Origin of the sequence: Thalassobaculum sp. (assembly GCF_040219615.1) — a bacterium.
GTDB lineage: Bacteria > Pseudomonadota > Alphaproteobacteria > Thalassobaculales > Thalassobaculaceae > Thalassobaculum_A.
The window spans coordinates 55,354-113,024 of record NZ_JAVJSE010000010.1; the positions used below are offsets into that span (position 1 = coordinate 55,354).

General features: G+C 68.9%; 48 protein-coding genes (2 of these 48 only partly in view). 11 read left to right on the forward strand and 37 right to left on the reverse strand.

Features of this window, described 5'->3' with window-relative positions; all coding sequences use genetic code 11:
* From ccoN to RIC31_RS05015, 6 genes are all read right to left on the reverse strand, one after another.
* Positions 1 to 1,308, reverse strand: the 5' portion of a protein-coding gene (gene ccoN / locus RIC31_RS04990) for a cytochrome-c oxidase, cbb3-type subunit I (protein ID WP_350104690.1). The gene continues 159 nt to the left of window position 1, outside the view; only the first 1,308 of its 1,467 coding nucleotides appear in the window; the start codon lies at positions 1,306 to 1,308; its stop codon lies off the left edge, out of view.
* Positions 1,309 to 1,707: 399 nt separating this feature from the next.
* The gene (locus RIC31_RS04995; protein ID WP_350103745.1) at positions 1,708 to 1,839 is read right to left on the reverse strand and encodes a hypothetical protein; all 132 of its coding nucleotides are present in this window, start codon (positions 1,837 to 1,839) and stop codon (positions 1,708 to 1,710) included.
* Positions 1,840 to 1,852: 13 nt separating this feature from the next.
* Positions 1,853 to 3,853, reverse strand: a complete 2,001-nt coding sequence (locus RIC31_RS05000; RefSeq protein WP_350103747.1) for a TRAP transporter large permease subunit — start codon at positions 3,851 to 3,853, stop codon at positions 1,853 to 1,855.
* A gap of 85 nt (positions 3,854 to 3,938) precedes the next feature.
* Complete coding sequence (locus RIC31_RS05005) at positions 3,939 to 4,961, reverse strand: TRAP transporter substrate-binding protein (RefSeq protein WP_350103749.1); 1,023 nt, start codon at positions 4,959 to 4,961, stop codon at positions 3,939 to 3,941.
* A 125-nt stretch (positions 4,962 to 5,086) separates the two neighbouring features.
* Positions 5,087 to 5,728 carry a toxin-activating lysine-acyltransferase gene (locus RIC31_RS05010; protein ID WP_350103751.1) on the reverse strand — a complete coding sequence of 214 codons (642 nt, stop codon included), beginning with the start codon at positions 5,726 to 5,728 and terminating at the stop codon, positions 5,087 to 5,089.
* Positions 5,729 to 5,755: 27 nt separating this feature from the next.
* Entirely contained in the window at positions 5,756 to 6,565 is an 810-nt protein-coding gene (locus RIC31_RS05015) for a universal stress protein (protein ID WP_350103754.1), read from the reverse strand.
* Positions 6,566 to 6,886: 321 nt separating this feature from the next.
* On the opposite strand from RIC31_RS05015, the gene RIC31_RS05020 reads away from it, so the two are divergent.
* Positions 6,887 to 8,011 (forward strand): pentapeptide repeat-containing protein, encoded by a 1,125-nt coding sequence (locus RIC31_RS05020; protein ID WP_350103756.1) that lies wholly within the window; start codon positions 6,887 to 6,889, stop codon positions 8,009 to 8,011.
* A gap of 125 nt (positions 8,012 to 8,136) precedes the next feature.
* The gene (locus tag RIC31_RS05025) at positions 8,137 to 8,490 is read left to right on the forward strand and encodes a hypothetical protein (RefSeq protein ID WP_350103758.1); all 354 of its coding nucleotides are present in this window, start codon (positions 8,137 to 8,139) and stop codon (positions 8,488 to 8,490) included.
* 48 nt (positions 8,491 to 8,538) lie between these two features.
* Here RIC31_RS05025 and RIC31_RS05030 read toward each other — a convergent pair whose 3' ends face one another.
* Positions 8,539 to 10,956, reverse strand: a complete 2,418-nt coding sequence (locus RIC31_RS05030) for a GcvT family protein (RefSeq protein WP_350103761.1) — start codon at positions 10,954 to 10,956, stop codon at positions 8,539 to 8,541.
* 182 nt (positions 10,957 to 11,138) lie between these two features.
* Between RIC31_RS05030 and RIC31_RS05035 the strand changes: the two genes are divergently transcribed.
* Both RIC31_RS05035 and RIC31_RS05040 read left to right on the forward strand, forming a co-directional pair.
* Positions 11,139 to 11,396 (forward strand): type II toxin-antitoxin system Phd/YefM family antitoxin, encoded by a 258-nt coding sequence (locus RIC31_RS05035; protein WP_350103763.1) that lies wholly within the window; start codon positions 11,139 to 11,141, stop codon positions 11,394 to 11,396.
* A 17-nt stretch (positions 11,397 to 11,413) separates the two neighbouring features.
* Positions 11,414 to 11,791 (forward strand): type II toxin-antitoxin system VapC family toxin, encoded by a 378-nt coding sequence (locus tag RIC31_RS05040; RefSeq protein WP_350103765.1) that lies wholly within the window; start codon positions 11,414 to 11,416, stop codon positions 11,789 to 11,791.
* Between the two features lie 5 nt (positions 11,792 to 11,796).
* On the opposite strand, the gene RIC31_RS05045 is transcribed toward RIC31_RS05040, so the two are convergent.
* Positions 11,797 to 13,377: a trimethylamine methyltransferase family protein gene (locus RIC31_RS05045; protein WP_350103767.1), complete on the reverse strand. Its 1,581-nt coding sequence runs from the start codon at positions 13,375 to 13,377 to the stop codon at positions 11,797 to 11,799.
* Positions 13,378 to 13,539: 162 nt separating this feature from the next.
* Between RIC31_RS05045 and RIC31_RS05050 the strand changes: the two genes are divergently transcribed.
* On the forward strand, positions 13,540 to 15,555 hold the full coding sequence (locus RIC31_RS05050; RefSeq protein WP_350103770.1) for an aminopeptidase P family protein: 2,016 nt from the start codon (positions 13,540 to 13,542) through the stop codon (positions 15,553 to 15,555).
* A 6-nt stretch (positions 15,556 to 15,561) separates the two neighbouring features.
* Here the strand turns inward: RIC31_RS05050 and RIC31_RS05055 are convergent, their stop codons facing one another.
* From RIC31_RS05055 to RIC31_RS05165, 23 genes are all read right to left on the reverse strand, one after another.
* Entirely contained in the window at positions 15,562 to 16,056 is a 495-nt protein-coding gene (locus RIC31_RS05055; protein ID WP_350103772.1) for a response regulator, read from the reverse strand.
* Positions 16,053 to 19,640 (reverse strand): PAS-domain containing protein, encoded by a 3,588-nt coding sequence (locus tag RIC31_RS05060; protein WP_350103776.1) that lies wholly within the window; start codon positions 19,638 to 19,640, stop codon positions 16,053 to 16,055. The genes RIC31_RS05055 and RIC31_RS05060 overlap by 4 nt, the downstream gene beginning before the upstream one ends.
* Positions 19,641 to 19,711: 71 nt before the next feature.
* Positions 19,712 to 20,734: an ABC transporter substrate-binding protein gene (locus tag RIC31_RS05065; protein ID WP_350103779.1), complete on the reverse strand. Its 1,023-nt coding sequence runs from the start codon at positions 20,732 to 20,734 to the stop codon at positions 19,712 to 19,714.
* 103 nt (positions 20,735 to 20,837) lie between these two features.
* Positions 20,838 to 21,566, reverse strand: a complete 729-nt coding sequence (locus RIC31_RS05070; RefSeq protein ID WP_350103781.1) for a polyphosphate kinase 2 family protein — start codon at positions 21,564 to 21,566, stop codon at positions 20,838 to 20,840.
* 33 nt (positions 21,567 to 21,599) lie between these two features.
* Complete coding sequence (locus RIC31_RS05075) at positions 21,600 to 22,358, reverse strand: calcium-binding protein (RefSeq protein ID WP_350103784.1); 759 nt, start codon at positions 22,356 to 22,358, stop codon at positions 21,600 to 21,602.
* Between the two features lie 79 nt (positions 22,359 to 22,437).
* A complete protein-coding gene (locus RIC31_RS05080; RefSeq protein ID WP_350103787.1) occupies positions 22,438 to 23,733 on the reverse strand; it encodes a nucleotide sugar dehydrogenase in 1,296 nt (431 codons plus the stop codon).
* Positions 23,733 to 24,614 carry an NAD-dependent epimerase/dehydratase family protein gene (locus RIC31_RS05085; RefSeq protein WP_350103789.1) on the reverse strand — a complete coding sequence of 294 codons (882 nt, stop codon included), beginning with the start codon at positions 24,612 to 24,614 and terminating at the stop codon, positions 23,733 to 23,735. The genes RIC31_RS05080 and RIC31_RS05085 overlap by 1 nt, the downstream gene beginning before the upstream one ends.
* Before the next feature lie 5 nt (positions 24,615 to 24,619).
* On the reverse strand, positions 24,620 to 25,540 hold the full coding sequence (locus RIC31_RS05090) for a transketolase family protein (RefSeq protein ID WP_350103791.1): 921 nt from the start codon (positions 25,538 to 25,540) through the stop codon (positions 24,620 to 24,622).
* Positions 25,537 to 26,400 carry a transketolase gene (locus RIC31_RS05095; RefSeq protein ID WP_350103793.1) on the reverse strand — a complete coding sequence of 288 codons (864 nt, stop codon included), beginning with the start codon at positions 26,398 to 26,400 and terminating at the stop codon, positions 25,537 to 25,539. Before RIC31_RS05095 ends, RIC31_RS05090 begins: the two co-directional genes overlap by 4 nt.
* Before the next feature lie 13 nt (positions 26,401 to 26,413).
* Positions 26,414 to 27,073, reverse strand: coding sequence for a class I SAM-dependent methyltransferase (locus RIC31_RS05100; RefSeq protein ID WP_350103794.1), 660 nt, complete (start codon positions 27,071 to 27,073; stop codon positions 26,414 to 26,416).
* A 16-nt stretch (positions 27,074 to 27,089) separates the two neighbouring features.
* Complete coding sequence (locus tag RIC31_RS05105) at positions 27,090 to 27,974, reverse strand: NAD-dependent epimerase/dehydratase family protein (RefSeq protein ID WP_350103795.1); 885 nt, start codon at positions 27,972 to 27,974, stop codon at positions 27,090 to 27,092.
* Positions 27,974 to 29,263, reverse strand: a complete 1,290-nt coding sequence (locus RIC31_RS05110) for a UDP binding domain-containing protein (RefSeq protein ID WP_350103797.1) — start codon at positions 29,261 to 29,263, stop codon at positions 27,974 to 27,976. Before RIC31_RS05110 ends, RIC31_RS05105 begins: the two co-directional genes overlap by 1 nt.
* Entirely contained in the window at positions 29,260 to 30,222 is a 963-nt protein-coding gene (locus RIC31_RS05115) for a Gfo/Idh/MocA family protein (protein ID WP_350103799.1), read from the reverse strand. The genes RIC31_RS05110 and RIC31_RS05115 overlap by 4 nt, the downstream gene beginning before the upstream one ends.
* Before the next feature lie 38 nt (positions 30,223 to 30,260).
* Positions 30,261 to 31,802, reverse strand: a complete 1,542-nt coding sequence (locus tag RIC31_RS05120; RefSeq protein ID WP_350103801.1) for a PfkB family carbohydrate kinase — start codon at positions 31,800 to 31,802, stop codon at positions 30,261 to 30,263.
* Positions 31,799 to 32,812 (reverse strand): NAD-dependent epimerase/dehydratase family protein, encoded by a 1,014-nt coding sequence (locus RIC31_RS05125; RefSeq protein WP_350103805.1) that lies wholly within the window; start codon positions 32,810 to 32,812, stop codon positions 31,799 to 31,801. The genes RIC31_RS05120 and RIC31_RS05125 overlap by 4 nt, the downstream gene beginning before the upstream one ends.
* Positions 32,813 to 32,833: 21 nt before the next feature.
* The gene (locus RIC31_RS05130) at positions 32,834 to 33,562 is read right to left on the reverse strand and encodes a transaldolase (protein WP_350103807.1); all 729 of its coding nucleotides are present in this window, start codon (positions 33,560 to 33,562) and stop codon (positions 32,834 to 32,836) included.
* Positions 33,559 to 34,125, reverse strand: a complete 567-nt coding sequence (locus RIC31_RS05135) for a D-glycero-alpha-D-manno-heptose-1,7-bisphosphate 7-phosphatase (RefSeq protein ID WP_350103809.1) — start codon at positions 34,123 to 34,125, stop codon at positions 33,559 to 33,561. The genes RIC31_RS05130 and RIC31_RS05135 overlap by 4 nt, the downstream gene beginning before the upstream one ends.
* Positions 34,122 to 34,727: an SIS domain-containing protein gene (locus RIC31_RS05140; RefSeq protein WP_350103811.1), complete on the reverse strand. Its 606-nt coding sequence runs from the start codon at positions 34,725 to 34,727 to the stop codon at positions 34,122 to 34,124. Before RIC31_RS05140 ends, RIC31_RS05135 begins: the two co-directional genes overlap by 4 nt.
* A 28-nt stretch (positions 34,728 to 34,755) precedes the next feature.
* Complete coding sequence (locus RIC31_RS05145; protein WP_350103813.1) at positions 34,756 to 35,772, reverse strand: NAD-dependent epimerase/dehydratase family protein; 1,017 nt, start codon at positions 35,770 to 35,772, stop codon at positions 34,756 to 34,758.
* A 126-nt stretch (positions 35,773 to 35,898) separates the two neighbouring features.
* Positions 35,899 to 36,393, reverse strand: coding sequence for an LIC12192 family sporadic carbohydrate cluster protein (locus RIC31_RS05150; protein WP_350103815.1), 495 nt, complete (start codon positions 36,391 to 36,393; stop codon positions 35,899 to 35,901).
* Positions 36,386 to 37,210 carry a sporadic carbohydrate cluster 2OG-Fe(II) oxygenase gene (locus RIC31_RS05155; RefSeq protein ID WP_350103817.1) on the reverse strand — a complete coding sequence of 275 codons (825 nt, stop codon included), beginning with the start codon at positions 37,208 to 37,210 and terminating at the stop codon, positions 36,386 to 36,388. The genes RIC31_RS05150 and RIC31_RS05155 overlap by 8 nt, the downstream gene beginning before the upstream one ends.
* Positions 37,211 to 37,348: 138 nt before the next feature.
* Positions 37,349 to 38,806, reverse strand: a complete 1,458-nt coding sequence (locus RIC31_RS05160; protein WP_350103820.1) for a tetratricopeptide repeat protein — start codon at positions 38,804 to 38,806, stop codon at positions 37,349 to 37,351.
* Positions 38,803 to 40,107: a glycosyltransferase family 4 protein gene (locus RIC31_RS05165; protein WP_350103822.1), complete on the reverse strand. Its 1,305-nt coding sequence runs from the start codon at positions 40,105 to 40,107 to the stop codon at positions 38,803 to 38,805. Before RIC31_RS05165 ends, RIC31_RS05160 begins: the two co-directional genes overlap by 4 nt.
* A gap of 252 nt (positions 40,108 to 40,359) precedes the next feature.
* On the opposite strand from RIC31_RS05165, the gene RIC31_RS05170 reads away from it, so the two are divergent.
* From RIC31_RS05170 to RIC31_RS05185, 4 genes are all read left to right on the forward strand, one after another.
* Complete coding sequence (locus RIC31_RS05170; RefSeq protein WP_350103824.1) at positions 40,360 to 41,958, forward strand: TIGR04372 family glycosyltransferase; 1,599 nt, start codon at positions 40,360 to 40,362, stop codon at positions 41,956 to 41,958.
* Between the two features lie 338 nt (positions 41,959 to 42,296).
* On the forward strand, positions 42,297 to 43,337 hold the full coding sequence (locus RIC31_RS05175) for a hypothetical protein (RefSeq protein ID WP_350103826.1): 1,041 nt from the start codon (positions 42,297 to 42,299) through the stop codon (positions 43,335 to 43,337).
* Positions 43,338 to 43,466: 129 nt separating this feature from the next.
* Entirely contained in the window at positions 43,467 to 44,465 is a 999-nt protein-coding gene (locus tag RIC31_RS05180) for a putative sugar O-methyltransferase (RefSeq protein ID WP_350103829.1), read from the forward strand.
* 103 nt (positions 44,466 to 44,568) lie between these two features.
* Positions 44,569 to 45,582, forward strand: a complete 1,014-nt coding sequence (locus RIC31_RS05185) for an FkbM family methyltransferase (protein ID WP_350103831.1) — start codon at positions 44,569 to 44,571, stop codon at positions 45,580 to 45,582.
* A 23-nt stretch (positions 45,583 to 45,605) separates the two neighbouring features.
* Here the strand turns inward: RIC31_RS05185 and RIC31_RS05190 are convergent, their stop codons facing one another.
* Genes RIC31_RS05190 through RIC31_RS05200 form a run of 3 tightly spaced genes read right to left on the reverse strand, consistent with a single transcriptional unit; the run spans position 45,606 to position 50,051 of the window.
* Positions 45,606 to 46,874, reverse strand: a complete 1,269-nt coding sequence (locus RIC31_RS05190) for a glycosyltransferase family 9 protein (protein WP_350103834.1) — start codon at positions 46,872 to 46,874, stop codon at positions 45,606 to 45,608.
* Between the two features lie 49 nt (positions 46,875 to 46,923).
* Complete coding sequence (locus RIC31_RS05195) at positions 46,924 to 48,291, reverse strand: HlyD family type I secretion periplasmic adaptor subunit (RefSeq protein ID WP_350103836.1); 1,368 nt, start codon at positions 48,289 to 48,291, stop codon at positions 46,924 to 46,926.
* A complete protein-coding gene (locus RIC31_RS05200) occupies positions 48,288 to 50,051 on the reverse strand; it encodes a type I secretion system permease/ATPase (RefSeq protein WP_350103838.1) in 1,764 nt (587 codons plus the stop codon). Before RIC31_RS05200 ends, RIC31_RS05195 begins: the two co-directional genes overlap by 4 nt.
* Positions 50,052 to 50,228: 177 nt before the next feature.
* Between RIC31_RS05200 and RIC31_RS05205 the strand changes: the two genes are divergently transcribed.
* On the forward strand, positions 50,229 to 50,945 hold the full coding sequence (locus RIC31_RS05205) for a hypothetical protein (RefSeq protein WP_350103840.1): 717 nt from the start codon (positions 50,229 to 50,231) through the stop codon (positions 50,943 to 50,945).
* A gap of 64 nt (positions 50,946 to 51,009) precedes the next feature.
* Entirely contained in the window at positions 51,010 to 52,227 is a 1,218-nt protein-coding gene (locus RIC31_RS05210) for an FAD-dependent oxidoreductase (RefSeq protein ID WP_350103843.1), read from the forward strand.
* Positions 52,228 to 52,252: 25 nt separating this feature from the next.
* On the opposite strand, the gene RIC31_RS05215 is transcribed toward RIC31_RS05210, so the two are convergent.
* The 3 genes from RIC31_RS05215 to RIC31_RS05225 form a co-directional block, all read right to left on the reverse strand.
* The gene (locus RIC31_RS05215; protein WP_350103845.1) at positions 52,253 to 54,226 is read right to left on the reverse strand and encodes a tetratricopeptide repeat protein; all 1,974 of its coding nucleotides are present in this window, start codon (positions 54,224 to 54,226) and stop codon (positions 52,253 to 52,255) included.
* Between the two features lie 155 nt (positions 54,227 to 54,381).
* Positions 54,382 to 55,467: a Gfo/Idh/MocA family protein gene (locus tag RIC31_RS05220; RefSeq protein ID WP_350103848.1), complete on the reverse strand. Its 1,086-nt coding sequence runs from the start codon at positions 55,465 to 55,467 to the stop codon at positions 54,382 to 54,384.
* A 141-nt stretch (positions 55,468 to 55,608) separates the two neighbouring features.
* Positions 55,609 to 57,671, reverse strand: partial view of a tetratricopeptide repeat protein gene (locus RIC31_RS05225; protein WP_350103850.1) — the 3' portion only. 316 nt of this gene lie beyond the right edge of the window; the window shows 2,063 of its 2,379 coding nt (coding positions 317-2,379); the start codon falls outside the window, past its right edge — the gene reads right to left on this strand; the stop codon is at positions 55,609 to 55,611.

A 57,671-nucleotide genomic window follows, 5' to 3' on the forward strand; every position in this document is an offset into this window, starting at 1 on the left:
CATGGCCTCGACGGTCTCGACGAACGAGTACTCGAGGAAGCCGAGGGTGTCGTAGGCCCGCCACATCAGTCCCTGCAGGATGCCCGACACCCACATCGCCGTGATGTAGAGAACGATGCCGATGGAGGCGATCCAGAAGTGCCACTCGACCAGCGCCAGGGAGTACAGGCGCTTGCGGTTCCACAGGATCGGCACCAGGCAGTAGAGCGCGCCGAAGCTGACGAAGCCGACCCAGCCGAGCGCACCGGAGTGCACGTGGCCGATGGTCCAGTCGGTGTAGTGGCTGAGCGAGTTGACGGCCTTGATCGACATGACCGGGCCCTCGAAGGTGCTCATGCCGTAGAACGCCACCGACACCACCATCATCCGCAGGACCGGATCGGTGCGCAGCTTGTCCCAGGCGCCCGACAGGGTCATCAGGCCGTTGATCATGCCGCCCCAGCTCGGCATCCACAGCATCACCGAGAAGGTCATGCCGAGGGTCTGCGACCACTCCGGCAGCGCCGTGTAGTGCAGGTGGTGCGGGCCGGCCCAGATGTAGAGGAAGATCAGCGCCCAGAAGTGCACGATCGACAGCCGGTACGAGTAGATCGGCCGCTCGGCGCGCTTCGGGATGTAGTAGTACATGATCGCCAGGAAGCCGGCGGTCAGGAAGAAGCCGACCGCGTTGTGGCTGTACCACCACTGGGTCAGCGCGTCCTGGACGCCCGCGAACACCTGGTAGCTCTTCGGGCCGCTCAGCGACACCGGCAGCGCCAGGTTGTTCACCACGTGCAGCATGGCGATCGTGACGATGAACGCCAGGTAGAACCAGTTGGCCACGAAGATGTGCGGCTCGCGCCGGCGCCACAGGGTGGCCAGGAACACCAGCAGGTAGACCACCCACACGATGGTCAGCCACAGGTCCACGTACCACTCGGGCTCGGCGTATTCCTTGCTCTGGGTGATCCCCAGCAGGTAGCCGGTGCCGGCCAGCGCGATGAACAGCTGGTAGCCCCAGACCACGAACCACGGCGCCAGTTCGCCGGCCAGCCGCGCCTTGCAGGTGCGCTGGACGACGTGGAACGAGGTCGCGATCAGGACGTTGCCGCCGAACGCGAAGATCACCGCCGAGGTGTGCAGCGGCCGCAGCCGCCCGAAATTCGTCCACGGCAGGTCGAGGTTCAGGGCCGGGAACGCCAGCTGGAAGGCGATCACGACGCCGACCAGGAAGCCGGCGAGGCCCCAGAATACCGCGGCGATGACCGCCAGCCGGATCGGACCGTCGTTATAGGCGACGCCGTCCACGGCCTTCGGGGTGGCGATCATGCCCTCCCGGAAGTCGAAATGCCGCTTCACCAACAGGAAGCAGCCTCCCGCGAAGAACGCGAAGAACAGGGCTCCGTGGAAGCCGAACTCCCAGCTCGGTGAGCCCGCCATCAGGAACAGACTGACGACGGCACCGGCACCGAGCAGAAGTCCGACCGCCCAGTCGAGGCCCAGCACGTCAATGGTGCTGTCACTCGCTCGCATGGCCAAACACCCCCAGAATAAGCCGAATCGCCCGCCTTTGCGGGCACGGCCGAACCTAGGCCGGGGGGGTACGGGATGCGTTGACCTGGATCAACTTGTCGTTCGCAGCTGCAAAAACAACGGAAGCCCGCCCGGCGCCTGGGCCGGACGGGCTTCCTGATTCGTCGTCGGGCGGTCCCGGCGCCGGGCCGCGGCTCAGCGGAATCCGGTCGCCAGCACGAACATCAGCACGACGATCAGGGCTCCGAATCCGAGCCCGACCATCGACGGCCAGACCCCGAACATGCCGCTGTCGTCGCGGGCTTCGTCGTCTTCATGATGTGCCATCTGCTTGCCTCCCTCAGTTCGTCAGGATCTCGGGCAGCCACAGCGCGATCTCGGGGAACGCCATGACCAGGCCGAGGCCGACGATCTGCAGGGCGATGAACGGCAGCACCGCGATGAAGATTTCCTGCAGGGTGATGTATGACGGCGCCACCGATTTCAGCCAGAAGCAGGCCGGGCCGAAGGGCGGCGACAGGAAGTAGATCTGGATGTTCATCACGAACAGCACGCCGAACCACAGCTTGGCGGCGTCCGGGGTGAGCCCGAGCTCCGGTGCCATCGACTCGACCACCGGCGCGAAGATCGGCACGGTGATGAACAGGATGGCGATCCATTCCATGAAGGTGCCGAGGATCACCAGGATCCCCATCATCACCAGGATCACCCCGATCGGCGACAGGTCGAGCCCGGTGAACAGGCTGCGCATGAAGTCGCCGCCGCCGACCAGATTGTAGATCCCGACGAAGCTGACGGCACCGAGGATCAGCCAGATGATGGTGCCGACCGTCGACATGGTCTGGGTCACGGCGACCTGCAGCATCGACCAGGTGAGCCGGCCGCGCACGATCGCCACGACCACCGCCCCCGCCACGCCGACACCGGCCGCCTCGGTCACCGAGGCGATGCCGCCGTAGATCGAGCCCATGACGCAGACGATCAGCAGGATCGACAGAATCACCGCCGCGGTCCGATTCGGCGACAGCTCGCTCGAGGTCCCGCGCTGCGCCGCCACTTCCTGAGCGGTCGGCGCCAGCGACGGGTTCAGCGCACAGCGCACCAGGACGAAGGCGATGTAGAAGCCGGCCAGCAACAGGCCCGGGAACACGCCGGCCATGAACAGGTCGCCGATCGGCACCTGGGCGGACAGCGCGTAGACGATCATCACCACGCTCGGTGGAATCAGCGTCGCCAGCGACCCGGCCGCGCAGATCACGCCGATCGACAGCTTGCGGTCGTAGCCGAGCCGCAGCATCTGCGGCAGCGCCACCAGGCCGAGCATCACGATCTCGCCGCCCATGATGCCCGACATCGCCGCCATGATGACCGCCACCACGACGGTCTGGACCGCGACGCCGCCGCGCAGGTTGCCGGCGAAGATCGCCATGGCGTCGAACAGGTCCTCGGCGATGCCGGCCTTCTCCAGCAGCGACGCCATCAGCACGAACAGCGGCACCGCCACCAGCGGGTAGTTCTCGAGCAGGCCGTAGGCGTTGGTCGATACCAGGTACAGCCCCCGCGGCCCGAAGAACAGCAGGGCGCAGACGATCGAGACGATCAGCGTGACCACGCCGAGCGGCATCCCGGTCATCATCAGCAGGATCAGCGCGAACACGATGCCGATGCTGACCGACCCGATGTCGTAGTCGCGCAGGTTCAGCACCTGGCGCGGGTTCAGGGCCTCGCCGAGCGACGCCACACCCTCGTTGAGCCAGCCGATGATGCCGGCATCATCGGAATAATGGCCGATCACGATCAGCGCCAGCCGAACCACCAGCAGCGTGCCGACGACCGAAATGATCAACCGGGGGATCGCCGATTCGACATGCCGGTGCAGGTTGACCAGCAGCTGGAGCAGGTACATGACCGCGCCGATCATCAGCGCGGTCTTCAGCATCATCGGTTCGGGCGAGTTGAAGGCGCTGCCGGCCCGCTCCACCAGGTCGATGGAGTCGAGCGAACGGACCAGCGCATCGCCGGCCAGCAGGAACAGGGCGAGCACGCCCACGGTCATCGCGAACAGGTCCAGGCGCCACTGGGTGTGGGGCTTGGCCATCAGGTAGAAGACCGTGATACCGATGTGCCGGTTGCGCTGGGTGATGTAGCCGACCGACAGCATCCAGCCGGTCGCGCACAGCACCATCACCATCTCGAACGCCCACTGCGTCGGCGCATGGAAGAAGTAGCGCGCGATCACCTCGTACATCGTGATCGCCGCGCACAACAGGTAGAGCTGTCCGACCGCCAGCCCCGAAAACCGGCTGAACACGTCGATGGACGAGGAGACGGAACGGACCATTGCGGTCTCCGATATCGGTCGGGATTTCAGGATGAAGGGCGGGGAACCGGATGCCGGTCCCCCGCCCTTTCGCCGAACGATGATCTCAGTCGAGGAGACCGGTCTTCTTCATGAAGCTCAGATGCGCGTCGAGCGCTTCCTGCGCCAGCGGGGACTTCGAGGCGTAGTCCTGCCAGGCCTGCACCGCGATCTTGCGGAACTTGGCGCGCTCTTCCTTCGACCAGTCGATGATGGTCAGCTTGCCGGCCGCCCGGTCCCGGGCCGCCAGTTCGCGGTCCTGCAGGTCGGCCTGGCGGCGCATGGTCACATAGGCCGCCACGTACCAGGTCTCGAGGATCGTCCGCTCGGCGTCGGTCAGCTTGGTCCAGACGTCCTTGTTCACGACGAACTGCAGGATCGCCATGGAGTGGATGCCGGGATACAGCGGGTATAGCGCCACCTTGTGCATGCCGGAGGCGTCGTTGTTGACGTAGGCCGAGGCGTCGGCGGCGTCGACGATGCCCTTCTCGAGCGAGGTGTAGACCTCGGAGAACGGCAGCGACACCGGCGAGGCGCCGGCGCGCTTGAAGACTTCGGCGGCGAGGCCCTCGGGCGAACGGATCTTCACGCCCTTGAAGTCCTCGACCGTCTTGATCGGAACCTTCGAGACCAACGCCTCCTTGGCATAGGGGCCGCAGCCGACCACGTGGATGTTGCCGCCGCCGTACTTGTCGTACAGCTTCTGCAGGACCTCCTTGCCGCCGCCTTCCATGCAGAAGGCCTGGACCTCCTCGGGCGTGTCGTAGCCGGCGATCAGGTCGCCCATCAGGGCGAACGCAGGGTCGCGGCCCGAGAAGTACGCGACCGCGTTGAGATCGCCGTCGAGAATGCCGTTGGCGACGGCGTCGATGGTCTCCTTGTGCGGCACCACGGCCTTGGTCGGCAGCACCTCGACCATGAGCGAGCCGCCGCTCATGATTCCGACCTTCTGCTGCCAGCCTTCGGTCATGAACCGGTGCGCCCAGTCACCGGGCGCCGAGCTGGCCTGCAGCTTCAGGGTCTTTGCGTCGGCCGCTCCGGCCAGCCCGAGGGCCAGCGCGGCAACAGCGACCGCAATGGTCTTACGCATCGTCTTCCTCCCGATGTAAACGTTTTCTTGCTTGTGGCGCGATCATCTTTGCCCGGACCACGGGTTGTCAATCGCGCGATACCACAATGAGCGGGCGAACACCGCCCGGTCATCAGGTCATATGATTACTTTTTCTCCGCCGGCGCGCCATCGTTCTTCTCGGCCGGCTTGCCTTTGACCTCGCGAACCGTGAACCCGCCGGTCGCGCTGCTCACCAGGGCATGCAGCGTCTTGCCGGGGAACAGTTGGTCGGCCAGCTCGGTCAGGGCCGCATCGGTACCGCCGAACGGCGCCACCATGTCGATCAGCCAGGCCCGGTCGCCGGACCGCCACTCGTTCGGCTTCAGCCGCATCTGACCCTGGCGCAGCCGCGCCTCGACAGCTTCGTCGACCAGCGCCCAGGACGCGTAGATCACCGGCAGCGCGCCGGCTTCGGTCTGGCGTCGCCAGATCCGTGCCTGTCTCGCCAGCAGCGCCGGCAACACCATCCATTCGAGATCGGACACGAACACGTGCCGATGGCCGGGCGACTGCCCGAGCAGGGTCACGATCTGGCCGAGCAGCCGGGTCATGTCGTCCCGCGGCGATTCGGTCGCCGAGGCCGGCGCCGGTTCAGCCGCCGGCTTCGCGGCGGCAGGCCTGGCGGCGGCAGGCTTCGCCGCCGACGCCTTGGCCGAGGCCGGCGCCGCCCGGCCGCGTGCCGCCGGGCGCTTGGGCTCCTGGTCAGGCCCATCCGAGCCGTCGGTGCCAAAAACGATGTCGCTCATCCCTCTTCCCTCTCCCCTCTCCGCGGTCTAGTGCGCGAACACGACCGGCATTGTGGCGTCGGCAATGATGTCGCTGGTGGCGCCGCCGAAGATCATCTGGCGCAGCCGGCTCTGGGTATAGGCGCCTTTGAGCAACAGATCGACACCGTGAGCTTCGGCCTGGTCCAGCACGTCGAGGCCGGGCCCGCGCATCGTCCGCGGCGCGGTCACCGCCTCCGCCGGGACGCCGTGCCCCTTGAGATACTCGGCCAGCGCAGCACCGTCCGGCCCCGGGATCGACCAGCCCTCGATCTCGATCACCAGGGCCTTCTTGGCGGCCCGGAGCAGCGGCAGCGACTGGCCGATCAGCCGGGCCGTCTCGGTGCTTCGGTTCCAGGCGACCCCGACGGTATCGCCGCACGGCCGGGTCCAGCCGACCGGCACCAGCATCACCGGCCGGCCGCCCTCGAACAGCGCCGTCTCGAACACCGCCCGCCAGTCGGTCTCGTCGGCCTTGCCGACCACCGTGAGGTCGAACAGACGCGCCTGCTCGCCGATTCCGAACCGGGCCTTCAACGGTTGTTCGTTCAACGTCACGCGGTCGGCGCCGCTGCTCAGGCCCTGGATCCGGGCACGCATCGCCGCCAGGGCCGTGTCGGCCTCACGCGCCAGATCCGGTCCCTGGTCGGCATAGTCGATGATGCCCACGCCCATCGGGTCGACCAGCGGACTCTCGACCGGCCGCGGATAGAACATGGCCACCGCGCGACCGTCGAATCGCTCGGCCAGATGGGCCGCGACCTCCAATGGCGCGCGTTCCACGCCGTCGAGGCCAAAAGGCAGGAAGACGTGCTTCATCGCCACTCTCCTTCACTCGCAGGCGTTGCTCCGAGCATGATAAACGAATTCGAGGATGTCGACAGGGCAAGGCCGGACAGCGGAATCTCCCGTCGATCCGACCGCCCGTCGAGCCCCCGCCCCCACCCCGCCACGACTCCGTTGGTCGAATCCCCGGTTCGGCGGTATACTTACATCTTACGGTGTTGGACGGGTGGGGATGCCGTGTCCGGCAGTTCATCGAGCAAGCAGCGGCGGCTCTCCCATATCGAGCTGGCCGAGGTCGTAAAGACGCATCAGGATTTTCTCCTGGGGCGTCCGGGCGGCCTGCGTGCGCAGCTCGTGCAGCATGACCTGTCGGGCATGCTGCTGACCGGCAGCAACCTCAAGGACGCCGACCTGACCGGGGCGAACCTGGCCGATGCCGATCTGTCGGATTGCGTGCTGGACGGGGCGCTTATGTTCGGCGCCAATCTCTCGGACGCCAACCTCGAGGGTGCGCGCATGGTCGGCGCCGACCTGCGCGGGGCCACCCTGCGCGGCGCCAGGCTCCGCAACGCCAACCTTCACAAGGCCGATTTCCGCGACGGGTCGGCCCCCCGCCGCAACAAGGGCGGCACGCTGACGGCCATCACCATGAAGCTCGGTCCGACCTACATGGAACAGGCCGACATGTCGGGGGCAGACCTGCGGGAAGCCAACATGGCCGCCGTGGTCGCCACCCGAACCGATTTCACCGACGCCGACCTGCAGGGCGCCATCCTGACCCATGCCAACCTGCGCGGCGCCACCCTGGCGGGCGCCCGTCTCGACGGCGCCAGGCTGGACCATGCCGACTTCAGCGGCGCCAACCTCTCCTTCGCGATGTTCGGCAACGCCTCGATCGCGACCGTCATACTCGACGGCTGCGACCTCTCCACCGTACTGACCGACAAGCCGTCCGGCCGCAGTTTCCTGGAGCTGTCCCCGCCGCTGGCGGACGGCATCATCGCCCACGACCGGTGGGTGTCGTCCGGGGGCACCGAGGGCGCCCCGCTGACCCTTGACGGCATCGACCTGCGCGGCGCCGCGAGCCTGCGCGAGGTCGAGCTGTCCGGATTGTCGGCCGAGGGCGCGATCTTCATCGGGATCGACCTGACGCGGGCGAACCTGGTCGGCGCGCGGCTCAAGGGCGCCGATCTGCGGACCTGCTCGCTGAAGAGCGCCGACCTGCGCGGCGCCAACCTGGAAGGTGCGCGCCTGAACGGGGCCGACCTGCGGGACGCCAAGCTGGGACCGCTGCTGTCCGGGGACCGCACCTACGCCACCAACCTGCGGGACGCGCTGCTGAGGCGGACCGACCTGCGCGGTGCCGACCTGCAGAGCGCCCGGCTGAACGCAGCCGACCTGACCGACGCGGTGCTCTACAAGACCAACCTCGAAGACTGCGACCTGACCGGCGCCAAGATCTCGCCTTCGAAGCACTGAGCCCGGCGATACGATCCCGCTTGCCGCGGCGGCACCGGGAATTTAGAGAAAATTAGGTAGTTTCCTGCATGGTGCAGGCTCATGGCGACGGGCGCGATGCCTGACAAGCGGTGTGGTGGGACGGCATGTTCGGAAAGATCAAGACGAAGGCCAAGCCCGCGGGAGATGCGGCAGCCAGGAAGGATGTCAAGTTCGGCGCCGCCATCTTCGGCGAGGAGTCGCTGGACATCCGCGAGCTGCACCTGAAAGGCATCCGGATCCCGAACCCCGGCGGCGGCAACATCATCAACGGCCAGAAGTTCTTCTTCACGATGAAGCTCGGCGAAGGCGACAGCGCGGTGTCGTTCAAGGTCAGCGCGTTCGCGATCGCCGCCTCGGAGACCGAGGTGATCGGCAAGTTCTCCGACATGGACGACGACCAGCGCCGCCTGATCGCCCTGCATCTCAAGGCGATGCGCGCCGCCGGCCTGATCGCCTGACCCTTCGCGGCCCCTGCTGTCGCTGGGGCACCTCAGGGCCGCGACGGGCTACCCCCGCATGCGTGACCCGCTCGGGTCGACCGGCGGCTCCGCCAGCACCCGCGCCGGCCGGCGGTCGCCGAGGATCTCCACGGTCAGGTCGGCATCGAGGAAGCCGGTGTCGAGATAGGCCAGCGCCAGGCTCCTGCCGACGCTGTGGCCGAATCCGCCCGAGGTGACGAAGCCGACCGTGCGGTCGCCGGCGTCGACCGGCTCGTCGCGCCAGGCGTCGGCGTCCGCGGCGTCGACCTCCAGCAGCACCAGCCGGCGCGACGGCGGGGTGTCGCGGCTCGCCAGGAACGCGTCGCGGCCGATGAAGCCGGGCTTGTCGGCGACGAACCGGTCCATTCCGGATTCGACGGGGCCGTAGCTCGGCGCGAACTCGCGCAGCCAGGCACCGAAGCCCTTCTCCAGCCGCAGCGCGTTGAGCGCCCGGCTGCCGAACGGCCGGACCCCCAGGTCATCGCCGGCCGCCAGCAGGGCCTGCAGCAGGGCGCGCTGGTGGTCGACCGGCGCGTAGATCTCGTAGCCGAGCTCGCCGGTGTAGGAGATCCTCGCCACCCAGGCGTTGGTCAGGCCGACGTCGAACCTGCGGATCGAGCGGAACGGAAAGGCATTGCCGGTCACGTCCTCGTCGGTCAGCCGGGCCAGCAGCTCGCGCGACTTCGGCCCGGCGATCGCGAAGCCGGCCAGCTCGCGGGTGCGGTTGCGCAGGGTGACGCCGGTCGCCGGCGCGTGGTCGGCGAACCAGCGCTGGTGCGCCTCCTGGGCGGCCGCCGAGCCGACGATCAGGAACCGGTCGGCGGCGAGGCGCGCCACCGTCAGGTCGCCCAGCAGCCGGCCCTTCGGGCTCAGCATCGGCGACAGGGTCATCCGCCCGGTGTTCGGCAGCCGCCCGGCCAGCACCTTGTCCAGCAGCGCCTCGGCGCCGGGGCCCGCGACCTCGTGCTTGGCGTAGGTGGCGATCTCCATGATCCCGACGCCGTCGCGCACCGCCTTGGCCTCGGCATCGGTCGGCCCGAAGGCGTTGGAGCGCCGGAAGGTCGGGGTCTCGACCGCCGTCTCGCCCTCGGGAGCGAACCACAACGGATACTCCAGGCCGACGGCGGCACCGAACACCGCGCCCTTCGCCTTCAGCAGGTCGTAGGCCGGGGTGGTGCGCAGCGGCCGGGCGGCCGGCAGCTCCTCGTTCGGGTAGGTGATGCTGAACCGGCGGCTGTAGTTCTCCTGCACCTTGGCGCGGGCGTAGCCGCGGCTGGCGAAGTCGCCGAAGCGGGCGACGTCCATCGCGAAGATGTCGACCTCGGGCTCGCCCTCGACCAGCCACTGCGACAGCATCAGGCCGACGCCGCCGCCCTGGCTGAACCCGGCCATCACGCCGCAGGCGCACCAGAAGTTCCGCAGCCCCGGCACCGGGCCGACCAGCGGGTTGCCGTCCGGCGCGAAGGTGAACGGACCGTTGATCGCCTGCTTGATGCCGGCCCTGGCGAGCGGCGGGAAGTGCTGGAAGGCGAGGTCGAGGGACGGGCCGATGCGGTCGAAGTCGGGCTGCAGCAGCTCGTGCCCGAAATCCCAGGGCGTGTCCTTCGGCGACCACGGCACGCAGGCCTTCTCGTAGGTGCCGATCACCATGCCGCGGCCTTCCTGGCGCGAGTACAGCTCGGCCGAGAAGTCGATGGCATGCGGCATCTCCCGGCCGCGCTCCTGGTTGTAGGCGACGATCTCCGGGATCTCCTCGGTGATCAGGTAGTGGTGCTCCATGGCCAGCACCGGCAGCTCGATGCCGACCATGCGGCCGACCTCGCGGGCCCACAGGCCGCCGGCGTTGATCACCACCTCGGCCTGCACGGTGCCCTGCTCGGTCACCACCTGCCAGTGGCCGTCGGCGGTCGCGACCAGCTCCTTCACCGGGTTGCGCAGCACGATCTCCGCACCCTTGATGCGGGCCGCCTTGGCGTAGGCGTGGGTGACCCCGGACGGGTCGACATGGCCCTCGTTCGGGTCCCACAGCGCGCCGACGAAATGGCTGGTGTCGATCAGCGGGTGGTCGCGGCCGACCACGTCCATGCCGACCAGCTCGGTGTCCATGCCCAGCACCCGGGCCTTGGCGCGCGCGGTCTTCAGGTAGTCCAGCCGGTCCTTGTCGGCGGCCAGCATGAAGCCGCCGGTCATGTGCACGCCGCAGGACTGGCCGGAGATCTCCTCGATCTCCTTGTACAGCCGGATCGTGTAGTCCTGCAGCTTGGCGACGTTGGGGTCGGCGTTCAGGGTGTGCATGCCGCCGGCGGCGTGCCAGGTCGAGCCGGAGGTCAGCTCCGAGCGCTCGATCAGCATGACGTCGGTCCAGCCCAGCTTGGTCAGGTGGTAGAGCACCGAGCACCCGACCACGCCGCCGCCGATCACCACCACGCGCGCATGCGATTTCATTGGCACAACTCCCCGAGGCTACGCGGCGAGCGTCGCACCGGCGGCGAGCGTAACATGCTCAGGGGGCGTCGCTTGGTGGCCGGATTGCGACCATGCTGCTCACGCATTCTACCGCGCCTCGGCACTCGCTTTCGTCGCACTTGGACCATATATTGGTCCAAGAAGTTCGATGGAGGCTCAAGATGGAAGTGAAGGTCTCCGATGCCAAGGGACGACTCACGGACCTCGTTCGTCGAGCGGAAGCGGGAGAGGAAGTCGTTCTGACCCGCCGCGGTCGGCCGACGGTCCGGCTGGTGCCGGTATCTCGGGTGCTGACGAGCGAGGAGAAGGCAGCCCGTATCGCCGCGATAGTGGCCGATGCGCAGCGCAATATCCGTCCCGGCCCCGACGCCGAGCACTGTTCCGATTTCCTCTATGACGACCAAGGGCTGCCTGCGTGACCGCTTCTGAAACAGTCGTGGTCGACACCTCGGCGTTGATGGCAATCCTGCAGAAAGAGCCGCAGGCCCGAGAGTGCGAGGCCGCACTGGAGAATGCTGGAACGATCCTGATATCGGCCGGGACGCTGGTAGAGGCCCTGATCGTTGGCGGCAACCGCGGGCTTGCCAACGAGATGCTTCGCCTGATCGACGAACTCGCCATGGAGGTCGTGGCGCTCGACCGGGCCGGAGCGATCCGAGCCGCCGACAGCTATGCCAAGTGGGGGAAAGGCCGGCATGGCGCTGGTCTCAATCTCGGGGACTGCTTCGCTCACGCCTTGGCGATCGAGCGTGGTTGCGCCCTCGTGTTCATCGGCAGGGATTTCGCCCGGACCGACATAGCCCGCATCGAATAGCCCACTCAGAAATCCGTCGGCGCCCCGCCCTCCTCGATGCGCTTCGCCACGAACGCGTCGAGCTCCTCGCGGATCGCCCGGTCCATCGGCGGCTCCTGCCATTCGGCGATCAGGCGGTTCGACAGCTCGGCGCAGCGCGTCAGGGCGTCCGGCGAGCCCGCCTCCTGCCAGCTCTCGTAGTTGCGCCAGTCCGAGACCATCGGCGCGAAGAACGCGGTCTTGAAGCGCGCCTGGGTGTGGGCTGTGCCGAAGAAGTGGCCGCCCGGGCCGACGTCGCGCATGGCGTCCAGCGCCAGGGTGTCGTCGTCGACCACCAGCGGGTTCAGGAACTCGCTCAGCATCTGGATCATGTCGGCGTCCATGACCATCTTCTCGAAGGACGCGCACAGCCCGCCCTCCATCCAGCCGCAGGCGTGCTTGAGGATGTTGACCCCGCCCATCACCGCGCCCCACAGCGAGAACACGCTCTCCCACGCCGCCTGGGCGTCCGGCACGTTGGCGGCGTTGGCGTTGGACGAGCGATAGGGAATGCCGTAGCGCCGCGCCAGCTGGCCGCCGACGATCGCCGCCTTCATGTACTCCGGCGTCCCGAACGCCGGCGCGCCCGACTTCATGTCGACGTTCGAGGTGAAGCCGCCATAGGCGACCGGGGCGCCCGCCCGCACCACCTGACTGAACGCCAGCCCGGCCAGCGCCTCGGCGTTCTGCTCGACCAGGGCGCCGGCGATGGTGACCGGGGCCATGGCGCCGGCGAGCGTGAACGGCGTGATCACCGTCGGCTGGCCGGCCAGGGCCATGGTGATGACGCCCTGCAGCATCGGGTAGTCGAGGCGCAGCGGCGACGACGAGTTGATGATCGAGAACAGGCTGGGCTCGCGCTCCAGTTGCTCGCGGCTCACGCCACGGGCGATCCGCACCATCTCGATGCCGTCCTCGATGCGCTCGCGGCCCAGCGAGTAGGCGTGGATCGCCTTGTCGGACATGGTGAGGATGTCGCGCAGCGCCTCCAGGTGGCGGATCGAGGCGTGGATGTCGACCGGCTCCACCGGGTAGCCGCCGAACACGTGGATGGCGTTCAGCACCTGGCCGAGCTTGACGAGGTTGCGGAAGTCCTTGCGGTTGCCGATCCGCCGGCCGCCGGCCAGGTCCGAGACGTTCGGCGCGCTGGCGATCTGGCAGACCACGATCTCGTTGCCGCCGACCCCGACGGTCCGCGCCGGGTTGCGGGCGTGCAGGGTGAAGGACGACGGGATCGTCCGGATCCGCTCCTCGATGAAGTGCCGGTCGAAGCGCACCCGCTCGCCCTCGACCCGCTGGCCCTCGGCCTTCAGGCGGTCGCGCGCCTCCGGCAGCAGGAAGTCGATGCCGATCTCCTCCAGCACGGTCAGCGAGGCGTCGTGGATCGCCTCCAGCTCGTCGTCGCTGACCGCGCGCATCGGCGGGAACGGGTTGAACAGCCGGCGGAACGGCGGCTGGTCGATGCTGGTCGGCCCCTCGCGCCGGCCGCGCCGGGCGCCGCGCCGGCCGGCGGGCGCCTCGCCGCCGCTGGCCTCGGTGTCGATGTCCGGCGTCGCCTCTGTCGACATGCTGCGCTCCCGCATTCGTGGCAGGCCGGACTGCGGCTGGTCCGGGCCGGTACCACTCTGCGCTGGCGTCCGGAGCGGCGTCGAGCCGGAATTCGACGGTCCCTGGGCTTGACTCGACATCCGGGCCGGGTCGAATTCCCAGACCCGACACGGAGACCGCCGATGACCGCCGCCGCCGCCCTGCTGAACGACGATGCCGCCGTCGCCCGCCTGATGGCCTCGGCCGGCATCGCCGGATCCCCGGACGACCTGCGCACGACCCTGGCCAGGGTCGCGGCGTCGCCGGAGCCGTATCCGGCCGACGCCTGGCTCGGCCTGGTCGCCCCCGGCGCCGACGCCGAGACCGCGGCGACGCTGACCGCCCTGCGCGACGCCCTGCGGCCGGTCGAGCCGATGGCCGACCCGTCCCGGCTCGACCGGCTGCGCGAGGCGTTGGCCGAAGCCGGGGTCGACGGCTTCGTGCTGCCGCGGGCCGACGAGCACCAGGGCGAGTACATCCCGCCGGGCGGCGAGCGGCTGGCCTGGCTGACCGGATTCACCGGCTCGGCCGGCACGGTGGTGGTGCTGCCGGAGCGGGCGGCGCTGTTCGTCGACGGGCGCTACACCCTGCAGGCCGGCCAGCAGGTCGACGCCGGCCGCTGGGAGATCCATCACCTGATCCGGACCCCGCCGGGCGCCTTCATCGGCAAGCAGCTGTCCGGCCGCCGGCTCGGCTACGATCCCAGGCTGCATTCGGTGAATGCCGCCGTCCGGCTGCGCGACGCCGTGCGGGAGGCCGGCGGCACGCTGGTGGCGCTCGACCCGAACCCGGTCGACGGCATCTGGCGGGATCGGCCGCCGCCGCCGCTCGGCCGGGTGGAGATCCTTCCGGCCGCCGTGACCGGCCTCGACGCCGCCGCCAAGCGCGCCCTGGTCGCCGAGACGCTGGCCGCGCGCGACGCCGGGGTGGCAGTGCTGAACCAGCCGGAGTCGGTGGCCTGGCTGCTCAACATCCGCGGCCGCGACGTTCCCTACACCCCGCTGCCGCTGTGCTACGCCACGGTGGCGCGCGACGGCTCGGTCGCGCTGTTCCTGGATCCGGCGAAGTGCGATCCCGAGACCCGGGCCGCGCTCGGAAACCAGGTCAGCCTGCGGCCGTTCGAGGCGATCGGCGAGGCGCTGGACGCCCTCGGCCGGGACGGTGCCAGCGTGGCCCTCGATCCGGACAGCGCCAGCGAGTGGCTGCATCAGCGGCTGTCGGAGGCAGGCGCCACCGTCGTCGCCGGCGAGGATCCGTGCATCCGGCCACGGGCCCGCAAGAACGCGGTCGAGATCGCCGGCACCCGGGCGGCGCATGTCCGCGATGCCGCCGCCGTGGTGCGGTTCCTGAAGTGGATCGACGACAGCGCGCCCGGCGGCGGGGTCACCGAGGCCGAGGCCGCCGGCGAACTCGAGCGCTTCCGCTCGGCCGGCGACCGCTGGCGCGGCCCGAGCTTCGCGACGATCTCGGGCGCCGGCCCGAACGGTGCGATCGTGCACTACCGGGTGACGCCGGAGACCGACCGGCCGCTGGAGGACGGCACCCTCTACCTCGTCGATTCCGGCGCGCAGTACCTGGACGGCACCACCGACATCACCCGCACGGTGGCGGTCGGCACCCCGACCCAGGAGATGCGCGAGCGCTTCACCCTGGTGCTGAAGGGCCACATCGCGATCGCCACCGCCCGCTTCCCGGCCGGCACCACCGGCGGCCAGCTCGACGCGCTCGCCCGGCAGTATCTATGGAAGGAGGGGCTCGACTTCGACCACGGCACCGGCCACGGGGTCGGCTGCTTCCTGGGCGTGCACGAGGGCCCTCAGCGCATCTCCGCAACCGGCCGCGCGGTCATCGAGGCCGGGATGATCATTTCCAACGAGCCCGGCTACTACAAGCCGGAGGCCTACGGCATCCGGATCGAGAACCTGCTGCTGGCGGTCGAGTCGGAGCCGGCCCGCGACACCGGCCGGGCGATGCTGGCGTTCGAGACCCTGACCTACGCGCCGATCGACCGCCGACTGGTCGAGCCGTCGCTGCTGAGCTTCGAGGAGCAGGCATGGCTGGACGCCTACCACGCCGCCGTGCGCCGCCGGGTGGCGCCGGGGCTGGACGCCGCGGAGCGCGAGTGGCTGGAGGCCGCGGCGGCGCCGATCGGGATGTGAGGCGGGCTAATCGTCCTTCTTGCGGCGGTCGGGCCGGGTGCCCAGCGGAACGGCCCGGTGACGCCGGTCGGGCCCGACATAGTCCTCTGACCGTATGAACTGCCGCGGGTCGTTCATCACCAGGGTGATCTTGCGCTTCAGCTCGTCGATCGACACCGGCTTGGCGACGAACGCGTTCACCCCGGCATCCCGGGCCTCCAGCACCGTCGTCCGGTCGGTGTGGGCGGTGAGCAGGATCACCGGCGTGTGCGGGCTCGGCGAATCGCGGTGAGTGCGCAGGCGGCGGGTGAAGGTGATCCCGTCCATCGGCTCCATCATGACGTCGCACACGACGATGTCCGGCCGGAAGTCCTGGGCCACGTTGAGCGCCTCCTGCCCGTTTCGGGCGCGTCCGATATGTCCGATCCCGACGCCCTCGAGCATGGCGACGATCAGGTCCCGCATGGCCTGATCGTCCTCGACGATCAGCGCGCGCATCCGACCGAAGTCGATTTCCTTCATGTTACGCTCCGTTCCGGATCAGTCGCCGCCGACGATACCCGAGCCTGGAAGCTAGCACTCAGTTCGCTCGCTGCAACGGCTGTGCGTTCCACCGCATCCTCGATCAACGGGGTGGCGGCCCGGGCGGCATCGACGCTGCCGCAGGCCGCCTCGGCGGCGCGGGCGATCGCCTCGAGCCGGGCGGCGCCGAAATTGGCGGCCAGCCCCTTCATGGTATGCGCGGCCCGCCGGGCGGTCGACAGGTCGCCGGCCTCGAGGGCCGCCCGATATTCGTCGAGCCGCCGCCGGACCTCGGCCGGCAGCATCCCGAGCATGCCGGCGACCCGGTGCGGGGGCAGCACGCCCAGCCCCCCCTCGACCCTCTCGCGGTCGAACAGCGGCAGCCCGTCCAGCGTCGTCCCGAGGGGCGGCGGCACCGGTACCGGGGCCACCGTCGCAAGGCCGGCAGCGGCCGGCTCGCCCCGCACGACCCGCGCGAGCGTCCGGTGCAGGAGGCGCCAGTCGACCGGCTTGGTCAGCAGCGCATTCACACCGGCGTCCAGGTAAATCTGCCGGTGTTCCGGCATCGCGTCGGCGGTCAGGGCGATGATCGGCACCTCGCCCGGCTCTCCCGGCAGGGTCCGGATCGCCCGGGTGGCCTCCATGCCGTCCATGACGGGCATCTGCATGTCCATGAGGATCACGTCGTAGTCGACCCGCACCGCCGCGCGCAAGGCCTCGCTGCCGTCGACCGCCTCGTCCACCCGGTGCCCCGACTGGGCCAGCACCTTCGAGACCAGCATGCGGTTCACATCGTTGTCCTCGGCCAGCAGGATTCGCAGCGGCGGGACCGGCCCGTCGTCGACCTCCGGGACATCCGGCTCGCCGCGCGGCGGGACCGCTGCGACCCGGACGAGGACGCTGAACCGGAAGGTGGCGCCCCGGCCGGGCACGCTCTCGACGGCGATCTCGCCCCCCATGCCCTCGACCAGCCGGCGCGAGATGGCCAGCCCCAGCCCGGTACCGCCGAACCGCCGGGTCGTGCTGGTGTCGCCCTGCTCGAAGGCCTGGAACAGGTTCTGCTGGACCTCGGGATCAATGCCCTGCCCGGTATCCGAGACCCGTCCCTGCAGCCGGACCGTCCCCTCAGGTCCTTCGGTCGCCGACAGTTCGACGGCGATACCGCCGGCGGCGGTGAACTTGATGGCGTTGGAGACCAGGTTCGAGAGGATCTGCTTGATCCGCAACGGATCGCCGCGGACCCAGGACGGCACCGACGGCCGGACATCGGCCGCCAGAAGGAGCCCCTTGGCGGATGCCTGCGGCTGGAACAGGCCGGCCACGTCCCGCACCACCCGCACCGGGTCGAACACGATCTCCTCGATCTGGACCTTGCCGGCTTCCAGCTTCGAATAGTCGAGAATATCGTTCAGCAGCGCCAGCAGGGTTTCGGCCGAGTCCCGCATGGTGTGCACGAAGGCCTGCTGCTCGCTCTCCAGCGGCGTCCGCGAGATCAGCTCGATCATGCCGAGCAGCCCGGTCATCGGGGTCCGCAACTCGTGGCTCATCATCGCCAGGAACCGCGACTTCGCCGCACCGGCCTCCTCGGCCCGGCGGCGCGCCGCGTCGATCTGGCCCGCCAGGTCACGCAGCGACCGGGCCTGGTCCTCGAGGGCGTCGTGCGCGGTCCGCAGGTCGTGCTCGGTCCGGACCCGCTCTGTGATGTCGGCGCGGATGCCGACATAGCCGCCCTCGCGCGTCCGGTACTCCGCCACCATCAGCACGCGGCCGTCCGAGAGCGTCTGGAGGACCGACTGCTCCGGCGGGTCGCGATGGATCCGCAGTCGCTCGGCGACCCACTCCTCCTCCCGCCCGATCGCCGCCGGGAACTGCCCGGCCAGGGCGGAGTCCCGAACGATGTCCTCGAATCGCCGACCGATCCGAATGAAGCCCGAGCTGTCGCCGTACATCGTTCGGTAGGTCTCGTTGCACAGCACCAGAACGTCGTCGGCGTCGTACAGCGCGAAGCCCTCGGACATCGACTCCAGCGCATCGCTGAGCCGCTGCTCGAACTCGGCGGCACGGGCCTGCGCCGAGCGCTCGGCGGTAACGTCCCGGAACAGGGTCAGATAGCCGCCGTCCGCCATCGAACGGCCGACGACCGCGTAGACCGACCCGTCGTCGTTGCGCCATTCGAAGTCCGCGGAATCCCGCCGGGCGATGTGCGCGAACATCTCCTGCATGCCGGTCTTCGTCGACGGCACGCCCCGCAGCGCGTCCTTGGCGACGCCCAGCAGCGTCCGGCCCCGCTCCATCCGGCCCGGATCGATGCCGACCAGTTCCGTATAGGCCCGGTTCCAGGCGACCAGTCGATTCTCGCGATCGAACGCGACCAGCGGATTGGGCATGGTATCGAGGGTGACCTGAAGAACCGCCGACGTCTCCGCCAGCTCCGATTCCATGTCCTTGCGGTCGGTGATGTCGACCCGCGTGCTGATCGTGTAGCCGCTCGGCGTCCGGTTCTCGCGGATCAGGTACCAGTGGCCGTTCCACAGCCGGCGCTCGGGCATCTGGCGGCCGGTCTTGCGGTCGTCCATCCGCTCGCGGACATAGCCCTCGGGGTCCTCGCTGGCCCGGCCGCTCACATAGACATTGTTCCGCAGGCTGATCCGCAGCACCTCCTCGAAGGTCATGCCGCGCAGGTTGGATTCGTTCCCGAGATAGGGATACAGCTCGAAGAACTTGCGGTTGGCGACCACGAACCGGTCGCTCTCGTCGTAGACCGAGATCGAATCCTGCACGACGTCGATGGCTTCCCGCAGGATGCGCAGCGACCGGTCCCGCTCGGCCAGGGCCTGCTCGCGGGCCCGCTGCTCGGTGACGTCCTGCAGCACCCCCACAACCGCGGTCGCCCGGCCGTCCGGGCCGCGTTCCGCAGTGCCGCGCCCGACCACCCAGCGGGTCTCGCCGGACGGCCGCAAGATGCGCGCCTCGAAGGCGAGATCGCCGCCGTCATGGATCGCCCCGAACACCGCAGCCTTGACCCTGGCGCGGTCGTCCGGGTGATACAGCGCCAGGGCCAATCCGGAGTCGAGCGTCAGCACGCCCGGGTCGACGCCGTGGATCCGATAGACTTCGTCCGACCAGGTGTGGCGGTCTCCCGGCACCTCGATCCGCCAGTGCCCGACCCGGGCCATATCCTCCGCGAGCTCGATCAGCGGCCGCCGGGTGCGCTCGGGCGCCGGGCGCAGGATCTGGACGATCCCGGTCACCCTGCCGGTGGCGTCGACGACCGGCGACGCCGTGACGTCGACCGACAGCACACGGCCCAGCCTGTCGACCCGCTCCGCCCGGAACCGTGCCGGGCGCCCGTTCAGGACGCCGGCCGGCCACCCGTCCGGATCGTCGGCCGGCTCGACCAGCGAACGCGGGGCGCCGAGGGCATCCGCGGCGGAATGGCCGAACAGCCTTGCGGCGGCCGGGTTCCACGCAACGATCCGGTGGTCGGTATCGACCGCCACCACCGCATCGTCGAGGCAATCGACCAGCATCGACATGTCGGCGTCCGTCGGCGCGACATCGTCGGTACGGGTCGACGCGCCCATGACGTTCCTCCACGCTCAGCGGGCGATCAGTGTATCGCCGGGAGCGGTGCCCGTCGAACCCGTCCCGCCGATCAGTTGCCGGGAACGCCGTAGTGCCCGTCGATGAAGCTGAGGTCGATGAACGACATCGGTTCCAGGTCGGCCTCGACCAGGCCTTCCTTCTTCATCCAGGCGACCTGCCCGAGCAGCTGGTCGACCTTGAGCCGGCCGTCCGGATCGATGAACGGCGAGCCCTTGTAGATCGCGTCCGGCGACGCCTTGGTGTAGGTCTCGAGGATCGGAAGCAGCGCCTCCGCCGCCGGCCCGAAGCTTCGCTTGCCCGACCCGTCGAGGGCGTTGAAGGCGTCGTGATAATCCTTCGCCGCCTTGCGATATGCCCGCACGAACGCCTCGACCATCGGGCGACGCTCCGTGACGTTCCTGGTCGAGGTGAACAAGCCGCCGAGCTGCCAGGGCGTGTGCTCGTGCACCCAGCCGATCAGCTTGGCGTTGCCGTCGCCGACCAGCTTGGCGACGATGTGGGCCGGCAGGGCAACCGCGTCGACCTGGCCGCCCTTGATGGCGGCGATCATGTTCGGAACCGACTGCAGCGGCTTCAGGGCCACAGCATCATCCGCCCAGCCGTATTTGTCCCGCAGCAGGCCGGCCATGTAGTGCATGGTCGAGCCGACCTGGGTCATGCCCATGCTGTGGCCCGGCAGATCCTTTATCGACTTGAGCCCGGCCTCGTAGGCCTGGTTCGAGGCGATGAAGCCGACGAAGTCGAAGCCCGGCTCCTCGCGGCTCTGCGCACCGATCACCTTGAGGGCGCCCTTGGCGGCGAGGTTGAAGAAGCCGGCGGTGAACCCGGTCACCCCGAAGTCGCAGTCGCCGGACGCGATGCCCACGGCGACCGGCTGGGCGGCGCGGAAGAACTTCAGCTCGGCATCCAGCCCCTCGGCCGCGTAGTACCCCTTGTCGGCCGCGATGAACAGCGGTGCCGACGACACGAATGTCAGCGCGCAGATGACGACCTTCTCGGCCGCCACGGCCGGGGCGCCGGCCATGACCGCGAGCGCCGCACCCAGGGCGGCCCCTTTCAGCTTCCGAAGCATTGCTCTCCCTCGTCCCATGCGGGCGGTGGTCCGCCCCTTGCGGCCAGTCTAGCCGGGCCGGGCGCTCGCCGTCACTGTTCCACAGACGAACCCGGAAGCCGGTTCAACGGCCCTCGAAGAACGCCTTGATCAGCGGCAGCGCTTCCGGCGGCTCGACGTCCACATCGTGGCCGATTCTCTCCAGGATCGCGTCGAAGGCGGCAATCCGGGCACTGGACTTGTCGTTGGCGTCGATCGTCACCCACGGCGCCGCCGGCGGCGAGCAGTACTTCCGCATATCGTCGTAGGCCTTGCTGTAGTCGTCCCATCTGGCGCGGTTGCGGAGGTCCTCCTCCGTCAGCTTCCAGCGCTTGGTGGGATCCTCGAAGCGGTCCCGGAACCGCTCGAACTGGGTCTTCATGGAGATGTCCAGGAACAGCTTGACCAGCCGGGTCCCCTCCTCCGTGAGCATGCGCTCGAACTGGTTGATCTCGTCGTAGCCGCGCCGCCACGCCGCCTCGTCCGTCAGCCGTTCGACGCGCTCCACGAGTACCCGGCCGTACCAGGACCGGTCGAACACCGCGATCTCGCCGGCCCGCGGCACCCGTCGCCAGAACCGCTGCATCCAGTGCTCGCGGCGCTCGCCGTCGGCCGGCGCGCCGATCGACCACACGCGCAGGGCCCGCGGGTCGGTCGCCCAGGCGATCCGCCGGATGATCCCGCCCTTGCCCGCGGCATCCCAGCCTTCCAGGACCACCACCGCCGAGCGCCGCTGGCGGGTATAGGCGCGCTGCAGCATGACCAGATGGTGCTGCCGCTCGGTCAGGGCGTCTTCGTACGCCTTGCGCTTCAAGGGCGCCTCCGCGCGACCCACCGGCGGGCAGGCTCAGAACGTCTCAAAGTTCGACGTGTTCAGACTGGCCGTGGTGACCCCGACCAGCGTGATGGTGTTCGAACTCCCGAGGTCGATCACGGCGTTCCCGTTTACATCGCTGGTCGCGAGCAGGGCGGACTGGGCACTGTTGATCGAGCTGCCGTTCAACCCGTTCTGGATGCGCACGATGTCCTCGGCGGTGCTGAAGCCGCTGATGGTGTCGCTGCTGCCGGCGCTGGTGAACTGGAAGCGGTCGATGCCGCCGCCGCCGATCAGCGTGTCGGCCCCCGCCCCGCCGTCGAGGGTGTCCGCCCCGAGATTCCCGAACAGCCGGTCGGCCCCGTCGCCGCCGCTCAGGGTGTCGTCGCCCTGGCCGCCGTACAGGGTGTCGTTGCCGATCCCACCAAAGACGGTGTCGGCGCCCTGGTTGCCGTATACGACATCGTTGCCGGTGCTGGCCGTTATCAGGTCGTCACCGATATTGCCGAACAACAGATCGGTGCCGTCACCGCCGGTCAGCGTGTCATTGCCCTGGCCGCCGTACAGCACGTCGATTCCGGTCCCGCCACGGATCAGGTCGCCGTCCATGTTTCCGTAGATCAGATCGTTGTCGCCGCCGCCGTACAGGATGTCGGCGCCGTTGCCGCCGAACAGCGTGTTATCGCCACCGCTGCCGGTGATGACGTCGTCGCCCCCGAACCCATAGATGAGGTCGGCGAGTTCGGTACCGTTGAGCAACTCGCTGAGGTCGGAACCGCCGATGTTGGCCATGGCCTACTCCCCCGGATCGGATCATTCCGATATCGAGCATAGCCAGTCCCAGCGGATCGCGCCAACCGGATGTCCCGGTCTACAAGCTCCAGTAGTGCCGATCGGGCGATATCTCGGCAGGGTCCAGCGCCGATGTCACGTCGACCAGCAGGCCGCCGGGACGCACCCGCTGCCCCAGCGCGACCGGACCGTCGGCCAGGAACGCCCGGTGCGGGTTCGCCAGGATCAGGGCGTCGAGATCGACAAGCATTGCGGGCTCGACGATCTCCAGGCCGAGTTCGCGCCGCGCGGTCGCCGGGTCGACCAGGGGATCGGCGGCCAGCAGGACGGCGCCGAGATCGCGCAGCGCGCGTCCTATCACCGGCGCCTGGCTGTTGCGGGCATCCGACACGTTCTCCTTGAACGCCAAGCCCATCAGTCCGATCCGGGCGCCGGCGACCGCGATGCCCGCGGTCGACAGCCGGACCACGATCTTCTGGGCAACCCGGTCGGCCATGCCGTCGTTGAGCCGGCGGGCCGCCCGGATCAGTTCCGGGTAGTAGCCGTGCGCCTCGGCCTTGGCGATCAGATAGTAGGGATCGACGCCGATGCAGTGGCCGCCGACCAGGCCGGGCCGGTACGGCGCGAAGTTCCACTTGGTGCGGGCCGCCGCCAGCACGTCCTCGGTGCGCAGGCCCAGGCGGTCGTAGATCAGGGCCAACTCGTTCATCAGCGCGATGTTGACGTCGCGCTGGACGTTCTCGGTGATCTTCGATGCCTCGGCGACCCGGATCGACGGGGCCAGATGCAGGCCGGCCGGCACCACCGGGGCGTACAGCGCCGCCACCCGGTCGAGGGTGTCGGCGTCCTCGCCGGACACCACCTTGACCACGTCGGCGATGCCGTGGCCCGGGTCGCCCGGATTGATCCGCTCAGGCGAGTAGCCGAGCACGAAGCCGCTGCCCTGCGCGAGGCCGGACGCCGCCGCCAGCCGGGGACCGAACACCTCTTCGGTGGCGCCCGGATGGACCGTCGATTCGACCACCACCAGCGCGCCGGGCCGCAGCACCGGCCCGATCAGGTCGGCGGCCGCCAGCAACGGTGCCAGGTCGGGCCGGCGGTCGCCGTCGATCGGGGTCGGGACCGCCACCACGAACGCCTCGCACCCGGCCAGGCCGGCAGGGTCGGCGGTGAAGCCGAGCCCGGCCGGCAGGCCGATCGCGGGATGCTCCGGGTCGTTGCGGTCGATGCCGCGGGCGAGGTCGGCGACCCGGTCGGCGTCGACGTCGAAGCCGACCACCTTGCGGCCCGCCTCGGCGAAGGCGAGTGCCAGCGGAAGCCCGACATAGCCGAGGCCGACGACGGCGACGGTCCGGTCGCGGGGGGCGCCGGGCATCAGTCGGGGCTCCGGGCGAAGCGGTCGAGCGCCGCGATGGTCTCGGACGGCCGGAAGCCCAGGCCCTCCGCCACCACCGTGTCGATCGTGAAGGAGCCGCGCGGCGCCACGACCTCCTCCAGATGGGCATCGAGACCGAGCCCGGCGGCGATCGTCGCCACCGCCGCACGGACCGGGATCGGCGCCCGGCAGGCCACCGGCACGGCCGTGAAACGCGGCAGCGGCTCGGGGGCGAGCAGCAGCGCCGTGACCCAGCTGGCCAGGTCGTCGACATGGACCACGTTGTTGAACGGACCGTCGGCGTTATAGACCCGCACGGTCTCGCCGCGCCGGATCCGCCCGACCACCTGGACCGGCCAGTTGCGGTCCGCGCCCGGGCCGATCACCGCCGGCAGCCGGATCGCGAGCCCGGGGATGCCCGACGCCGCCAGCACGCTCTCGCCCATCAGCTTGGAGACCCCGTAGGGGTCGGGATCGCGGATCGGCGTCCCGGGGTCCAGGCTGCGCTCGCGGACGCTGCCGTGGACCGACAGGCTGGACAGGTAGACGAAGCGCCCGACTCCGGCCTGTTTGGCGGCGGCGACCAGGCGGGCGCTGGCCAGGGCGTTGTCGCGGATCAGGACGTCGGCCGGCACCGCGTCGGCGCGGCCGGTCGGGGTCGAGGTGGCGGCGGCGTGCACCACCGCGTCGAGCCCGGCCGGCAGCGACTCGAGTTCGGCCAGATCGCCGGGCCAGTCGGTGACCGCCGTCGCGGCCGCCAGGTCGTCGGGCAGCGGCGTGGACCGGCGGTGGGCGATCACCTCGCAGCCGGCGGCGACCAGATGCCGGGCGACGGTCCGCCCGGAGAAGCCCGCCGCACCGGTGACCAGGACCCGCGGCATGCCGGTCAGCCGCGCACGGCCGCCAGGATGCGATCCGGCGATAGGCCGTGGGCTGCCAGGATGTCCTCGTGGCTGCCGTAGCAGTGCACGAACTCGTCCTTCAGGGTGAAGGTGTCGAGCCGGCACTCGGCCCGGATGTCCCAGGCGATCTGCTTGGTCTGCGGCGCCAGCCCGCCCTGCGGGACATGCTCCTCGATGACGATGACCTGGCTGTGACGGCGCAGCAGCTCGGCGATGCCGTCGCGATCCAGCGGCTTCAGGGTGTGGCAGACCGCCAGCGACACCGACTTGCCGTCGGCGGCCAGTGCGTCGGCCACCTGGCCCGCCATCCTGGTGATCACGCCGTAGGACAGCACAGCCACGTCGCTGCCCTTGCGCAGGTAGCGCAGCTTGCCGAACTCCCACGGGTCGCTGTCCGGGCCGGTCAGGGTCGGCTCGCCGGCCTTGCCGAAGCGGAAATACACCGGGCCGCCGGTCTTGCGGTTGACCAGCCACTTGGTGGCCTCGGTCGCCTCGACCGGGTCGCAGGGGGCGATGATCGACATGTTCGGGATCGACCCGGCGATCGCGATGTCCTCCTGGGCGTAGTGGGTGCCGCCCAGGGTCGAATAGATGACACCGCCGCCGATGCCGACCACGGTGACCGGCAGGTTCTGGTAGCCGAGATCGTCGCGGACCATCTCGTAGGGCCGGTACAGCGAGAACGTGGCGATGGTGTAGGCGAAGGGCAGCATGCCCTTGAGCGCCAGGCCGGCGCAGATGCCGATCATCGACTGCTCGGCCACCCCGACGTTGATGAACCGCTCGGGAAACTCCTCGCGGAACTTGGCCATCGAGCCGACCGGCGAGATGTCCGAGACCACGATGTGGACGCGCGGGTCGTCCTTGGCGAGCCCGTAGAGGACCTCTCCGAAGGTGTTCCTCACGACGCGATCTCCTTCAGCTCGTCGAGCGCCTGCCGGTACTCGTCCGGGTTCGGCGCCCGGTAGTGCCAGATCGGCACGCTCTCCATGTAGCTCACGCCGCGGCCCTTCACGGTCTTGGCGACCAGGAAGAACGGCCGGTCGCCCTTGCGCGCCGCGACCGCCTCGTAGACCGCGCCGGCGTCGTGGCCGTTGACCTCGACCGACTCCCAGCCGAACGCCTCCAGCTTCTCGACCAGCGGGTAGAAGCTGGGATGCGTCTCGGAGGTGCGGCCGAGCGACTGGAAGTCGTTGTTGTCGACCACCGCGACCAGGTTGGTCAGGCCCAGGGTCGAGCCCATCAGGATCGCCTCCCAGGTCGAGCCTTCCTGCAGCTCGCCGTCGGAGAGCACGCAGTACACCATGCCCGGCGCCCTGCCCTTGCCGGCGATGTTGCGCTCGGCGACCGCCATGCCGACCGCCATCGACAGGCCGTGGCCGAGCGAGCCGGTCGAGGCCTCGATGCCCGGATTGCCGTAGTCCGGGTGGGCGCCGAGGATGCCGTCGGGCGTGCAGTAGGCATCCAGGTCCGAGGTCGGCAGCACGCCGATGTCCTCGAGGATCACGTACTGCGCCATGCAGCCGTGGCCCTTCGACATCAGGAAGGTGTCCGGCGACTTGTCCGCCCCCGCCGCCGCCGGGCGCATCAGGCCGTGGTAGCAGGCGTCGGAGATCTCCAGGCAGGAGAACGCCGGGGCGATGTGCAGGGCGCCGACCTTCTGCGAGATGTCGAGGATGCGGCGACGGTACCGCATGCAGCGCCGGCGCGATTCCCCGACGTCGAAGCGGTTGTGGCCCGGTTGCGCCATGGAGTGCACGGTCATCGGGGCTCTCCCGTCAGGAAATCAGGGTCCAGAAGTAGTCGCCGGTGTAGCCGGCCTCGTCGAACAGCTTCAGCCAGCCGTCCGGGTAGTCGTGGGTATGGGCGGTCAGCACCCAGTCGAGGAAGATCGCGCGTTCCTCCTCGTTGCGGTAGCTGTCGACCTGCACGAAGGCCTTGCCGCCCTTCGTCACCCGCATGATCTCCTGCAGCGCGGTGATCAGCTGCGGGCGCTCCAGGTTGTGCAGGGTGTTGAGCGAGATCACCGCGTCGAAGCTGTGGTCCGGGAACGGCAGCGATACCGCGTTGCCGAGGTGCAGGCGGCCGACCACCTCCGGCTCGCAGTGCTTCAGCGCGTATTCCGAGATCTCCAGGCCGAACGCCTCCAGCCCCGGGCAGGCGATCATGAAGTCCTTGACCAGGAAGCCCTTGGCGGCGCCGACGTCGAGCACCCGCATGCCCGGCTTCAGGCCGAAATGCGCGATCATGTCCTCGGCGATCGGCACCCAGCGGCCATCGTAGCGGTAGCCGCCATAGCCGTATTCGCGCGGGCCGTCGAAATACATCTCGCCGTATTCGCGGCTGACCCGGATGTGCTCGTCGGTCTTGGCGTGCTCGCGCGCCTTGACGTTGCGCTTGCTCTTCGGCAGGCGGGCCAGCAGGTTGACCTCGGCCATGGGCTCCTCCGGTCGGTCAGGCGGTCGCGGCCGCGCGCTTGTGGGTCAAGGCCAGTCCGTCCGCGAGGCGGGTATAGCTGAAATCGGGGAAGGCGCGAAAGGTCGCCGCCGGGTCGAACGGCCGGTAGCCGTTGTGCGGCATCGGACCGGACCGCGGGCTGCCCTTGATGGCCGGCGGGCTGGCGACATGGTCGGCCACCATCCCGGCGATCGCCCGGAAGCTGTGGACCTCGCCGGTCGCGGCGTTCAGCACGCCGGTCGAGCGGTGCACCACCATGCGCCGGACCAGATCGCCCAGATCGTCGACCAGCACGTGGTCGCGCCGCTCCTCGCCCTCGCCGAACAGCACGATCTCCTTGCCTGCCAGCGCCAGCCGACGGAAGCGGTTGGGGCCGTAGCCGTTGTGCGGGTCGTCGGCACCGTACACCAGGGTCGGCCGCAGGATCCCGACCGGCACCCCGCCCTCGTCCAGCAGCATCCGCTCGCGCGCCAGATGCATGACGCCATGCAGCGACCCGGGCTCGGCGCAGCTCGCCTCGGTCAGCGGCTCGGCCGAGTCGGCATAGACGGCGTCCGACGAGACGTAGATCACGTGCTCGACCGGCCGCGCCTTCAGGGCCGCCACCACCGCGTTCATCATGCGGATGTTGCGCTCCAGCATCGCGCCGTTCTTGCAGGGCGCCTCGGCCGCCACGACCACCAGCACGTCGTCGGCCCGCAGCCGCTTCGCCAGGGCGTCGCCGGCGCCGTCGGCCAGCAGGTCGACCGCCTTCCGGCCCAGGCGCTCCACCGCGATGCCCTCCCCGGCGATCGCGTCGGCGGCGGCCCCGCCGATGAATCCGGCGCCCAGCACCACCACGCGCGCGGCATCCAACGGGCTCTCCCGGCCGTGAGTCAGCATCACTGCATCTCCTGCGATTGGCTGGCCACCCCGAGGGTGACCCAGTCGAGACCCGCGGCGCGGGCGCGCGCCGGATCCAGGACCCGGTACGGATCGATCACGATGCGGCCGCGCATGGCCGCGGCGATCGCCGCCGGGTCGAGCGCCTTGTAGTCGGCCCACGGCGTCATGATGCAGAGCGCGTCGGCGTTCCGGACCGTGGCGATCGGATCGGCGCCGGCGGCCGCCGGCACCGGCGAGGCGCTGGCCGGCACCACCGGGTCGTGCACCGTCAGGTCGACGCCGTCGAGCGCGGCCAGCAGGGCGAGGGACGGCGAGTTCTTGGTCGAATGGGTGTCCTGCTTGTAGGCGAGTCCGAGCACCGCAACCCGGGCGGCCGGATCGGCGTCCAGCACCAGCGCCTTCAAGGTGCGCGCCGCCCAGCCCTTGCGCCATTGCGAGTTGGCGACCCAGGCCTTGACGATCCCGGTATCGGTGCCGTGCGCCGCCCCCAGCCGCATGACGGTGGCCAGGTCGCGCTCCAGGTTGCCGCCGGCGAGGCCGAGGCCGGGTGCCAGGTAGCTGTAGGCGCCGATCCGCCGGTCGAGCTTCAGCGACGGCGCGATCTCCGCCCAGTCGGCCCCGACATGCTCGCAGATCTCCGCCATGGTGTTGGCGACCCCGACCGAGGCCACCAGGCACATGTTGATCGAGATCTTGGCGAGCTCGGCGCTCTCGTAGCGCATCGGCAGGATCGGGCAGCCGAACGCCTCGAGCCAGACGCGGTACGGCTCCGGTAGCGGCGCCGCCGGATCGGCGCAGCCGACGATATGGCGCTCGGGCTCCAGCGCGCGCTGCAGGGCGATGCCGAACACCAGGGTCTCGACCTGGTACAGCAGCGGGCCCGGCACGCCCTCGATGCCGCGGGTGAAGCCCGGCGGCACCTGACTGAGGATCACCAGCGTGGCGTCGTCGCGCAGGGCCGGCCGCACCACGGCGAGCAGCCGCTCGACCGCCGACAGGTCGCTGGCGCCGGTGTCGTCGGTCGGCACGTCGGGGGCGAGGTAGACCACGTCGGCCCGCGCCAGGGCGCCGGCGTCGGCGGTCACCGTCAGGCGCGGCCGGCAGGCCGCGAAGGTGGCGTCCAGGTCCGGCTCCGACACCGGCAGGTCGCCCCGCTCCAGCCGCGCGACCAGCGCCGGGTCCGGGTCGAACAGCACGGTCTCGAAGCCCTTGGCGGCGGCGGCGGTGCCGGACACCAGCCCGAGATGGGTCATGCCGCAGTAGGCGATCACCGGGGACGCGGTCATGCGGTCTCACCGAAGCGGTCGAACGCCTCGCGGGCCAGGCTGCGCAGGGTGCGGTTCAGCCAGATATCGTTGGCGATGCCGGTGCCGCGGCCGGCGGCGCAGAGCTGCTTGAAATGCGCATACTCGGCCTCCCAGGTCGGGTCGGCCTGGACCAGGGTCACCGCCTCCTCCGGCGGCCGCCCGCTGGGCAGCACGCGGGTGCGGCGGGTGAAGGTGCTCGGCCCCCATTTGCACAGCGATTCGATGTGGGCGCTGCCATGCTCGGCGAACACGTCGCAGGTGAAGTGGTTCCGCCACGACAGCATGGTCATCTCGAGCTGGACGGTCGGCCCGTCGGCCGGATCGGCCGCCACCACGACCTGGTCGAACGACCGGTTCTCGTGCCGGCGCGCGGTCCGGACGCCGTAGTCCCAGGCATCGGCCCCGGGGACCCCGTCGCCGCCCGGGAACCAGGTCCTGAGGGTGTCCAGCAGGTGCGAGCCGAGATCCGGCAGCACCCCGGCCCCCTGGTCGCGCCAGTCGCTCTCGCGGACCAGCCGGGCGGTGCCGTTGCCGTAGAACATCCGCACGCTGTAGATCCGGCCGAGCGCGCCGGAACGGATCAGGTCGCGCATCCGGACATAGTGCGGCTCGAAGCGGTGGTTGTAGGCGGTGACGCAGACCGCGCCGGTCGAGGCGGCGATCTCCGCCAGTTCCTCCAGCACCGCATCGTCCTCGGCGACCAGCGGCTTCTCGACCAGCACATGCTTGCCGGCGCCCAGCAGCGCCTTCAGCAGCGCCGGCTTCGGCTCGTCCGGGGTGCACACCACGGCGACGTCGAAATCGTGGAACGCCAGGTCCTGCAGGCGCTTGGCGGTCGCCTCCGGGGCCACCGGGTCGATCACCGCGACCACCTCGTCGCCGGCCACGGCCCTGCGCTTGCGCCCCTGCACGCCGTACCCGACGATCACGACCCGCATGCCCGCCTCGTTTCCCGGTTCAGTCCCGCCGCGCCGTCTCAGCCGCCGAAGTTGGCGCGACGCTCGTAGGTCTCGATCTTCTTCAGCACCATCGCGGGCTCGACCGGGATGTTGCCGTCGAGCTCGCACTCGGCGGCGGCCGCCATCGCCCCGATGATCGACGCCAGCACCGGGTCGCCGGTGGTCTTCAGCACCAGGCTGGCATAGGCCAGCAGGGCGTCGCCCGAGCCGACCGCGTCGACCACGTGGTCGGCGAAGCTGTCGATCCCGAAGAAACTGCGCAGGTCGCCGCCGGCCTCGCGGAAGGTCATCATGCCGCGAGCCCCCATCTTCAGCATCAGCACCTTGCAGCGGGCCTCCTCGAACAGCCGGGTGCCGAGCGGCCGGATCACCGTGTCCTGGTCGCCGAGCGAGAACCGCGCCTCCTTCTCGTTCGGGGTGATCAGGTCGAAGCCGCGGAACTCCAGGATGTTGCCCCAGCGGCTGGCGACCTGGCTGTCGGCGACCTTGAAGCGGCCCTCGGGGATCGCCGCGGTCAGCAGCGGGATCGATTCGCGGTTGAAAATGCCGTGACGGAAGTCGCTGAACAGCAGGACGTCGGCCGGGACGTCGCGGATCGCCTCGCAGAGCTTCCGGCAGACCTGCTCGGAGATCGCCCGGTTGTCGAGCGTGTCGATCTTCAGCATCCGGTAGCCGTCGGCGACGATCGCGTTCTTGTTGATCGTCGGACGGGTGCGGTCGATCACGTCGTTCAGGGTGACCTTGGCCTCGGCCAGGTCCTCGCGCACGAAATCGGCGAGCAGGTCGTCGCCGAGCACGGTCGAGAAGGTGACCTCGGCCCCGGCCGCCTTCAGATGCTTGGCGACGATGCCGGCCCCGCCGACATAGTCCCGCTTGCCCTCGTAGCGCACGCTGATCGTCGGGGTCTTGCCGCTGGCGCCGATCACCGAGGTGACGGTCAGCGAATCGACGATGGTGTCGCCGATCACATGCGCCTTGGCCCCGGCCACCCCGGCCAGCGCGCGCTTCAGGTCGTCGAAGTTGCGGTTCTCGCCGTCCAGCAGGTTGATCAGCTTCTCGACCGCCAGATCCGGCGGGCCGGACTCGATGATCGCCGAGGACGAGTAGACGATGTCGCCGGGGGTGAAGATGACCTCGCCGCCGTAGCTCTCGACCGCCTCCTTCTCCTCCGCGGTGCGCGGATGCAGGCCGCCCTTCTGGTACTCGTAGCCCTTCACGAAGTAGTCGGGCTTGATCGTCAGGATGTTCTCGATCGGCGTCGCGTTCGGGTCGATGACCACGTAGTCGACGGTCTCCAGCGCGGCCAGGTTCAGCGCGCGCAGGCCCTCCGGCACGAACGGCCGGTGATCGGCCTTCTTGACGTGGGTGTCGGCGGTCACGCCGACCACCAGCTTCGCGCCCTTGGAGCGGGCGTAGACCAGGTGGCGGATATGCCCCGGGTGCACCAGGTCGAAGGTGCCGTGGCACATCACGATCTTGCGGCGACGCGGCGGCTTGCCGATGATCTCGGCGATCTCGGCGGCCGTCTTGACCTTGTGCTTGTAGGCGTCGTCGATCACCGCGGCTCGCCCCCTTCCTTACCCAAATAGTCGAACCAGGTCTTGGTGGCGCGGGCGATGCTGTCCGGGGTCCAGAGCGGCGCCTCGCGCCAGTAGTCGAGCTGCGCCAGCATTCGTCCGACGCCTTCCTCGAAGGTGACCTCCTGCCGCCAGCCGAGGTCCCGCATTATCTTCGCGGTGTCCGCCCATGTACAGTCGGGCTCGCCCGGGCGCTTCGGGATGTACACCGTCTCGCCGCCCAGCAGTTCGACCAGCCGGTTGACCGACTGCGGGTTGCCGGCACCGAGGTTCCAGACTTCGCCGACCATCCCGGTCTCGGCGGCCGCCAGGAACGCCTTCGCCACGTCGGTCACGAACAGGAAGTCGCGGGTCTGGGTACCGTCGCCGACCACGGTGAACGGCTCGCCGGCGATCTTCTGGCGCAGGAACACGCCGAACACCGCGCCGTAGGCGCCGGAGGTCCGCGACCGGGTGCCGTAGGCGTTGAAGATCCGCACCGCGTTCACCGGCAGGCCGTACACCTGGTGCCAGTGGAACGCCGCCTGCTCGCCCTGGTACTTGGACAGGGCGTAGGGATATTGCGGACGGATCGGGTGGTCCTCGCGGGTCGGCGTATCCGCCAGCCCGTAGCAGGACGACGACGCGGCATAGACCAGCTTCGCCACGCCGGCGTTGCGCGACGCCTCCAGCACCCGGGCGGTGCCCTGGACGTTGACGTCCATGTACTCCAGCGGCCGCTCGATCGACGGCACGATGTCGCCGATCCCGGCGAAGTGGAACACGTAGCGCGCCCCCGCGAAGGCGTCGTCGTCGGGCGCCAGCGCCCGGATGTCGCGAAAGTCGCGGACCAGGTCCGGGCCGTCGCCGTGATGGGCCAGGTTGAGCTCGCGGCCGCCGCTCAGGTTGTCGATCGCCCGCACGCGGTAGCCGCGCTCGAGCAGCAGGTCGACCATGTGGCTGCCGATGAATCCGGCGCCGCCGGTCACGACCGCATAGGGCTTTTCCGCCATGGGGGATGGTCCGTGTGGCTGTCAGGTGGCGATGGTGTAGCCGGCCGCCTTGGCGTCGCCCTCGAACATCCGGACCGTCTCCAGGCTGAACTGGTCGAGATCCTTGCCGAGGCCGCCGAGCTTGGCCAGCAGGTCGTTGGTCACGGTGATGATGTGGCAGCCCATGGCGTCGGCCTGGACGATGTTCAGCAGCTCGCGCGGGCTCGCCCACAGCAGTTCCGCCTTCGGGCGCGACTTCAGGATCTCCCGGCACTCGGTCATCAGCGGGATCGGGTCGCGGCCGGTATCGGCGATGCGGCCGGCGAACACCGACACGATCGCCGGGGTCGCCGGGTCGAGCGCGTCGGCCACCGCCTGGACCTGGGCCGGGGTCATGATCGCGGTCACGTTCACCACCACGCCGGCCTTCGACAGCGCCGCGATCGGCGCGCCCATGAAGGTGCCGGCGGTGTTGGTCACCGGGATCTTGACGTTGACGTTCGGCGCCCAGGCCCCGATCACCCGGCCCTGCGCGGTCATCGCGTCGGCGTCGTCGGCGAACACCTCGAACGAGATCGGCTTGTCGGTGATGGCGTCCAGCACCCGGCGGGCGAACGCCGCGTAGTCGGTCACCCCGGCCTTGCGCATCAGCGTCGGGTTGGTGGTCAGCCCCTGGATCCAGGGCTTCGCGGCCATCGCCTTCATGCCCTCGAGATCGGCACCGTCGGCGAAGATCTTGATCCTGAGGTCGTCGACCGAAGTCAGCGTCATGCTCGTTCTCCAGATGCACGGGCCGCCGCGTCGCGGTCCAGGATGCGCGCTGCCGCCTCGGCGACGTCGCCGACCGTCAGGTCGGGCTCCAGCCGCTCCGGCTCGTCATAGCCGCACTCGATCAGCACGGTCGTGCAGCCCGCCGCACGGCCGGCCCCGACGTCGCGCCATCGGTCGCCGACCATGTAGCTCGACGCGAGATCCAGGCCGAGCTCGTCGGCAGCCCGCAGCAGCATGCCGGGCGCCGGCTTGCGGCACCCGCAGCCGTCGCCGGAGTCGTGCGGGCAAACGTAGACCGCGTCGATCGGCATGGCCTGCGAGAGCCGGGCATGCATCGCGTCCATTGTAGCCGAGTCGACGTTGCCGCGCGCCATTTCCGGCTGGTTGGTCACGACCACGGTGACGAAGCCGGCGGACTTCAGGGCGGCCACCGCCGCCGGCGCTTCCGGCAGGATCGCGAAGTCCGCGAGCGTCAGCGCGGCGATCGGCTTGCCGCCATGCACCTCGGTCGCGACCAGGACCCCGTCGCGGTCGAGAAAGACCGCTCGCCGCCCGCCGCTCACGATCGGGTCAGGCCCTCCCACCGGTTGGCGCGCGCCATCAGGTCGGGGTGGCAGACCAAGCCGTGCCAGACCACCGCCTGGAACGCCTCGGAATGCGGCGTGATGTGGTTCGGGTCGACGGTCGGGATGACCAGGACGTGGTCGCCGACCTGCTTGGTGTAGCCGCCGTCGCGGCCGACCACGCCGAGGATCGTCAGGCCGTGCTGCTTGGCGTATTCCAGGGCCAGCACCAGGTTCGGGCTGACGTTGCGCTCGCGCGAGCCGCCGCCGACCGAGAACACCAGGACCGCGTCCTTGTCGTTGGCCCGGCTGACCTCGAGCCAGCCGGCGAACACGCTCTCCCAGCCTTCGTCGTTGGTCCGGGCGGTCAGCTCGGCGACGTTGTCGGTCGGGGCATAGGCCTCGATCCCGCACAGCTTGCGGAAATCGTTGACCGCATGCCCGCAGTTGGCGGCCGAGCCGCCGACCCCGAGGATGAACAGCCGGCCGCCGCGGGCCCGCAGCGCCACCAGGGCGGCGACCATCGCCTCGACCTCGGCCGGGTCGATGGTGCGACAGATTTCGGCCGCCTGGGCCAGATAGGTTTCAGCGTGCGACGGCATGCGCCCTCCGGCCAGCGCCGACCCGGGATCAGGCCGCGGTCAGCTTCTGCATGGTCTTGACGTTGAAGTACTTGTCGTCGGTCAGCGAGTTCGGCAGCTTGCCCTCGCGGAACGCCTTGCACAGCCCGCGCACCGCGTCCTCGACCGTCCGCTTCGGCTGGAAGCCGATCTTGTTGCGTATCTTGTCGGAATTCACGTGATAGGAGCGGATGTCGTCGGTCGGCGTGGTGACGATGTCGATCGGCGGCCGCCCCGGGAACTCCTGCTCGACCACCGCCTTCACGGCCAGCGCGATGTCGGAGATCGACATGTTCTGGTAGCCGGCGTTGAAGGTCTCGCCCTGGATCTTCCCGGCCGGCAGGCCGAGCAGCATGACGTACAGGTCGGAGACGTCCTCGACATGGATGTTCGGGCGCAGCTGGCTGCCGCCGAACACCGTGATCTTGCCGTTGTTGACCGCGTGGTTGGTCAGGATGTTGACCGACAGGTCCAGGCGCATGCGCGGGCCGTAGCCGCACACCGTCGCCGGCCGGATGGTCACGCCCACGAAGTCGTCGGAGATGTGCTTCCACAGCAGCGGCTCGCACATCCCCTTGAACTTGTTGTAGTCGGTCAGCGGGACCAGCGGGTGGTCCTCGGTCACGTCCGGCGCCTCGGAGACGCCGTAGACCGAGCTGGTCGAGGCGTAGACGAAGCGCTTCACGCCGGCCTGCTTGGCCGCAACCACCATCGGCTCGAAGCAGTCGTAGTTGATCGACTTCGACAGGCTCGGGTCGAGGATGAAGCTCGGGTCGTTGGAGATGCAGGCCAGGTGGATGACCGCGTCGCAGCCGGCGACCGCCTCGGCGAACGCGGCGGTGTCGCGCAGGTCGCCCTTGACGGAGGTCAGCTTCGGGTTCTGCTTCGGCAGGGTGTCGTCGCCGAAGTACTGGATGTCGAACACCACCACCTCGTAGCCGGCGTCGAGCAGCTTCGGCGTCAGCACCGAGCCGACATAGCCTGCACCGCCGGTGACGAGGACGCGGTTGATGGTGTGATCGGTCATGGCATGGTCCCGGAAATCAGCGAACGCAACCGGCCGCGGAATGGCCGATTCGGTGCCGGTCGTATAGCGGTTTTGCCCCGGCGCAGCAAGGATTCCGACCACGCTGCGCGGCGGCCGCCGCGTGCCTCAGGTGAAGCTGTCGACGCCGTCGATCGGCGGCAGCAGGGCCGGGTCGATGGTGGTCGGCGCCACGTCCAGGGCGGCGTTCATCCGCAGCAGCTCCTCGGCCTGCCGGACACCGTCCTCGTCCTCGACGACGAGGCCCTCGAAGACGAAGTGCAGGGCAGCCCCGCTCTCCAGGAACCGGTCGTAGATCCAGCGCCGTTTGGCCGGGTCGGCCGGCAGCATGAACAGGCTGCACATCACGATGCCCTCGATCTCGTCGAGCTTTCGCAGCATCGAGTAGAACTGGACGAAGCAGTTCTCGAACAGATACTCGCCGACCGACAGGCGGAGCTGGGCGCCGCGGCGGGTGATATAGTCGCGCATCACCAGGTTCTGGACGGTCGCCGGCATGCGCATGCCCTTGAACGACTGGTGGGTGACGTAACCCTGCAGGCCGGCGCGCGTCCGGTTGGCGCCGGCCGGACCGGCGCCCGGCTTCGCGGCCTCCTCAGCCATCGATCGCCTCCGGCGCGCGGAAGTTCATGCCCACCCGGCTCGCCACCTTGGTGGTCACCGGGGTGTAGAACCGCCCGAGGCATTTCTCGTCGCTGGAATACGGCGTGAACAGGCCGGTCAGCCGGCAGTTCAGCGACCACCGCGACTCCGCGGTGTCGTTGCGCACGTTGCCGTGCAGCAGGATCGGCGAGAACACCAGGGTCTGGCCGTATTTCACCGGCACCCAGTGAAACTCGTCCCTGTAGGCCTCGAACAGGTCGAACTGACGGCCGCCGTCCTGCAGGCTGCTCATCTTCCCGCGAACCGTGCGGTTGACCTCCGGGCGCAGGATGTACATCGCCTTGGTGTCGTACACGTCGACCAGCGGCGTCCACTCCACCACCTCGAACGGGGTCTCGGCCGACCAGACGTCGGCATGCACCGCCAGGGTCGAGGTCTCGTCCCGCGGCATCTGGATCGACAGGTTGACCTTGTTCTGCATCGCCAGCTCGTTGCCGACCACGGCGTCGATCACCGAGCGCGCCAGCGCCAGATAGGTCGGCCGGCACCAGGCGTGGGCATTCAGCCCGTTGAACACGTGCAGCCGCAGCGCGTTGATCTCGGCCACGCCGACGCGCTCGTGGATGCGGTTCAGGAAATCCCCGTCATCGGCCGGCAGGTCGCACTTCAGGTGGTCGCAGGCCAGCCGGACGATCTCGTGCCGGAGCGCGTCCAGCGCCGACCGGTCGTCGACGTCGCGGATGATGTAGCCGTTCGCCAGGAACTCGCGGGCGAGTTCGTCTTCCAGCGCATTCGTGAAGCGGTCGGTGAGGGCCATGGGTCGACACGTCCGTCTGCAGTTTCGCCGTCTGCGGTCTCACCGGCGGCGGTGGCACCGGTCGGCTGTCCGTCTCTACCGCGGACCGAAGCCCCGGCCAAGAGGAGTGCTTGCCACCCCTTTGTACCGGGCGGCGCGTCAGCCGACGGCCACCCGACGCGCGGTCTCGGTGATCACCGCGGTCCAGGCGGTACCACGCTGGCGCAGCACCGTCAGGCTTGGGTACCACGGTACGGTCTCGCCGTCCTCGAACCAGAACCACAACGGGTCGCGCTGCATCATCACCACCCCCGGCACGCCGAGGGCGCCGGCCAGATGGGCGTTGATGCCGGAGATCGTCACCACCGCGTCCAGCGCCGCGATCTGCGCCGCCAGTTCGTCCAGATCGTCGCGGATGTCCGGGGCCGGGTTGTCGTGCGGCACCGGCCGGCGCGCAGCGGCGACCTCCGCCGTCTCCTCCGGGTCCGGATCGTACTGCAGGCTGATCCAGGTGCCGGCCGAGGCCCTCATGACCGGCGCCAGGTCGCCGAGCGGGATCGACTTGCGGCCGGCGGTGCGACGATTGCCGCTGCGCCAGGCAAGGCCGATCCAGGGTCCGGGGCCGAGGCCGGCGAACCGTTCGCGCCAGTGCTCGACCCTGGCCGGGTCGGCGGTCAGCAGCGGCGCCGGGCGCGCGCCAAGCACCGCGTCACGCGGCAGCACCGCCGGCAGCCGGGCGGTCGACGACTGGGCCGCCGGCCGGGCGGCCGCGATTCGCGGGTCCGGCGGATCGGCGCGCGGAACGACGGTGACGCCGTCGAGCGAGCGGTCGAGCAGGGCGGCCAGCCTGGGATCGACCTCCAGGATCACCGGTCCGCCGGCCCGGCGCCGGGCCTCTTCCACCAGGGTCGCGAACAGGATCTCGTCGCCGATCCCGAACTGGCCGTAGAGCAGCAACGGTCCGCCCTCGACCCGGCCGCCGGACCACAGCGGGGCGTCGAACAGCCGCTGCCGGGAATCCGGCTCCGGATCGAGCCAGCGCGCCGCATAGTCGGCGACCCCGTTCCAGTCCCGGCGGCCGAGCCTGATCCAGCCGCGCGCCCAGCGCGCCCGCGCATCCTGCGGATCGATCCGCAGGGCATGCTCGACGTCGTCGATCGCCGCCGACTTGCGGCCGACCTCGATCAGCGCCATCGCGCGATTGACCAGGCTCTCGCGGTCCTCCGGCTCCGCCGCCAGGACCCGATCCAGCAGCTCGATCGCGCCGGCGGCGTCGCCGGCCTCCTGGCGGAGCGCGCCGGCAACCTTCAGCGTACCGATCTCGGCGCCCGGCAGCACGGCGGCCTGCAGATGCCCCCGATCGAGCCCGGTCAGGGCCGCCAGCAGCCGGGAACCGGCCGCATGGTCGGGCGCCAGGACGAGGCAGCGCCGCAGGGCCGGGGCCGCGCCGGCCGCCGATCCGCCGCGCCAGCGCGCCAGGGCCAGGCTGTACCAGGGACCCGGCTTGTCCGGCAGCTGCGCGGCGATCGACCCGAACGCCGACGCGGCAGCCGTCCAGTCGGCATCGGCGACGGCCCGCCGGGCGGTCTGGTCGAGCCCTGCGAGTTCCTCGTTCACGCCGTTCCCGAGGCCGGTACCGGCAGTTCTTCCGGCGGCGCGCCCGGGAAGCCGTCGGCGGTGGCGGTCGACGTGATCCGAGGCAGCCGGCCGGTGGCCACACGCTCGATCAGCGCGATCTGCGCCGGCAGGCAGACGGTTTCGAGGTCGTAGTTCCGCACGACGTAGTCACGCGCCGCGGCGCCATAGCGGGCCCGCGTTTCCGGATCGTCGAGCAGGGCACAGATGCGGTTCGTCAGGGCTTTGCCGTCGAAATAGTCGACCAGGGCGCCGGTCTCACCGTCCTTGAGGACCTCCAGCACCGGCGGCGTCGCCGAGGCGACGAGGCAGCATCCGATCGCCATCGACTCCAGCATCGACCAGGACAGCACGAAGGGATAGGTCAGGTAGGTATGGACCCGGGACACCTGCAGGATCCGCAGGTAGTAGTCGTATGGCACGCGGCCGACGAAATGCACCCGCGCCGGATCTATCCGGACCTCGGCCAGCAGCTTCTCGCGCCAGTTCCGCGCATCGGCCGGCAGGCCGCCGTAGCTCGTCTCGTCGCCACCGACCAGCACCACCTGAGCCTGCGGCCGTCGGCGCAGCAGTTCCGGCAGCGAACGCATGAAGCGGTCGAACCCGCGGTATGGCTCGAGGTTTCGGGACACATAGGTCACAACCTCGTCGTCGCGCGACAGCACCGTCCCGTTCGGCAGCGTCAGGCGAGCATCCGGGTTCGGCGCACAGATCTGCGTCCGGATGCCGTCGTGGATCACCGACATCCGCGACTGGTAGGCGACCGGCTGCTGCTGCCACTGCCATCTGGTCGGCGTCACGCTCCAGTCCGCCGCCTCCAGGCTGAGCAGAAGATGCGTGTTTCGGGCGCGCGAACGGCAGACGATGTCGAGCTCGGGCTCGCGGTCGGTGTCGAACCCGATGTCGGAGCCGCGGCCGCGATAGTAGTATTCGGCGTAGACCAGCAGCGGAACGTCCGGGAATACGTCCTTCAGGAACAGCGCCTCGCCCCAGCCCGAATGGGCGCAGATGATGTCCGGCGTGAAGCCCGCGCTCTTGAGTTTCACCGCTTCGCGAACGATCGCCTGGCCGAACAGCAGCTGCTCGTCCAGGAACTTGACGTAGTGATGCGCGTCGGTTCGGGGCTCTCGGCCCAGATCGTACCGGACCGTGCGGACCCCCGGCATCTCCAGACCCTTGCGGCGGGTCATGAATATCACCTGGTTTGCCGGGTCGGCTGCGTAGTGGACGGCCAGATGCGCGTACTGCGCCGGCATGTTCTGATGTACGAACAGGATGCGCACGGGATCATATCCGATCGGGCGATTTCGCGGCGGCGATCTGTTTATCCGCTTGGGCCCGACGATGCAATTCCACGACCGGATCGTCGGCCGCCCCGTAGTCTGCGCCCGGCCCACCCCCGGACCCGGCAGCGATCCCCGGATCCGGGAACCGTCCGGGCGCCGCCTTGCACAGCCCCTCACCCGATGCTAGGTACCCGGCAGACTGTCTCGGCTATGCCGCGTCGTCGCCCTGTACCCCCGACAACTCCGCCGATGAATCGAGCCGATCCCAACCCGAAATTCGAGCTCTTGAGGGATCCGGGCAACGCCGGTGAGCTCGCTTCCCTGATTCGCGCCGCCACCGATCCCACCGAGGTGTTCGAGCAGTTCCGGCGCCTGCTCCTGCTGCCGGGCGCCTATGTTCAGCGCGACGTCCTCGTCGTCGAAGGCGACGTGATCCGCAAAGCCCTTCGCGCGAGCTCCGCGATTCCCAGCCGCACCCTCGCGAAGGTCGCCAACGCCTCGCCCAGATACCACCGCACCATCACGTCCTTCATCGCCGCATGCCTCCTGGTATCGGGACGGCTCGACGATGCCACCCGCAACGCGGTTTCGATCGAGTACGGCAAGTGCCCGACCAATTTCGACCGGGCGATCGCGATCATCGGCAGGCACACTTCAGTCCAGAGCATGCTGCAAGCGCAGATGCTCGTGTCGGAGAAGAACTACCTGACGATCGTTCTGCGTGCGGCAGGGTATTCCGACCTGGCGCTGGAAATCGGCCGTCACGTCGCCAAGATTTCGAGCAAGATTCACCAGCGCGTTCACCAGGACAAGCTCCGGGTCTTCACCGACCGCTGGACATTCGCAATCGGACACATCGTGATACTGGCCTACCTCGTGAAAGCGCAGGGATCAGGCCTGACGCCATACGGCGGAATTCGGATCTGGAATGGTGGAATAGCCAACCGGTATCTTATGGACCGGGTTTCGACGCTTTCCGACAATTTCGACTACATCAGATCGTATCGCTTCTTCGGGGAACTGCACTCGGTCAACCACGCCGAGATATTCGACGATCAGTACCTGAACTACTTCGACACGTGCGGGGTGATCGCCGACAAGGCCGGCGACGAAACCGGGGCCATCCTGGAACGGCCGGCGCTCTCGGACCCGGCCTTCGAGACGTTCAGGACCGCCCTCGGACTGCAGCCGTCCGCCAGGATCGTGACGCTGCACTGCCGCGAGGCCGGCTACCGGGTGGACTCCCGCCACGGGCTCCGCAATGTCGACATCGCGACCTATCTTCCCGCGATCCGCCGGCTGGTCGAGCGCGGCTACACCGTCATACGCCTCGGCGACAGGTCCATGACGCCGCTGCCGAAGATCCCCGGCGTCTTCGACTACGCCAGGTCGACGCTCAAGTCGCCGGAACTGGATGTGCTGCTGACCGGGGTCGCCACGTTCCACATCGGATCGAGCTCGGGCCTTTCCCTGGTTCCGCAGCTGTTCGGCACACCGTGCCTGTACCTGAACTGGTACCCGCTCGACATGATGCCGTGGGGCCGCCGGAACTGGTCGGTCCTGCGGCCGATGCGTCACCTGGACGGGTCCGGGCGGGTCACCGACCCAAGCGTCTATTTCCGGTACGGCCGGATGCCCGACCGGGCGCTGCTGAACGCCTGCGGCGTGGAGCCCGAGAACCTGACGGCCGAGCAGGTCGAGCATGCCGTGGAAGCGTTCGTTGACGGCCTGTCGGCGGACCGGGGCCCGCCGGACCGGACCGGGCGCAATATCGGGCCGGTTCTGATCGCCGGCGCCGACGGGGCCGACGAGCCGTTCATCAGGGTCCCGACCGAGACGATACGGTAGCTGCGGCACCCCGCATCCGGCGCTCCGCGCCGCCGTCGACAGCGCCGCGGCGCCCGGTCCTCAGTGGCCGCCGAGCCTTGCGGAGACCTGCTGAAGGATCTCGTTTGCCGTCATTTCCCGACCGGGCTCCCGGTCGCTCCCCCCGGCTGGCCTCGCTTACGCCAGATGCCGTCGGCCTGGCTAGCCACAAAGAACGCGGCACGAGCGGCCACGGCACGCGACGCCCCGCGTCGACGTGACGCTCGGTCAACCGCCGGATCGGCCGAATCCGACATTGCGGAAGCCCCGGCAGTTACCTTACATACACCCGCTTTGTGCCGACCGAGGAGGGCGCCCTGGTGCCGCACATAGATTTCGCCTCGATCACGCAGGGGGTCCCGCAGTGCCCCGTGTGCGGGAACACCGACCGCGAGCCGAGCACGGCGCCGGCCGGGACGATCAGCCCGTATACCCGCACGATCGCGGAGATGGTGGAACTGGAGCCCGAGGAACTGCTGCGGCGGTTCCCGCTTTGGGTCTGCAAGTCCTGCACCGCGGCCTGGCACGATCCCTGGTTCACCACGGATTTCGCCGAGACCTTCTACGGATATGTCTGCGGCCAGCACTTCTACGGCTGGGCCGGTCTCGCCAATTGGCTGAAGCGCAAGCCCGTCACCTTCGTCGCCACCCGCTCGGCGATCTGGCAGCTGCTGCGCGACAACATCCCGGGCTCGTTGACCTACGCCGAGCTCAATTGCCCGAATGCCGGGCTGATGTTCGCCGAGGCCGATTCCCGGGGCGGCGACGAAATCCGGAAGGTCGGACTGGAGCGTCTGCGCGAGCTGACCCGCGTGTACGCGAAGACGTCGATCTTCGACCGGCCGAGCGCTGCGGCTTCCGCAATGCGCGCACGGGAAGTCAACGCCCAGTCGGCGGGATTCCTGGTCGAGCGCACCCTGCTGACCGAGGACTCACCGTATTGCTGGCGGCGGTCCTGCGTACAGGCCGGGGTGGGCTGCCACGCCTACGCCCAGGACTTCCTGTTCGACCGCATGCTGACGCTCAAGCGGGCGGAGGAGACCGGCCGGCGGTTCGACCTCGTCGGATCCTTCGTCACGCTCGACCACATGCCCGACCCGATTTCGCTGTTGAAGAGGCTGCTGACGGTCGGCAAGCGCGTCATACTGGAAGTGCACGGGCCGGGCTGGACCGACCTGCAGCATTTCTACGCGTTCGGGAACGGCTTCGCGGACCAGCTGACGCAGCTCGGCGCGACCTATCGCGACCTGACCGCCGTGTCGCGGGCCCACGGCGTTCCCGGCCCGACCAACGGCAGCCGGTTCTTCATCCTCTCGACGGAAGACGACCTGTCGTGGGTGCCGGGGACCGCGGCGGGATGATCCGGGACCGCGCCCACGGGTCGATCTGCGATCCGGCACGACTCTGCCGATCTGTGACTGACTGGAAGGACGCGCGGCGTGGCCGAATCCTCGTTTGATCCACAGTCCGTCTTGGCTGAATGCGCGGCAGTGTATGCGCAGGCGAAGAAGTTCGAGGCCCGGAGCGACAAGAGCGTTCACTGGAATGTCTTTCCGTCGGACTTCGCGCGCACGTTCGAGCATGCCGATGCCTGGCCCCGGCTGCTGCGCAACGGCATCTCCGCCGGGTTCAACGACGACACCGTGCTGGTTCCGGACCGCTGGGAACGCCGCAAGAAGCACGACTACGGCGACCTCGTGCCGCGGCACGACGACGACGAGAACTACACGCGCCAAACCGCCGGGATGTTCCGCCTCTGCGCGCAACGCCTCAAGCTCAACGTCGTGCAGACCCTGCTCAACACCGAGACGGGATCGCCCCGGCTGGCCACCTTCGAGGTCAAGGTGCAGGGCCCGAACGGCGTCGAGGCAATGAGGTTCTCCGCCAGCGGCCACGACCTCTCCCTGGTCTATGCCTGCGGCCGGCTGATCCAGACGATCCGCTCGAACGAGAAGGTCATGGAGCGGGTCCAGGCCAACCCGACCATCGTCGAGATCGGCGGCGGCTTCGGCGAACTGAGCGCCAAGGTCAAGCGGGCGTCGGGCAAGATGCGTTGCGTGATCTTCGACCTGCCCGAGCCGAGCGCGGTCCAGCTCTACTACCTGCGGAGCCGCTGGCCGGGCAAGACCATCTACACGATCCAGGACTTCCATCGACGCGGCCTGCGGATCTTCGACGACCCCTTCGACTTTCTGCTGCTTCCGCCGGCGTTCATCAAGCTGGTGCCGGCCGGCTGGCCCTCCGTGTACGTCAACATGCGGTCGTTCCAGGAGATGCGCTGGCTGTCGGTCGCCGACTATTTCGTCGAGATCCAGCGAAGCATGCCGAAGGGCGGCCTGTTCTACTGCGTGAACCGGCTCCTGAAGCGGATCGGCGCGCAGGACATCGCCTACGACCGGTTCCCGTTCGACGACCGTTGGCGACCGATCAGCACCGACACCGTCCCGTTCCAGAGCCATATCCGAGAGGGCTTGTTCGAGCGGACCTGACGCCCTGGCGACGGCCCCTCCTGTGCACGGCGGGTGGCGACGCGACCGGGGCACGCCCCAGACCGGCAGCGGACCGCCGCGCAGACAACCAGACAAGGCAGCCATGATCGACTCCAAGACGCGCATCAAGGCCCGGCGGCGGGCGGTGGAGAACCCCAGCGACGTGGCCGCCATGTTCGAGGCCGAGTGGCCGCCGCTGAACCGCGAACAACTGGTCAAGTTCCGCAGGTCGGTCCGTCGCGGCATCGTCATGAAGGACCTGCGGATACCCACCTACCTGGTGCGACGCCTGAATCGCTTCGTGGCCGCGATGCAGCACCGCGGGGCCCGGTATCGGAAGACCGAGACCTGGACGGCGGTCGCGCCGAACGGCCAGTCGGTGGCGTTTCCGCTCAACGACTTCGCCTCGACGCAGTTCAAGTCGCTGGTGGAGAAGTACGACAGCTTCTACGAGCGCACCCTGATCGACTTCGTGACCTCGCGGATCCGGCCCGGCGAGGTGTTCGTCGATGTCGGGGCGAATCTCGGCTACGTCAGCGCGTTCATCGCCAAGGCCGGTGCCGTCGTCTTCGCGATCGAGATCCAGCGGGACCTGATCCCGCTGATCGAGCAGGTCGCGACCGTCAACGATCTCGACCATCTGCGCGCCATTCACGCCGGTGCATCCTCACAGGCCGGCCTGTCGATGATGCCGCGCATCGAGGCGAATACCGGGACCCGGCTGGAGGGTCAGCCGTTCTACGTGAACTACCGCGACCCGCGCTCCCTGATCGACGACTTCGTGCCGGTCATCACCCTCGACGACGCCTTCCTCGAAGCCGCACTCCTGCCGAAGGTCGTGAAGATCGATGTCGAGGGGCACGAGATCGACGTGCTGAAGGGCGCCCGCGGGATCATCGCCGCGGCGCGGACAACGTTCGTCGTGGAGTACCACGCGCATCTTCTGCACGTTTACCGTCGCAGGCCGAGCGATCTGATCGACTGCTTCGACCTTGACCGATGGTCGATGTTCCAGCTGACCGACGACGGGCTGCGGCCGCTGGACGGCATGGATGACATCCGCCCGGACGAGCACGATCCGAACCCGAAGCTCGTCTTCGTGCCACGGACCGCGTGACGCCGGGAACGGTGTGACGCCGGTCAGCCCGCCGATCGGCGCGACTCGACCTGTCGTCGCAGTTCCGTACCGAGGCGCTCGACGACGTCGCGCCACTCGCCCGACCGCGTCTGCCGGAACAGGCGCATGCTGGGGTACCAAAGGCAGGTCTCCCCGTCATACCCCCAGCGCCAGTCCGCGACCCGGGCGAGCAGCGTCCAGACCGGCTTGCCGAGGGCACCGGCCATGTGGGCGACCGAGGTGTCGACGGTGATGACAAGGTCCATCTGGTCGATCATCGCGGTGGTGTCCGCGAAATCCTCGATATGCGGCGACAGGTCGAGCAGACGTGGTTCGCCGGCGCTGGCGCCGCTGCCGGCCGCGACCTGCAGGCCGTAGAACACGGCCCCGGGGGTATCGAGCAGCCGCGCCAGCTCCTTGAACACGATCCGCCGCATCGCGTTCAGCGGCGTCGCGATGTTGCCGGTCCAGCACAGGCCGACGCGCAGCCCCTCGCCGGCCGGAACCCGAAACGCCGGCTCGGGCGGCTCGATATACCGGCCCGCCAGCCCGAGGACCTCTTCCTCCAGGCCGAGCCGGGCCGGCAGGCTGAGCAGCATGTCGACTCCGTCGAACGCGGCCGGACTGCCGGACGGGGTCGGATCGATGACGGCGGCGACTCCCCGCGCCGATCGGAGCAGCCGCTGCAGCTCCGGCGGGCAGGCGATCACGACCTCCATTCCCCGCTCGGCCAGAGGGCGGACGAACCGGACGAACTGGACCGCATCGCCGGCGCCCTGCTCGGTCGCCAGCAGGAGCCGCCCGCCGGGACGTATCCGGCCGTCCCACAACGGCCAGCCGGCCTCGGCATAGGGGGCCAGCCCCTTGCTGCGGTTCTCACGATACTCGTACTCGGCGAAGCCCCTGCGATAGTCGCCGGCCGCCAGCAGTCCCAGGGCATAGGACAGCCGCATGTCGGCCGCATCGGGCCGGCACAGGACGCCGCGAAGACGGCTCAGCAGCGCTTCGTCGAAGGCCGCGACGTGCCGGAGTGCGTTGCCGAGATTGACCCACAGCTCGGCCGCGTCCGGCTGCAGCAGCGTCGCGCGCCGGAAGTGAAGCACGGCATCGTCGGGGCGGCCCTGGCGCTGACGCACCAGTCCCGCCTGATTGTGGGCCCGCGCGTCGTCCGGCCGGTGCCGGCACAGCCGATCCACCCAGCGCACCGCCATCGGCAGGCGGCCGTCCCCCACCAGGGTCTGCACGAGCCGCAACCCGTCCTCGTAGGTGACCTGTTTCGGCGCCGTGGTCACTGCCAGGCCCCTGCGGCTACCGGACACCCACTGTCCAGGCGACACCGTCTCATGGTTCGCGGAGCGATTCCTCGATGCTGCGCAGGATCGGGTCGAGCAGGTAGCGGAGCAGGGTCTTCTCGCCGACCCCGATCATGGCCATGGCGGGCATGCCCGAGGTCAGCTTGTTGTCCTGGAGGATACGCTGCCGCGACTCCGGATCGAGCCGAAGGATGGCGCGGTAGTAGGGAGCCGACCCGTTGGCCTCCTGCACCACGTCATCCGACACGGATTCGAGCTCCGCCTCGACCGGATGCATGAAGCGCTGGCTGAACGCGGTCAGGCGGACCTGCACATGGGTGATCCCCTCGTTGAGGGCGTCGATGTCGCGCGGCTTGATCCTCGCGATGACGACGAGATCCTCGTCCTCGGGGACGATCTGCAGGATCGGCTGGCCGCTCTGGATGACCTGGCCGACCGTGTGGACCGAGAGATCGATCACCCGGCCGGAGCGCGGCGCCCTGAGGTCCACGCGACGGACCGACGCCGAGACCACCGGGAGGTCCTCGCTCATCGACTGGATCTGGTCGACCACCAGGCCGAGACGGTGCGCGACCTCGAGCTGGAAGTCGCGTTGCATCTGGACGATCCGCAACTCGGTCTCGCCGATCTGCTTCCCGAGCTGTGCCAGATTTCCGTCCGCCCGGGCCAGCTGCCCCTTCAGGGCCGCCTGATTCCGTTTCAGCAGGAGAAGCCGGGGCAGACGCTCGAGACCCTTTTCGTAGAGCTCGCGAACCGAGTTCAGCTCCTGTTCGATCAGCCCGAGTTGCTCTTCGATCGCCTCGCGTTCGCGGGTCACGCCCTCGATCTGGGTCTTCGCCTGGTCGATCTGCCCGAGGAACAGAGCGGTCTGGCCTCGCTGCGACTCGCGGCGCGTCTCGAACAGCCGGCGCTCGCCCTCGATGATCTCGGCGATCTCCGGGTCCGACTCCGCCTTACGGACCTCCTGCGGCAGTTGGATCTCCTGCAGGCCGTCGCGCTCGGCCACCAGGCGGGCGCGCTCGGCCAGCGCCGAGAGATATCGCTTGCGCAGGGCGTTCGCCTGAGCGTTGACACGGGTCGAGTCGACCCGGGCCAGCACCTCGCCCTCCTTCACCCGCTGTCCTTCGCGGACAAAGATCTCGGTGATGACCCCGCCGTCGGCGTGCTGGACGACCTTGCGCTCGTTGTCGACCCGCAACTCACCCGGCGCCAGCACGGCACTGTGCAGCGGCGCGAACGCCGCGAAGCCGCCGAACCCGCCGAAGAAGATCAGGATCACCGCATAGCCGGCGATCAGCGCCTTGTTCCAGGACGGCCGGGCCTGTCTGGAGATCTCCTCATACGGATCGAACAGCGTCGGCAGGGAGGAAGGGCGGGAGGTCTCGACGAGTGTCATGACGTCGCTCGATTGGCGATGGGCTTGGATTCCTGGCTGGCGGCGATCTGCGGCTTCGGCTGGGCCGCGACCGGGCCGACCACCTCGTCGCGCGGAGCGTATTTGTGAACGACGCCGTCGCGCAGGATCAGAACCTTGTCGACGTGCTGCAGCACGTTGATCCGATGGGCGATCAGCACCACCGTGCAGCCACGGGCCTTCAGCGCGTGAAGCGCGTTCTTCAGCGCCTCCTCGCCCTCGCTGTCCAGGTTCGAGTTCGGCTCGTCGAGGACCAGCATGAGCGGATCGCGGAACAGGGCCCGGGCCAGGCCGATACGTTGCCGCTGGCCGCCGGACATCAGGGCCCCTGCGTCGCCGACCGGGGTGTCGTACTCCTTCGGAAGCCGCTGGATGATCTCGTGCAGTCCGGCGAGATCGGCGGCCTTGATGATCGATTCCGGCGTGGCGTCGTCCTGCAGACGGCAGATGTTGTCACGGACCGAGCCGTCGAACAGCTCGACGGTCTGCGGCAGGTAGCCGATATACCGGCCGAGATCCTCGGACGGCCATGCGTAGACGTCGGTCCCGTCGAGCCGGACATGGCCGTGAGTCGGCGCCTCGATTCCGACCAGCAGCGATGCGAGCGTGGTCTTGCCGGCACCGGACGGGCCGATGACTCCGATGATCTCGCCGGGCTGAATCTCGAAACTCACATTCGACAGGATCGGCCGGTCGAACCCCGGGACGGTGTAGGTGACGTTCTCGACCGCGATGCCGCCGGTCGGGCGCGGCGGCACGACGCTCAGCCGCGGCCGCTCGACCATCGAGTTCAGGATCTCGTCGATTTCCTTGTAGGCGCCGAACGCCTCCAGCGTGCTGCGGTAGCTGCCGATCATGGTCTCGAGCGGCATGAGCGCCCGACCGACCAGGATGACCGACGCCATCATCACGCCGGGGCTCATGGAACTTTGGGGCTGGATCATCTCTACGGCGGCGGCGCTCATGATGGAGATCTGGATCGCCATCCGCGCCCACTTGGACAACGCGCTGATCAAGGCCGCCCGCCGCGACGCGACCGTCTGATGATGAATGGCCGCAACGGTGTCCGCCTGCCAGGCCCGGACGATGGTCGGGGTCATGCCCATGGCCTCGACCACGTCGGCGTTCCGGGTCGCCGACGTCGCCCGCCTGTAGGCCGGCTGCATCGCCGACTGCGCCCGGGCCAATGCGCCGCGCGACAGCCTGTCGTTCAAGATGGCCAACACGACCAGCAGAATCGCACCGCCGACCGAGATCAGCCCGATGATCGGATTCATGAGGAACAGGATGGCCATGAACAGCGGAATCCACGGCACATCCATGATCGAATAGATCGAGTTGCTGGTCAGAAACGTCTTCAGCTGCGTGAACCGCTGCAGGGCGTTCGCGCCGCGGCGGTTGCCGCGCTTGATCGAATGCGCCAGCGACGCGTGGAGCAGCCGCGAGGTGAGGTTGCGTTCCAGGTAGTTGCCGATCTCGATCAGAACCCCCGACCGGGCGACATCGATCGCGGCCTGAATCCCGAGGGCGAACAGCGCCATCGTGAACAACATGCCGAGCGTTGCCATGCTGTAGCTGCTCAGCACCTTGTCGAAGACCGAGAACATGTACAGCGGCACGGTCAGGATGAACAAGTTGACCGCGAAGCTGAACACCGCCACCGCGGCGAACGCGGCCCGGCATTTCCTGAAGGCGTGCTTGAGGGCGTCCTTGGCGCCGACGTGGCTTTCGGTCTCGCTCATCGGCCCTTCTGCCCGCAACGATCCGCGCGGCCATACCGCACGTCAGAATTCCATAATACGCCGACCGGCGTCGCGACGCACGCTGTCGTCCGGAGTTTGACCGCCGAACGGCGATCCGCTAAAGCGGGCGCGCCCCGGTCCGGCGAACCCTGGGCCGCCGCATTGCAAATAGGCATCATGATGAGTGCTGAACCGATCGGATCGCCGTTTCGTGTGTTCGTCGGCTACGACAGCCGCGAGGACATTGCCTTTCGAGTCTGCGAGGCGTCGATGCGGTGTCGATCCTCGATCGCACTCGACGTTCGGCCGATCGCTCAGGCCGACCTTCGCGCCCGCGGCTTGTACTGGCGCGCAAAGGATCCGCTCGCATCCACCGAATTCACATACACCCGATTTCTTACACCCTACCTTGCGGGCTATCAAGGGTGGGCCTTGTTCTGCGACTGCGACTTTCTGTGGCTTGCGGACGTCGCGGAACTGCTGGCGCTGGCAGACCCGACGAAGGCCGTGATGTGCGTGCACCACGACCACCGGCCGACCGAGGACACCAAGATGGACGGCGCCGTCCAAACCACCTACCCCCGCAAGAACTGGTCGAGCCTGATGCTGTTCAATTGCGGCCATCCGATGGCGAGATCGCTGACCCCGCAGGTCGTCAACACCCAGAGCGGCGCCTACCTGCATCGCATGCAGTGGGCGGCCGACGAGGCGATCGGCGCCCTGCCGTCGACCTGGAACTGGCTGGAAGGCAGCATGCCGAAACCGGTGGACGGCACCCCCGCGGCCGTGCACTTCACGCGTGGCGGCCCATGGTTCGAGAACTGGCAGGATGTAGACTACGGTGACCTCTGGCTGAGCGAGTGCGCGGCCCTCGACGCACCCGGCCGGACCTGAACACGAACGATACGCGGGACGATGGCCGGGGCGGCGGCACCCGGCCGGCAAGGAGAGAGACGCAATGAAGAAGGCACTGATCATCGGCGGCGGCTTCGCAGGCTGCGCCGCCGCCCACCAGATCCAGTTGATCGGCGGCTGGGACGTCACCCTGGTGGAGCGTGCGCCGTTCCTGGGCGGCGGCGTCAAGACGCACTGGCGCGGCGGCCATCCCTTCACCTTCGGGCCGCGGCACATGCTGACGCCGATGCCGGAACTGTTCGAATACCTCAACGCCATCGTGCCGATGCGCAAGCTCGACCACGAGTTCATCACCTATGTCGAGGCGGACCGGAACTACTACTCCTTCCCGATCCACAAGGACGACATCCCGCGCATGCCGGAGCGCGAGTCGATCGAGCGCGAGATCGCCGAAGCCCAGGAGCTCCGTACCTGGACCGCGGCCAAGAACTTCGAGGAATACTGGATCGCCTCGGTCGGCGAGACCCTGTACGGCAAGATGGTCGACAAGTACTCGCGCAAGATGTGGCAGGTCGCCAGCAACGCCATGCTCGACGACTTCGGCTGGTCCCCGAAGGGCGTGGCGCTCAAGGAAGGCCCGCGCGAGGGCTGGGACACCGCGATCTCGGCCTACCCGCTGGCGCCCGACGGCTACGATCGTTACTTCGATGTCGCGACCGCGGAAACCACGGTCAAGCTCGGCACCGAGATCGAGGCCTTCGACATCCCGCAGAAGCGCGTGCAGATCGCCGGCGAGTGGCATGCCTACGACCTGATCGTGAACACCGTCTCGCCGGACATGCTGCTGAACTACGCCTACGGCGAACTGCCCTATGTCGGGCGCGAGTTCATGACCATCATCCTGCCGGTCGAGCACGCCTTTCCGGACAAGACCTACTTCACGTACTACGCCGGCGACGAGCCCTACACCCGGATCGTCGAGTACAAGAAGTTCACCCAGCACCAGTCGCCGTCGACCCTGCTCGGCATCGAGATCCCGAGCCACAAGAACAAGCTCTACCCGATGCCGATCAAGAAGGAGATCGCGCGCGCATACCAGTATTTCGACGCCATGCCGGACGGCGTGGTCTCGATGGGGCGCGCCGGCAGCTACAAGTACATCGACATCGACGACATCATCTGGCAGGCGATGAAGATGGCCGAGGAGCTCAAGCAGGGCGGCCTCTCGCACCCGGTGCCGGTCTATGGTGCCGACCAGGCGGCCCCGAACCTGCTGACCCAGAAGATGGTGGACGCGAAGGTGGTACCGGGCCGTTCGTGAGCCCGTCGACGCGGCCGGCCGGCCGTCACCCCGGCCGGGACCGCAGGCTGTCCGCGATCTCCGCGATCGGCGCCGACCAGTCGCCGGGCGTCTCCTGCCAGACGCACCGGGCGGTCGGCAGCCAGCGTGTCTTCTTCTGGTGACGGGCGAAGCGCCAGTCCTCCTGCACTGTCTTGAGGAGCACATGCATCGGCTTGCCGAGCGCATGCGCCATCGCAATCGTCGAGTTGGCGATCGTCACCACGGCGTCGGTGGCGGCTACCTGCGCCGCGAAGGCGTCGAGGTCGCGCTTGGCGTCGATGCCCGGATCCACGACGATCGGCACGCCGACCTGCTCCGCCAGGCGCCGCACCTCGTCCTGGACCTCGCCGTACTGCAGGGAGACGAACACGGTTCCGGGCAATGACAGGATCGGTTCCCAGGCCTCCAGCGGCGCCTCGAACGACAACGCCAGGTTGGGCTTGACGCTCCGCCACGACAGGCCGAGCAGGCGGACGTCGGAGCGCCCGCCGGAATAGCGTTCCCGCAGCCGTGTCACGCGATCCCCATCGACTGCGAGAAACCCCGTCGGGACCGGCGCCGCCATGCGCCCCGACAGCCGCAGAAGGCTGCCCATCGGAATCTGCAGGTCCGCCGCGGCCATCGACGCCTCGGTCCCCGGGTCGCCGCGCCGCAGCACCTCGATCGTCGGAAAGGTCCGCGCCATCAGGCCCGCCAGATGCGGGGTGATCTCGAGAAGGATCCGTCCTACCCGGGTGGAAGCCCAATCGAGGTAGCCCGCGAACCAGATCTCGTCGCCGATGCCCTGCTCGCCCCAGATCGCCAGGGTCGCGTCGGGCCGGATATCGCCGATCCACATCGGCTGCGGAAGCGTCCGTCCGCTGTTCTCTGACCGATAGGACGGGAAGTTCGGCACCCGCCATCGAGCCTCGTAGAGATTGATCCCGACGGCCGGGTCGCCGTCGGCGAGTTCGTGCAGGGCCTCGGCGAACCGATACTGCGGATTCCCCGTGCCGAACCCGATCGCCCGCCTGAACGCCGCACGGGCTTCCGCGGTCGCCCCCTGATGCCGAAGCGCGAAGCCGAGCTGATAATGTGCCTCGGCAATGCCGTCATCGACGATGGTGGCCCTGCGCGCCAACTGGACGGCCCGATCGACGTCCTGCTCTCCCATCATCGCGGTGCTGAGATTGATATAGGCCTTCGCGCGCCCGGGATGCCGGATCGCGGCCTCCCGTTGCAGCCGCATGCCCAGTTCGCCGCGGTCGAGGAACTTCAGGCTCAGGGCGTAGTTCTCGATCACCCCTTCGCGGCGGCCGGGTTCGACGATCAGGGCATGTTCGAAAACGCGGGCCGCCTGGCTGTGTTCGTTTGCATGGCAGAGTTCTGTCCCGGCGCTGCCGAGGGCGTCGAAGCTGGCCGGATCGAGCAGCACCGCGCGCTTCGCGTCGACCACCGCCCGCGACGATTCACCGGTGCGGCGAAGCAGGACGGCACGCAGGATGCGCGGCGTCGGGTCCGCGGGTTGCCGTTCGGCCAACAGGTCGACCAGTGCCAGCGCGCGATCGTAACGTCCGTTGCGCGTGTAGAGTTCCGAGACCAGTTCGAGGAAGCCGGCCGACCAGTCGCGGGGCGGCAGCGGGATCGCTTCGGTGCGGGCCACGGCCTCGTCCAGCGACCCGGCCTGGATCAGGCCCTTCAGCAGGTCCGACCACGGGCGTTCGTCCGCCGGCAGCAGGATCGTGACGCGCCGGGTCCAGGAAACCCGGTCGCGATCCGAGGAGGCGGCCGCCAGGCTGCGCGCGAAGGTGTCGACGGTCGCGGGGCGGTCCGGCGACAGTACCAGCGCGCGCTGGAAGCATCGCCGCGCCCGCTCGGGCTCCCCCCGCTGCAGGGCCAGAACGCCGAGGTTCTTGAAGACGGCGGGATCGCCGTGCGCCAGGGTGGTGGCTGCCTTCTCGACCCAGGACTTCTCGAGCCCGACCCCGGTGAGGTTCATATAGGGCGCAACCAGCCCCGGCGCAGCCGCGGAGGCACACCGCCAACGGCGGACCGCATCGTCCCTGTATCCGTTCGACCAGGCGGTCCGGCCTGCGTCGAGAAGCGCCTGCGGGTTGGGGCCGAGGTCGGTCGGGGTCGGCCGGCCGATCACGGTCACGACGCCCCGGAGTTCACGATCCCCAGGCGGGTCGACGTCGGATTGTCCTCGAGCGCCACCCAACCGCCGGTCTCCATGCTGGCGTAGAGCGCATGCACCAGCCTGAGCGAACCCATGGCCTGGTCGACCCCGATCGGCGGCGGCGTTCCCTTTTCCAGCGCGTCGAGGACCTCGCCGAGCAGCGGCCCATGTCCCAGGCCGTAGCTAGTCGGGACATCCTGGCTGAAGGTCTCGACGGCCCGCTCGTCGCCCTGGCGCGGCTCGACCGGCCGCCAGAACTCCAGCTTGTTCAGGGCCCGCCCGCCGATCTTGGCCATCGCCTGCTCGCCGACCAGATGCAGGGAAGCCTCGAAATCGTCGTCGCGCGCCGACGTGGTCGCCTCGATGGTGCCCAGGGCACCGGAGCGGAACCGGACCAGCCCGACCGCCGTATCCTCGGCCTCGAGGCGGTTCAGGATGGCGGAGCCGGCGGCACAGACCGCTTCGATCGGACCGCCCAGCCACTGCAGCGCATCCAGATGGTGGATCGCCTGCTGGGCCAGGACGCCGCCGTCCATCGACCAGCGGCCGTGCCAGGGGTCGTCGTAGTAGTCCTGATGGCGACACCAGTGAACCCGGATCCCGGCGGTCACGAGCCGGCCGATCCTCCCCTCGTCGACCATGTTGCGCAGGAACCGCATCGCCGGATTGTACCGGTTCTGCTTGATGACCGCGCACATCACCCCCTTGGCGGCAGCCGCGTCCCGCATCCGCTCGGCGTCCGCCGGCCTGAGCGCAACCGGCTTCTCGACCACGATGTTGAGGCCGGCGTCGATCAGCTGCAGCGCATGGACCGCGTGATTGCCCGATTCAGTCAGGACGCAGACCAGGTCGGGTGCCGCCGCGACCAGCTCCTCGATGCTGGACACCGGCGTCCCGCCGACGACCTCCGCAAAGGCGGTGGCCTTCGCGATGTCCAGGTCGGCGGCCACGACCACCTCGACCCGATCGGCGAGTTCCTGGCCGAGCACCTCGCGGTAGCGCGCCGAGACCCGCCCGCAGCCGAGAACTCCGATCCGCCACTTGCGCCGCAGCGTGTTCATACACTTCTCCCTCATGTCTGGCTCGCCGTCGGAGACCGTCGTCAGGCCCTCCGCCGGCCCCCATGGACAGAAACCCTTGAACCGGCCCGAACGTCAACATCGGCCGAACGTCCTGGCAGCCGCGCCTCGCCGCGCCGCCGCCTAGGCGCGCAGCGGCGACCGCAGGTAATCCGACAGGGCGTGTCTGACGTCGGCGATGGTCGGGCCCCAGGACTCCGCCGAATGACGGAAGAACAGCTTCAGGCAGGGCGCCCAAGGGACGAAGGGAGTGCCCATCTGGTGCCACAGCAGGCGTTCGGCCGAGGTTCGGAACACATAGGTCGGACAGCCGACCGTACCGGCCATCCAGGCAAGCGAGATGAGCGGCGTGACTGCCGCATCGGCCTCCTGCAGGATCGCGAGGATGTCCTCGAGGTCGTCGGTCAGATCGACACCGTCCGGGGTGGCCACCAGGAAGTCCCGACGATGGCCGATTTCCCGGAACTCATCGAGTTCCTCCTCGGTCGACGAATACTGGAGGTTGATCACCACAGATCCGGACGGGATCACCGAAGCGATCTGCTCGACCGTCAGGTACTGCCTGTCGCGATCGCGGTTGCGCAGCCGGCTGCGCCAGGACACCGCGATCCGCGGCCGGTCCGGGAACCGCTCGTCCAACCAGCGGCGCCAGCGGTCCAGCCGGTCCGGCGCGATCGTCAGCCGGGCCGGGAATCGGGTCCCGCCCCGTTCCGCCCAGTCCCAGTTGTCCCGGATCAGCTTCTTCATCTCCGCGACGTAGAACTGCGGCACGTGGAAGGACGGGATCTTGTACTGGAGGCCGCTCTTCTGGGCGATCGAGTAGCTCTCGGTCGAGGCCCGGATGAACTCGACCCCCTCGTAGCTGCGCGAGAACAGATCGACCAGGCGTTCGTTGCAGTCGACCACCAGGCGCCGGACGTCCCTGCGGATCAGCGGGATGTACCAGGACATCATGAACTCGTCGCCGAGGCCCTGCTCCATGTACAGCAGGAGATCGCTCGCCGGGGCCGCGTGCGGGCCGGGCCAGATCGCCTGCCGGAATGCGCGCTTCGGCGACGGAAACTCCTTGGTTGCCCAGCGCGCTTCGATCAGCCTGAAGCCGTCCTCGAGTTCGCCGACGGCGATCTTCGACATGCCGGCGTTGAACCGGCATGATGCAACCGACGCGGGATCCCCGGCGGCAGCCTCCTCGGCGCGCCGGAAGCTCGCCACGGCCCGGCCGTAGTGGCCGGTGGCGCGCAGGTAATTCCCCTTGTTCATATGGGCATTCGCGTGCCGATCATTGATCTTCAGCGCACGCTCGATGTACTGCATCGCGATATCTGTGCGTTCCTGGCGATGCATCACCACGCTCAGGTGATTGGCGGCGATCAGGTAGTCTGGTTTCAGGATCAGCGCCGCCTTGCCGAGAACGGTGGCCTCCGCCAACCGGTTCTGTTCGTCCAGAAACAATGAAAAGTTGTAGTAGAGGGTGTAGTACTGGGGAAAGCGGCGGATGATCTCGGGCCACAGCGCCAGGGCCTCATCGAGGCACCCCACGCTCTTGTACATACCCGCGACCGCGTCCCAGATCCGCGGGTCGGCGGGCTTCCGGTCCAACTGGTCCCGGCCGAATGCCAGCGCCTGTTCGGGGTCCTTCTGCAGGATATGCAGCTGGCAGATCCGGTCCACGAGGCTGAAGGCGCCGGGCCTGACCTTCAGCAGCGCACGATTCGCGGCAATTCCGGCGCGCGGCCACCGTACCTCGTAGGTCCGTTCGGCCGCCCGGGCGAGTCGCGGGAGGTCGTCGGGTCTGACCATGCTGGAGCGCCAGAGCCAGCTGGCCTGACGGACCTTCGTGCCGTCCCTGGCATGACCGAGGGCGACCACGTCCATGGCGACCATCGTCGCAGGCGACAGGAGGAGCGCCTTGCGGGCCATGGCCAATCGCTGCGGGTCCGGCGTCGTCGGTGCCGTCAGGAGGCCGCCGATCGCGTCCGGAATATGGTCACCGGGTTCCCGCATGGCCCTGTTCAGCATGCGGGCGGCTAGTTTTACGAAGCGGTTGTCGGTGCTCAGGCGGCGGGCGATCCGCATCGCGACGGCCGGATTGAGGCCGTTCTCGTCGCCGTCGCGCAGGATACCGTCGGCCTCGGCAGATCGGTCCGCTTCGATGAGCAGAAGGAACAGCAACCTGCGGGCATCGG

What these genes read in the sequence shown, in the direction of transcription:
- RIC31_RS05085 (WP_350103789.1), bottom strand. Translation starts at nt 24,614, where the DNA reads ATGCCGCGGGTCCTGGTCACCGGTGCGGCGGGCTTCTCCGGGCGGACC.
- RIC31_RS05025 (WP_350103758.1), top strand. Translation starts at nt 8,137, where the DNA reads ATGTTCGGAAAGATCAAGACGAAGGCCAAGCCCGCGGGAGATGCGGCA.
- RIC31_RS05140 (WP_350103811.1), bottom strand. Translation starts at nt 34,727, where the DNA reads ATGCCGTCGCACGCTGAAACCTATCTGGCCCAGGCGGCCGAAATCTGT.
- RIC31_RS05195 (WP_350103836.1), bottom strand. Translation starts at nt 48,291, where the DNA reads ATGACACTCGTCGAGACCTCCCGCCCTTCCTCCCTGCCGACGCTGTTC.
- RIC31_RS05075 (WP_350103784.1), bottom strand. Translation starts at nt 22,358, where the DNA reads ATGGCCAACATCGGCGGTTCCGACCTCAGCGAGTTGCTCAACGGTACC.
- RIC31_RS05015 (WP_350103754.1), bottom strand. Translation starts at nt 6,565, where the DNA reads ATGAAGCACGTCTTCCTGCCTTTTGGCCTCGACGGCGTGGAACGCGCG.
- RIC31_RS05050 (WP_350103770.1), top strand. Translation starts at nt 13,540, where the DNA reads ATGACCGCCGCCGCCGCCCTGCTGAACGACGATGCCGCCGTCGCCCGC.
- RIC31_RS05030 (WP_350103761.1), bottom strand. Translation starts at nt 10,956, where the DNA reads ATGAAATCGCATGCGCGCGTGGTGGTGATCGGCGGCGGCGTGGTCGGG.
- RIC31_RS05115 (WP_350103799.1), bottom strand. Translation starts at nt 30,222, where the DNA reads ATGCGGGTCGTGATCGTCGGGTACGGCGTGCAGGGGCGCAAGCGCAGG.
- RIC31_RS05035 (WP_350103763.1), top strand. Translation starts at nt 11,139, where the DNA reads ATGGAAGTGAAGGTCTCCGATGCCAAGGGACGACTCACGGACCTCGTT.
- RIC31_RS05200 (WP_350103838.1), bottom strand. Translation starts at nt 50,051, where the DNA reads ATGAGCGAGACCGAAAGCCACGTCGGCGCCAAGGACGCCCTCAAGCAC.
- RIC31_RS05170 (WP_350103824.1), top strand. Translation starts at nt 40,360, where the DNA reads ATGAATCGAGCCGATCCCAACCCGAAATTCGAGCTCTTGAGGGATCCG.
- RIC31_RS05125 (WP_350103805.1), bottom strand. Translation starts at nt 32,812, where the DNA reads ATGGCGGAAAAGCCCTATGCGGTCGTGACCGGCGGCGCCGGATTCATC.
- RIC31_RS05150 (WP_350103815.1), bottom strand. Translation starts at nt 36,393, where the DNA reads ATGGCTGAGGAGGCCGCGAAGCCGGGCGCCGGTCCGGCCGGCGCCAAC.
- RIC31_RS05185 (WP_350103831.1), top strand. Translation starts at nt 44,569, where the DNA reads ATGATCGACTCCAAGACGCGCATCAAGGCCCGGCGGCGGGCGGTGGAG.
- RIC31_RS04995 (WP_350103745.1), bottom strand. Translation starts at nt 1,839, where the DNA reads ATGGCACATCATGAAGACGACGAAGCCCGCGACGACAGCGGCATGTTC.
- RIC31_RS05010 (WP_350103751.1), bottom strand. Translation starts at nt 5,728, where the DNA reads ATGAGCGACATCGTTTTTGGCACCGACGGCTCGGATGGGCCTGACCAG.
- RIC31_RS05205 (WP_350103840.1), top strand. Translation starts at nt 50,229, where the DNA reads ATGATGAGTGCTGAACCGATCGGATCGCCGTTTCGTGTGTTCGTCGGC.
- RIC31_RS05130 (WP_350103807.1), bottom strand. Translation starts at nt 33,562, where the DNA reads ATGACGCTGACTTCGGTCGACGACCTCAGGATCAAGATCTTCGCCGAC.
- RIC31_RS05100 (WP_350103794.1), bottom strand. Translation starts at nt 27,073, where the DNA reads ATGGCCGAGGTCAACCTGCTGGCCCGCCTGCCGAAGAGCAAGCGCAAC.
- RIC31_RS05155 (WP_350103817.1), bottom strand. Translation starts at nt 37,210, where the DNA reads ATGGCCCTCACCGACCGCTTCACGAATGCGCTGGAAGACGAACTCGCC.
- RIC31_RS05215 (WP_350103845.1), bottom strand. Translation starts at nt 54,226, where the DNA reads ATGAACCTCACCGGGGTCGGGCTCGAGAAGTCCTGGGTCGAGAAGGCA.
- RIC31_RS05045 (WP_350103767.1), bottom strand. Translation starts at nt 13,377, where the DNA reads ATGTCGACAGAGGCGACGCCGGACATCGACACCGAGGCCAGCGGCGGC.
- RIC31_RS05080 (WP_350103787.1), bottom strand. Translation starts at nt 23,733, where the DNA reads ATGCCCGGCGCCCCCCGCGACCGGACCGTCGCCGTCGTCGGCCTCGGC.
- RIC31_RS05000 (WP_350103747.1), bottom strand. Translation starts at nt 3,853, where the DNA reads ATGGTCCGTTCCGTCTCCTCGTCCATCGACGTGTTCAGCCGGTTTTCG.
- RIC31_RS05060 (WP_350103776.1), bottom strand. Translation starts at nt 19,640, where the DNA reads ATGGGCGCGTCGACCCGTACCGACGATGTCGCGCCGACGGACGCCGAC.
- RIC31_RS05095 (WP_350103793.1), bottom strand. Translation starts at nt 26,400, where the DNA reads ATGACCGTGCACTCCATGGCGCAACCGGGCCACAACCGCTTCGACGTC.
- RIC31_RS05210 (WP_350103843.1), top strand. Translation starts at nt 51,010, where the DNA reads ATGAAGAAGGCACTGATCATCGGCGGCGGCTTCGCAGGCTGCGCCGCC.
- RIC31_RS05055 (WP_350103772.1), bottom strand. Translation starts at nt 16,056, where the DNA reads ATGAAGGAAATCGACTTCGGTCGGATGCGCGCGCTGATCGTCGAGGAC.
- RIC31_RS05005 (WP_350103749.1), bottom strand. Translation starts at nt 4,961, where the DNA reads ATGCGTAAGACCATTGCGGTCGCTGTTGCCGCGCTGGCCCTCGGGCTG.
- RIC31_RS05105 (WP_350103795.1), bottom strand. Translation starts at nt 27,974, where the DNA reads ATGCTGACTCACGGCCGGGAGAGCCCGTTGGATGCCGCGCGCGTGGTG.
- RIC31_RS05065 (WP_350103779.1), bottom strand. Translation starts at nt 20,734, where the DNA reads ATGCTTCGGAAGCTGAAAGGGGCCGCCCTGGGTGCGGCGCTCGCGGTC.
- RIC31_RS05145 (WP_350103813.1), bottom strand. Translation starts at nt 35,772, where the DNA reads ATGACCGATCACACCATCAACCGCGTCCTCGTCACCGGCGGTGCAGGC.
- RIC31_RS05110 (WP_350103797.1), bottom strand. Translation starts at nt 29,263, where the DNA reads ATGACCGCGTCCCCGGTGATCGCCTACTGCGGCATGACCCATCTCGGG.
- RIC31_RS05220 (WP_350103848.1), bottom strand. Translation starts at nt 55,467, where the DNA reads ATGAACACGCTGCGGCGCAAGTGGCGGATCGGAGTTCTCGGCTGCGGG.